Here is a 41,245-nt window from a genome sequence, read left to right as displayed (position 1 = left end):
TCATGTCAGAAGCCTATGCACAAGGCATGAAAATCGAGAAAAATCTCTCGCAGCATGCTATAGCCAGGTAAATCTTTATGTTTTCAATATCCCAAGTTTCCAGCTGATTCAATTTCAGCCATCCCTACTGTTCTCGGAGTCAGAGCCTGAGGCAATAATCCCCAGCCACACCGAAGGTGCTTGCCATTGACGGGTTCTGAGGAAAACGCTACAATGCTGAATCCGACGGTGAGATAAGATCTACTGTTCCCATCATCCTCACCGTCGGCTCGCAGACCAAAGCGTTTTCCTCAGGTTCAGTCAATGGTGGCGTACTCAGCCGCAATCTAAACTTTTATTATGATGAAAGTATTGCTTCCAATACGTATATTTATCATCATGTGATTTGGTCTATAAAGGATAATCTGATAACTAAAGAATGCTTGCTCCATCGGAGAAAGCATTCATAACATAGATCAATTTATTTGAACCGTCCCTATGTATCCCAACTTACTTACGCATATACAAAAAGATAGTGATAAAAAAAGAAGACAAAACACTCATAAGTAAAGTGTTTTGTCTTTTTTTAGTGCCGGCAGTGGGACTTGAACCCACACGTGGTTACCCACAACAGATTTTGAGTCTGCATCGTCTGCCATTCCGACATGCCGGCTTATTTAGAGCTGAATCAATTAACTGACACAGCTTTATTAGTTTAGCATAGGTATCATGGATATTCAAGTGATTTTTTGAGTACGAATGCACTCTTTATGCATACATTTAAAGAGATGTATGTTATAATATTAAAGTACTATCGCTAAAATGATAATACAACCGCGTCAACTCATGATTGAAATGAGGTATGCATGATATATCTGGTTTGTTTCTGTATAGCAATTGTGATGCTGCTGTTCATAGTAGCGTATGAGAAAGCGATAGATGTCAATCTTATATTACTTATTGCTGTAGTAGCTGTAGGTAATGGTGGTTATTATGCGCTTTATTCTGCGCAGAATCTAGAGGAAGCAATCCTTGCTAATACTATGTCTTATGTTATTGGCATTTTTGCTCCAACAGTTCTTTTTCTTATTATTTGTAATATCTGTCACATATTTGTTCCCAAATTCATAAGTTCAATCTTATATGCAGTTCAAATTGTCATCTTTCTTACTGTAAGTACAGTGGGAAAATCTGATATATTCTATAAAAATGTAGAATATCATGCAGATGGCGGCGGAGCCTACCTTATTAAGTCTTATGGTCCGATGCACTCAGTATTTTTAGTTTTTTTACTACTTTATACTACGGCAGGGATTGTTGTCTGTATGTATTCCCTTAGCAGAAAGACTGTAGTCAGCAGAACTAACGTCAATATCATTCTTTTCATGGATATGCTTGTTGTCGGAGTATATCTTGTTGAGAAATTTATACATCTTGAGTTTGAACTTATCCCTATTTTCCTGACTTTTTCCATAACTGTTATCATGGTGCCGCTTATCAGAATATCAGTGTATTCTGTTTACAATAACAAGGATATTTTTGAGGACGAGATAAATAATACAGGGTACATAATCTTTAGCAGGAAGCTAAAGTATATGGGATGTAATGAGTATGCGAAAGTCCTTTTCCCTGAACTTGATAAATGGGAGCTTGAGAAAAAGATTCCGGGTAATGGAGGGCGTTTTAATACCTTTCTTCGAAAACCGCTTATGGATTATGTGAAAGAAAACACTACTTTGAAGACCCCGGTAAAGACCTATGGATATAAGGGTCAGATATACAGATATGAAATAGCAAAGCTTATGAGCAGCAAGAAATGGTCAATAGGGTATCTTATCAAGGTGCGCAATGTGACCGAGGTCATCAGGGAAAACGCAAAAGTACCATCGGAGCAGACTGATGAAGAGAAATCTCAGATATAAGTCCAGTGAAATATTGGAAAACCTGATCAGCATAGGGCTATTGTTTGTGCTTGCACTGACAATAGTTACCATGGGTATTGCTTTTTTTGACCGAAGAGATGCTGATGAAGCCTATATGGGATCCTTTGACACGGATAGCTTTAATCAGGGATGGACAATCTCCGGTGATGATTCAGGTGAAAAGATTGAACTGCCCTGGGTCGTGCCTTCTGAATATGGTGATAAGATAACGATCATCAATACACTGCCAAGGCTCCTTAATAATGGAATGAGCCTTATGGTCAGATCCAATATGGAAGATGTTTATGTGTATGTGGATGGTAAACTTAGAAGTGAGTATTCTACCGATTCCATTGAATACATGTCTTACTATATCCCCAGTGCGTATCTTGTAACTACTTTGTATTCTTCTGATTCAGGAAAAGAGATAAGGGTAGTAGTTAAGTTTAAAACAAACAGAATAGTAAATGAGATGAGCATAAGCTATGGTAATAACGTTTGGTTCAAAGTCATAAAAAATGGGCTTTGGGTTAACATCAGTGCCATAATAGTTTGTGCTCTTGGAGCAGTTTTATTTGTGACGTCACTGTTTTTTGGAAACTCATTCAGAGTTGGAGCAACAAAAAATCTGGGACTTCTTATGATGAACATCACGCTGTGGGTTCTTAGTGAGTCGACCTTAAGGCAGTTCATTTTCCAAAGACCGTCATTATCAAGATATTTTTCCTATTTCCTGGTTGAGCTCATAGGAGCTCTGTCATGTATGTATTTTGATGAGGTTCAGCACAGGGTATATCATAAGAGATATCTTGTATTAGAAGGCCTTGTCCTTGGTCAGATCATTATAAATATTCTTTTGACCATGGGAGGACTATTTGACCTGTATCAGACAATGGCCGTTTCTCAGTTATTAAACGCGGTCTGCGCAATTGTCTCTATCATCAACATCTTTACTGATATCAAAACAAAAAGAGTCAGAGAATATCATATAACGACTGTAGGTATGATATTTTTCATATTCTCGGCAATTATTGAATTTGCAGGCTATCATTTTGGAATGTTCAGTTCATTTGGTGTTCGCATATGTACGGGGCTTTTGCTTTTGATGGCAGCAACTGTCATTCAAACACTTTATGATGAGATAAAGCTTTACAGAAATACTGAAAAGAACCGTATTTCCATGACTATAAATACCATACAGACTATCGCAAGTGCTATCGATGCAAGAGACGAATACACAGGTGGACATTCAGAACGCGTGGGATTATATGCCGAGAGACTTGCAAGAGAAATGGCAGCGGACTATGACTTTAGTGAGGAAGATATATTAACAATTCATTATGTGGGACTTGTTCACGACATTGGAAAAATAGGGGTTGCAGACAATGTCCTCAATAAACCCGGTAAACTGAATGATGAAGAATATAGCCTGATGAAAAAGCACACGGAAATTGGATATGAGATCATGAATGCTTTGGGAGAGGACGTGAAGGATCTTTTGGATGGAATAAGATATCATCATGAGAGATTTGATGGAAAAGGTTATCCGGATGGCCTTTCAGATACTGATATCCCACTGGTTGCACGAATACTTGCTATAGCAGACAGCTACGACGCAATGACTTCTGATCGTGTGTACAGAAACAGGCTGACAGATGAAGAGGTAAGAGAGCAGTTTGTTAATGGTGCCGGTACGCAGTTTGATCCGTTGCTGGTAGATATATTTGTAGGTCTTTTAGATGATAAAGAGATAAGTCCTGTTGCTCTTAGTGATGTCAAGGATAATGGGGAATCAGGTAAAAAGAATTCAGCGCTTCTTGAGACAAAACTGCAAAGGGATCTTTTACTTGGAAAAGAAAATATACTCAACCCTTCTCATGTCAGAATGCTATGTTATGTTATGAAACTTATGGAAAAGAAGGGAAAACAGTATCAGTTACTTTTTGTAAAACCTTTGGGATATGAAGATCAGTATAGACAGGTTATAAAAGAAATAACTGATGCGCATGACGTCAATATACAGTATACAGAAGGTCAGTACATACTCGCATTTTTTGATAAAGATGAATCAAAGATTGAAGAATATGAAAACGTGATCATTAAAGCTTGCCCGGCATCAGAAATAAAGCGGCTTTCGTGAAAATGTGATACACTATATATAGTATTATTATAAACGTTTCAAAGGGGCGCTTATGAAACTGATATCTGTTAACAAACTTGAACCCGGAATGGTGGTTTCGGAAAATATCTATACCATAGATGACAGGCTTGTTCTTCCCAAGGGAACAGTGCTTGATAGCAAGGGCATCGAGAGGATAAAGTCACATTCTCTTTATAATATTTTTATAGAGGATGAGGTAAAGCCTGTTCCTAAATCTGTTCCAATTAAGCCCAGGGCAGAGCTTTCCTATTCAGAAAAACTCAAAAATTCTGAAGGGTTCATCAGATTCAAACAGCATCTTGAAGAGAATGCTGAAAAGCTTGAAGAGTCTTTTCGTATGATCGCTAATGATACCATGCCTCTTGATGTAGATAAGCTTACAGAACCTGTTTATCACCTCTTTGTTGAAGCTGGTGGAACAGCAGGCGTTTTTGATATGCTCCATAATCTTAGAGATAATTCCGATGCGGTATATATGCACAGCCTGAATGTATCTTTGATATGCAATACCCTTGCCAGCTGGATGAGACTTCCCAAGGAAAAGATTCACCTTGCAACAGCAGGAGGTCTTTTGCATGATATTGGAAAAGTGCTTCTCCCACCGGAACTTCTTACTAAAACTACTCCTCTTACACCCTTTGAGCAGAAAACTATGAATGAGCATGTGGTAAAGGGATATGAGCTTGTTAAAGATAAGGACATAGATGTGCACATCAAAAACTGTGTTCTGATGCATCATGAACTCAGGGATGGTTCTGGTTTCCCTTTCCATCTGAAAAATGAACAGATAGATGAGATAGCATCAATCGTAACTGTTGCTAACGTCTATGATGAAATGACTTCTCAAAAACTGTACAGATCTCAGATATGTCCATTCGAAGTGATTGAACAATTTGAAGAAGAGGGAATTGATAAGTATGATCCCAACACTATCATGACCTTTCTTAGTAATATAGTTAACACTTTTATTGCCAACAGAGTAATGTTAAATAATGGAAAGACGGGAGATATTATCTTTGTAAATCCCAATCATTTGGCAAGACCTGTCGTGAAGTGCGGTGATACTTATGTTGATCTTGCCACGAACAGACAGCTGTCTATAGTCGCTGTAATCTAGATTTTTCCTTGGGCTGGGGTAAATTTGCACAAATAGAGAATACTAAAATTGTAAAAAGCGTTTCTTGAAGAAAAAGGCTTTTTTGTATACTATTAAGATATGGAAACTGTAATATGCATTAATGGTTTCCGTGTTGGTTGATAATATTTATTAGTATATAAGAAGCCTCTTTTTTTAGTGGCAGAAAAGGGAAGATTATGACTGAGAAATCTAAAGTTATTTTTGGTAATGTAATTAGTGATAAAGATTACAGATCATCGGTTAAGTCCAAGAAAAGCTATATAAAGAAATATGGTGATGATTCAAATGTCAACTACGGCTTTGATGTTGTAGATAATGAAGTTATTGGACCACTTCTTGGGGTGAAAAATGTTGAAGTCTCATCTAAGGCTCCTGTTTCAGACATGGACAGGGAGAATGGGATTATTGTTGGAAATATAAGAATGGGATTTGGTCATTACAGAATCTCTATGGCAATGGCATCATATGCCCATCACCTTGGATATACACCATATTGGATGGACCTTAACTCATATAAAGAGACAACCTGTACCAAGGTTATAGGTGCTCAGAACGACTTGTATTCTCTTGGATCAAGACTCAGTAAGAACCCTATCTTCAATAAGCTTGTATGGGAGCCTATGAACTATGAGGGATTCAGAGCTCTTTCATATAATGCAAAGGATCAGAAAAATGCCGAACTCATGGCACCTGTTTATAAAAATGTTCCTAAGGACATACCTGTGATCGCAACTCATGCATGGCCTGCTCAGGCAGCAGTTCACGCAGGAATGAAATATGTAGTTAATGCCATTCCGGATAACTGGCCAATGGCTCTTCACTTATCTGAAGGTTCAGTTCATACGATACAGTGTAAGAATGCATATATGGGTTACAGAGTCCTCAATGGAATGAACAAAAAGAGTGTTTCAAAGCCTATGCCAAAGGACGCACTTGTTTATACAGGGCATTACATTGACTATGAGCTTGTATCAAATATTGAAAAAGACTGTGATATGAGAATTGCCAGAAAGAAAAATGGCGATCCTATGAGATTTCTTTTGACTATAGGCGGCGCAGGAGCACAGAAAGAGATATTTGCAGAGATCATAAAGCACCTGATTCCAAGTATAAAAGATGGAAAGGCTGTTCTTTACGTTAACGTCGGCGATTACAGAAACGTTTGGGATGAGCTTGTGTCCGAGATAGATGGAATGAAGTCTCTTGCAACAGAGCATATGAATGATTGGAAGGATACACTTGAGTTTGCTGAGAAAGCCCTTGATCCTTCAAATTTTATTACAGGAATACACGGCTTTTATCACAAGAACATTTTTGAGGCAGTATACGCAACAAATCTTCTTATGAGAAGCTGCGATGTACTTGTGACAAAACCTAGTGAACTTGCATTTTATCCGGTACCAAAGCTCTTTATCAAAAGAGTCGGTAAACACGAGATGTGGGGAGCAATCCATTCAGCAGAGATAGGGGATGGTACCCTTGAGTGCAGAGATATACCACATATCCTTCAGATGGTTGACCAGTTCCTTGAAACTGATCTTCTGAACGAGATGTGTGAGAGCATAGTTCTTAACAAAAAAATGGGTATCTATGACGGAGCAAAAAAAGTTGTTGAGCTTGCTGTAAAGCTTAAGGAGGGTAAAAACTAATGGAAAAAGCAAAACTGTCAGGGGCTGCGAAGGCGTCCTATGGACTGGGTGCTGTGGGAAAAGACATGGTATACATGCTCTCAGCATCTTATGTACTTTATTATTTTCAGGATATTTTAGGGGTAAGCGCTGCCGCAATGGGCGTTATTCTCATGGTAGCAAGGGTATTTGATGCATTTAACGATCCTATCATGGGAGCAATTGTGGCCAAGACCAAGACCCGTTGGGGTAAATTCAGACCCTGGCTTCTTATTGGAACAATCACAAATGCAATCGTTCTTTATCTGATGTTCTCAGCTCCGCCAACTCTTTCAGGAAGCGGGCTTGTGGCTTATGCTGCTGTAACTTACATAGTTTGGGGTGTTACCTATACAATGATGGATATCCCATATTGGTCAATGATCCCTGCCTTTACTGAGGGCGGAAAAGAGAGAGAGGGCCTCACAACACTTGCTCGTTCATGTGCAGGAGTTGGTTCTGCTGTTATCACTATCATCACAGTAATGTCAGTATCTGCGCTTGGAAGAACATTTGGACCAGCTGGAATCTCAGACAGAGAAGTTGAAAGAATCGGCTTTTCTTACTTTTCAATTGCTGTAGCCGTTCTCTTTGTATTATTTACAGTTATCTGCTGCATCAATGTAAAAGAAAAGGCTACAACCGATATGAAGTCAGCTTCAATAGGAGAGATGTTCAAGGCTCTTATCCAGAATGACCAGGCTATGGCAGTAACTGTAGCAATCGTAATTGTAAACTGCTCAATTTATATTACATCAAACCTCGTTATCTATTTCTTTAAATATGATTTTGGCGGAACAGGCTGGAGAGGTGACTATACTCTGTTTTCTACTTTTGGCGGTGGAATACAGATCCTTGCAATGATGCTTTTATATCCATTCCTTAGAAAGTTCTTTTCATCAATTCAGATTTATTATGTCAGCCTTGGAATGGCTATTGCAGGATACATTTCACTTCTTGTTTTGGCATCAACATCTATGAGCAATGTGTTCCTGTTATTTGTACCTGGATTCTTTATCTTTGCTGCAAATGGTATGCTTGCTGTTATAACAACTGTATTTCTTGCAAATACTGTTGACTACGGTGATCTTAAGAACAAGCGTCGCGATGAATCTGTTATTTTTTCAATGCAGACTTTTGTAGTTAAGCTTGCTTCCGGAATCTCAGCTCTTATTGCATCTTTAGCACTTCAGATCCTTGCACTTTCACAGGATGTTGAGGAAACTGCTGAAAAAATTGATTACTCACTTGGAGTAGAAGCTGCTCAGAAGATGGGACTTAGAATGACAATGACTCTTATTCCTATCGCGGGTCTTATCTTTGCAATCTTCTGGTTTAAGAAAAAATACATTTTGACAGACGAAAAACTTCAGGAAATTTCTGTTGAACTTGTAAAAAGGGAAACTGAAAAATTAAACTAATGACATAAATATTCATTTTGAGACTGTGGACGGAAAATTCTGTTCACAGTCTCTTTTTTATTGTTTTTTTATTATAGCTATTTCCTTGTGTGTGCTACAATGATAAAAAGTGTATGAAAAAACACACCAGGAGATCCTATGATCAGTGCCCAGAACATTGGCAGCATAACCTTTAATCTTGCTGCGCTAGTCATAAGTATGACCTGTGTTCTATATACATTGATGATGAGGACAAGGATAAAGTTCAGTAACAGGCTTTTCATGTCTCTCATATTGATCGTTATTATAGATTCTCTTACAGGCATACTTTGCGAAGTTATTGTTTATTCAGGGCTTTCTTATGGAGCAAAGCTCTTTTGTTTTTATGCCTTTCAATATCTGTATTTCTTTACGCATTTTGCCATTGCCCCAATCCTTGCTTTATATATCATTATTTCATGTGGAGTTTCTTTTAGATTTTCCAAAAGAGCGCGTTTTTTACTTGCATTTCCTTTTATTCTCATGGAACTTATGGTGGCAGTAAATCCATTCACAAACCTTGTTTATAGTGTAGATGAAAACATAGTTTTTCACAGAGGTGTTGGAGTATATATTGCCTATTTTGTCAGTGCGTTCTATGTCATGTTTTCTATAGTTGCCATGGTTTTGTACTGGAATGTCTTTAACAGGATGAAAAGATTTGCCATTGCATACTTCTTTATTCTTGTTATAGCAGGAACACTTATTCAGATGATCGTTTTTAGTGTAAGATGTGAGCTTATGTGCGAGGCGATAGGGCTTCTGGGCCTTATGATCATGTTTGAAAATGATGAGGACAGGATCGATATTTCCACCTGGGGATATAACCGAAATGCATTCTTGCATGATGCTGGCATATATTTTAAATATAACAGGCGCTTTTATACTATCTGTATCCGCATTCAAAATGGCGATGTTTACAGGAAAATAGCAGGCTATGAAGAATACGAAAAGGTTCTTTTCATGGTCGTGAAATTCTTAAGCAGTATCAGCCCCAGATATGAAGTTTACAGGGTGAGCAATGACTGTTTCTTTTTGATCTGCCCTGATATTGATGAAACAGAGGCGGGGAGAGTTTCAAAGCAGGTATTTGACAGGTTTCAGAGAGAGTGGCTAAGGCAAAGCAGCAGTTTCCTGTTAAAGGCGTGTATTATCCGCGCATATTCGCCTGACCAGTTTGGAAATATCGGATATCTGCTTCTTTTGTCTGACTCTGTATTTGAAAAAGAGCCTGATAGGATATATTCCCAAAATGACCTTGATTTTATCCTGCGCAGGGCTAAGGTCGAGATTGCAGTAAAAAGAGGAATTGAGGAAGGCAAGTTTAAAGTCTGCTATATGCCTATATACTCTAAGGATGGCCTTATTATCTACGGCGCGAGAGCTGAACTTGAGTTTACTGATGATGAGCTTGGATATATTGATAAGTTGGAATTTATGCCAATAGCTGAGGAAACAGGTCTTATCGAAAGGCTTGGCTGGCTCAATATTGAGGAGGTTTTTTATTTCCTTGGAGGCGGTATCACAGAGGAAATGGGACTTGAATTTATCATAATAAACCTCTCTGCCGTGCAGATCATCAGGACTGATTTTGTAGATAATGTAAAAACGCTGATAGAAAAATATGGAGTAAATCCAAGGAGGGTTATTTTTAACCTTACTGAATCCGCAGTGACTTCTGATGAAAATATAATGGGCAATGTAATAAAAGAGCTTGTGGATATGGGCATAAGATTTGGTATTGAGAACTATGGCAGCGGCTTTTTTACCAATCAAAGTTCAGCGTCACCTCTTTTTGAAGGGGTTGTTATGGATGCCGCACGTATGTATACGGCATTTATGAATGAGCAGACCAGGATCATTTTGGAGAACCGAATCAAAATGGTTAAGGATATGGGAAAAGACATACTTATAAGCCATGTTGATGATTCAAATCTTATGGAATTTGCAAGCAAAATGAATGTAGATTACTTCCAGGGCATGTATTTTTCTCAAGGCTCTTCAAGAAATGAATTTATTGCTATTCTGCGTGCAACAGAGCTTGCGAAGATGGAGGAAAGAAGAGCAAAAGCGGCAAGTGAAGCCAAAAGTAATTTCCTTGCCAATATGTCACATGAGATCAGAACACCCATTAATGCCGTGCTTGGCATGAATGAGGTCATTCTTCGTGAGTGCAAAGATGAAAAGATAATTGAATATGCTCAGAACATAGAAAGCGCTGGAAGGACGCTTCTTTCCCTGATAAATGATATTCTTGATTTTTCTAAGATTGAATCAGGAAGTATGGAAATACATGAAGCAGAGTATGATCTGTCTTCAGTACTTAATGATGTCTTTAATATGGTGAATTTAAAGGCACAGCAAAAGGCGCTAAATCTGCAGTTTGATATTGATGAAACAATCCCTGACAAGCTCTTTGGTGATGAAATGAGAATCCGTCAGGTGATGGTGAATATCCTGAATAATGCAGTGAAATATACGCAAGAGGGAAAAATTACGCTTTCGCTTAATGGAATAGAACAGGATAAGGGGATTCTTCTTGTTCTTAAGGTAAAGGACACCGGTATAGGTATAAAACAAGATGAGATAGATTCTTTATTTGATAAGTTCAAAAGGCTGGATGTTGATAAAAACAGGACAGTTGAAGGAAGTGGTCTGGGGCTTGCTATTACCCGTTCCCTTATTGAACTCATGGATGGAACTATTGATGTTGAGAGTGAATATGGAGTAGGAACTACCTTTATAATCACGATTCCACAGGGAATAAGAAGCAATTCTCAGATAGGAGACTTTAAGGCACGAATAGCCAAAGCCGTGAAGAATAAAGAATATCATGAAAAATTCGTGGCTCCTGATGCAAAGATACTTGTGGTAGATGACACTCCTATGAACCATGTAGTTATAAGAGAGCTTCTTAAAAACACTAAGATAAAGATTGAATCCGCAAGGAGCGGCGCAGAATGCCTTGAAAAGCAGCGCCTTGAAAAGTATGACATTATATTTATGGATTATAGAATGCCACAGATGGATGGTATTGAGACATTAGAAGCTATGAAGGAGGATGATGACAGCAAAAATAAAGATACCCCGGTCATCATTCTTACAGCAAACGCAATATCCGGTGCAAGGGAGAATTTCCTTAAAGCGGGATTTGAAGACTATCTGTCAAAGCCAATTGAAAGTGAAAAACTTGAGGAACTAATCATGAAGTTTCTGCCTAAGGATAAGGTCACAGCCGGTGAAAACGAAGATGAAGGCGATGATAATGAAGATATAATTGGAAGTGATAATCCTTTCGACGGAGTGTTTAAGGAAATTGATTATAAAGAAGGACTTAAAAATTGCGGCAGCCTTGAGAGCTATCTCAATATCCTAAAGGTCTATTACGATTCAATTGGATTTACCAGAGAAAACATTTATGAGGCCTATGAATCAGGAAATATAAAGGATTATACAAGTTACGTTCATTCACTTAAGAGTACAAGCAGGACTATAGGAGCAAAAAATCTGTCAAATATGGCTAAAATGCTGGAAGATGCCGGTAACAGCGAAGATGTAAAGACAGTAGATGAGTATACACCGCAGCTTTTAAATATGTATCATATCGTTGAGCATGAGCTTATGGGAGTACAGGAAATAGCCGGTTCTGAAGGAGATGATGTCGATAAGCCGCCTATTTCTGAAAATCAGCTTATGGATGCATACAGTACCATACTGGAAGTTTGTACTGTCCTAGACTACGATACGTTAACATATGTACTTGATACGGTTAATAAATATAGTATAAGCGGCACTGATAATGATATAATTAAGAAAATAGGTGAACTGGCTTATAAGCTTGATTGGGATGGCATAAAACAAATCGTAACAGACAGGCTAGATAACAGGGAGAACAAGTAATGTTCAATAAAAAGATCCTGCTGGTAAGAAAAAGTGAGACCTTTATGGTCAATGCAATCAAAAATAACCTTTTACAGGCGCATTTTCAGGTAAAAGACTCAGATTATTCAATCAAACAGCTAAGTGAGAATGCACGCGATGTAAATCTGATCATCCTCTATACAGACTCAGATGTGGAGGATCATCGTGATGCTTTTATTTATCTGAAAGACTTATGTGTGGAAGAGAATAAGGTAGTCCTTATTATTGGCGAAGATGAGGCATTTAAGTTTGCGCACAGATTTATTCCTAAAGAGGACATAGCTTTCGAAGTGTACAGACCGCTTGATATGGCAGATCTCATGTCCAAGGTGATGACCGCTACGGATGATGAGTTTGAACAGCAGAGAAGAAAGTGCATCCTTATCATAGATGATGATCTTACATTCCTTCAGATGACAAGGGAAGTGTTAAAGGATACATACAGGGTTGGAATGGCTAATTCCGGAACTCAGGCGGTTGCATGGCTGGCCAATAACCATGCAGATCTTATTTTGCTTGACTATGATATGCCAATACTGGACGGACCTAAGGTAATGGAAATGCTAAAAAGTGAGAGTTTTTCCAGCTCCACCCCGGTTATGTTCCTTACAGGTAAAAATGACAGGGAATCTGTTACCAGTGTTATCTCATTAAAACCGGTCGATTACCTTTTAAAGTCCATAACCAAAGAGAAACTTTTAAAGACCCTTGAAGATTTCTTTGATTCCGGGAAGAAAAAATGATGGAAATGAATCTGCTTGAAGCTGCAAGCTTTAGGATTGCTGCGGCTATTATCAGTATTACATGCATATTTTATACGACTGTTCTTAAAACTAAAAAAAGTATCAGAAGAAGACTTTTTTTGATACTTTTATATATTGTGTTTGCTGATTCTGTTTCGGGACTTTTGTCTTCATATGTTTTTGAGGCTGTCTTTATCCCCAATAATATTAAATATGTTATCTGTTATTTTCTTAATCTTTTTTACTATTTCACCCACTTTAGCACAGTAGTTATTTTTTTGTATTACATGTCATTCGTTTGCGATGTCTTATTCAGGTATGGAAAACTCAGGAAAAGAGTTATTCTTTTGCCTTTATTATTTGTAGAACTGACACTGCTGACTAATCCACTGACTAGTTTTATGTTTTCCATTGATGGAAATAACGTTGTCAAAAAAGAAATTGGTATCTATATCGCATATTTCATAACTCTTTTATATTTCATAAACTGCGTGATCATGTTGCTTAAATACTGGAAAACTGTGAACTATACCAAAATAGCGGCTATGGCATATTTTTTGGTACTCACATTTGTAGGAATTATGATCCAGCTGGCATTTCCATGGGTTATGTGTGAAATTTTATGCGAAGCTATCGGTCTGATGGGCCTTATGGTAATGATCGAGAAAGAAGATGAAAGACTGGACTCGACAACAAAAGCTTACAATAGAATAGCTCTTTTGCAGGATCTTGGAAATATCATAGGCATGAAACGAAGCTTTAAGATAATCTGCATAAGGATAGATAATGCGGAAAACTATAGAAGGATTATGGGTGTAGACAGTTTTGACAAGATACTGCCGGAAATAGTTGCAACAATACATGGTATCAATAATTATCTGAACGTATATAGGAATGGGGATGCTAACTTTTTTATTATAGTTCCTGATGCAGACGATAAAAGAGTAAATGATTTGGCAGAGCTTCTCAGCAAAAGATTTGAAGAAGGCTTTTTTACAGAAAAAGGTGAAACAAAGGTAAATGCGACAATTCTCCTTGCCGGTTATCCTGAGGAGTTCAAATTTGCCGATGACATAGTTCTTTTGTCAGAGGCGCCACTTGATGCTACTGAGTATGGGAGAATTATCAAAGGCAGGGACCTTGAATTTCTTTTAAGAACAATAGAAGTTGAGAAGGCCATTTCACAGGGAATATCAGAGAACAAGTTTCATGTATATTATCAGCCGATCTATGGTAAAAAATGCGGATGCATAAAGGCGGCGCAGGCACTATTAAAGCTAGAGGATGATGAGCTTGGAGAAGTGAATTTCAGAGAGTTTATGCCAATTGCAGAAAGAACTGGTTTTGCGGAAGAACTTGAGATAAGGATGATCGAATCTGTAATAAAATTCCTTGGAAATGATGTTAATAGAGGATACATGAATATTGATTTTGTCATTATTCATATCATGGCAGCTAAGGTCCTTAATAAAAATCTGGTCACAACTGTCCAGGAACTTCTTGTTAAGTACAATGTTGATCCAAAGCTTATTGTCTTTGACATAAGTGATACTATGGCGGAAATGTCAGAAGATAATCTGAAATATGTTGTGAATGAGTTTTATGATACGGGAATAAGGCTCTTTCTTGGTAATTATGGAAAAGATTCATCAAGGATAACTTTGGATGCCATGGAAAAATTTGATGGAGTCATAATGAGCGCATGGCGTTTTTTGGATCCCGATATGGTAAAACAGGGCGATATCATTATGAAAGCCAGAACTGATATGCTCACACAGCTTGGCAAAAAAATCCTCATAGGAGGCGTGGATAATAAGATATATTTTGATAAGATCATGCAGGTTGGGGGTGATTATATGTCCGGCAAATATTTGTCTGCACCACTTTCCAAAAATGAGTTACAGGTCAGGTTCTGGGATTACGATAGGGTTGCACTGGGAGATGCAACAGAAATTTAAAGTGGAATTAAGCTTCAAATTATTGTATTTTATTATTATGACATGCAAAGAGGCTGAAAAATTAATTCCATTATTTTTAGACGATGACCTTGATAATAAGGACCTGGCTGAATTTATCGAGCACATAGACAACTGTCCTGAATGTAAGGAGGAGCTTACTATACAGTTTCTTGTGAAGACCGGTATGCAGAGGCTTGAGGACGGCAATACCTTTAACCTCAAACAGGAACTTCTTATCCTTATTAAAGACGCCAAAAAACGACTGAAATTTAGAAGAAATCTCTTTTTGCTCAGCATACTTTTGGAGCTGGCGGTCGTTGTTCTTGTGGTGACAGTATCGGTCCTTGCCTTTGCGTTATAACTATTATTTTATACAGGTTGGGGAAGAATTTTGAGTAAATTATCTTTAGATATTGTAGATCTTGTAAAAAATGCTTTTTATGCCATGCCTGCATTTACAGATGCAGACGGCGATTTTATAAATGGAGTATATGGTGCTGTATATAAGCTCTCAGGCATATTAAAGTCTGGCGATCATAGTGAAATTGAGATCGTCAAAAATGAGGATGAAGGGGAAAGCCTTATTCCCGCCCTCAAGGGTCAGATAGATCGTTTTGAAGGCATCATTTCTCCTAATGGCGAGGGTACTATTTCTGTAAATGATGAGCTTTTAGGCCGCCTTGAAGCAGAACTTTTAAGCTTATCACCTACAGGAACAGTGGTAAAGGCTGCGTCATTTGAAGGTACAGTAAAAGTTACTTCAGATCTTAATGAGGTAGAGGCTTTATTTGGAACAAAAGCTGATTTCGCCTCATTCTTTTTCTTATATGACAATATATCTGCTGATGGAACCAAGAAAAAAGATGTTCTTGGCCTATCAATTTGCTTTGACGGAAAAGAAATCTATTATATTCCGGTAGAGAATTTTATAACTGCTGATTATCTTGGCAAGAAACTTAGCGAACTGAGCAAAACATGCAGTCTTGCTACTTTTGACATAAAGAGCAGTTTCTATTTTTTTGAGCCTTTTGAAATAGCAGGAAGAACAAGCGGTTATGAGGATAAAGAAATAAATGACAATGACAAAAGATGCTTTGATGATCTTTTGGGTGCTTATCTTGTTAATCCACTTAAAAACGATTACCAGATTGAGGATGTTGCGGGGGAATACCTTGATCTCAGACTTCCTAAAAAAGCAGATATATTTGGAAAAGACAGCCTGCGAAATGCAGATGAAAAGGCACTTAGCGACTATGCCTCAAAGGTCTGCGAAGTTATATACAGGGCGACGCCTCTTATCAGAAAGAAGCTTGAAAAGCTGCAGATGATAAAGCTTTTCTACAATATTGAAATGCCTCTTTCATATATTCTTTTCTCGATGGAAAAAGAGGGTATCATAGCAAAAAGAGATGAGCTTAAGTCTTATGGAGATAAGCTTCAGGTACGTATCGTGGAGCTTGAAAAAGCAATTTACCAGGCAGCAGGATGTGAGTTTAATATCAATTCACCCAAGCAGCTTGGTGAGATACTTTTTGAAAAGCTAGGACTCCCAGCGGAGAAAAAGACAAAGTCAGGGTATTCCACAGCAGCAGAGGTTCTTGAAAAACTTGCTCCTGAGCACAAGATAGTGGCAGATATCCTTGAGTACAGAGGGCTTGCCAAATTAAAATCAACCTATGCAGATGGTCTTGCTACCTTTATAGAGGCTGATGACAGGATACATACAAGCTTTAATCAGACTATCACTGCCACAGGAAGGATCAGTTCAACAGAGCCTAACCTTCAGAATATTCCTATGAGAACAGAGCTTGGAAGGCTTATCAGAAAGGTCTTTGTTCCAAAGGACGGGTGTTTATTTGCTGACGCAGATTATTCACAGGTTGAGCTTAGGATACTTGCTCACATGTCAGGTGATGAAGGACTTATCAAGGCTTTCCGTGATGGGGATGATATTCATACAATAACAGCATCCAAAGTATTTCATGTGCCTTTTGATGAAGTAACGCCACTTCAGAGAAGGAGCGCCAAGGCGGTTAACTTTGGTATTGTCTATGGAATAAGTGCTTTTGGACTTTCTCAGGATCTTTCAATTTCTGCAAAAGAGGCCAAGGAGTATATGGATAAGTATTTTGAAACTTATCCGGGGGTAAAAGAGTATCAGGAGTCGGTAATTGCAAGTGCCAAGGCAAAGGGGTATTCGGAGACAATGTATGGAAGAAGACGTCCTATGCCGGAGCTTAAGTCTGGTAACTTTAACATGAGACAGTTTGGCGAAAGAGTGGCCATGAATGCGCCTATTCAGGGAAGCGCGGCTGATATCATGAAAATTGCCATGATAAATGTCTTTTTCAAGATAAAAGAGATGGGGCTTAAGTCAAGGCTGATACTGCAGATTCACGACGAGCTGGTTATAGAGACTTATAATGATGAGCTGGAGGCTGTGACAGATCTTTTGACTAAAGAGATGGAAAGATCTGCTGATCTTCTTGTTCCGCTTAGTGCAGACTGTCACACAGGAAGTGACTGGTACGAAGCTAAGTAATTTATAGATATACAAAAAGGTATTAAAAGGATTTGTATTGAAATGGCGCTTCAAAAGGGAAAAACAAATATCATAGGAATAACAGGCGGAGTGGGTGCCGGAAAGAGTACGCTTCTTTCATATATCAAGGATAATTACAATTGCCTTGTTATTTTGTCTGATGATGTTGCCAACGATATAAAGAAAAAAGGATTCCCAGCCTATGATGCGCTGGTAGAGGCTTTGGGCAGAGGGATTCTTTCTGAGGATGGCGAAATTGATAAGGCTTTAATGGCAAAAGCTATATTCAATGATAAAAATAAGCTAAAAACCGTAAATAATATTTTGCATCCTGCAGTAAATCAATATATTATTAATATAGTAGATGATGAGCGTAAAAGAGGAGTTTATGATTTTGTTTTCGTAGAAGCGGCCCTTCTTATTGAGAATGGATACGACAAAATTGTAGACGAAATGTGGTATGTTTACGCTGATGAGGATACGCGCCGCAAAAGGCTAAAGGCTTCAAGAGGCTACTCTGACCAGAAGGTTACAGAGATTTTTAATAGTCAGTTAAGTGATGAGTCATTCAGAGAGCATTGTGCTTTTACAATTGATAATAGCGGCGAGGACAGGAAGGCATTTTCTGAGATAGACAATAGATTAAAACTTTGGAAGATTTAGTTTTTGTTCGAAAAATTGTGCGAGGGGGCTTGGTGGCATAATGGCTAGTTTAGAGCAAAAAGATCAGAAAGTTGTATTTGGACTTGATATTGGAACCAGAAGCGTTGTTGGTACTGTGGGTTACATGAACGAAGGAAAGTTCAATGTAATTGCCCAAGCGGTTGAAAAACACCAGACAAGAGCCATGCTTGACGGACAGATCCACGATATTGGCAAGGTTGGAATGACCATCAAGATGGTTAAGGAGTCCCTTGAGCAACAGACTGACATTCATCTTACAGATGTCTGTATTGCTGCGGCTGGTCGTGTCCTTAAAACAGTAAGAACTACCTATGACTATGAGTATCAGGATGCTCATGATATTACTGATGAGGATATCTATAATCTTGATTCCGCTGCTGTTGAAAAGGCATATGCGGAATTTCTTAGCAAAAATACTTCCGGCATTAAGTTTTACCTTGTAGGTTATTCAGTAATGCACTATTACCTCGATGGCTACCAGATAGCCAACCTTGAAGGCCATAATGCAGGGAAGGTAAGCGTTGAACTTATTGCTACATTTCTCCCTGATGATTGCGTCGATGGACTTTATAAGGCTTGTGAGAGAGCTGGTCTCATGGTTGCAAATCTTACACTTGAGCCTATCGCGGCTATGATGGTTGCTATCCCTGACAGATTCAGAATGCTGAATCTTGCTCTTATTGATGTTGGCGCCGGAACAAGTGATATCTGTGTAACTGATGACGGTTCTATCACAGCTTACGGCATGCTTCCTTTAGCAGGAGATGACATTACAGAGATCATTGCTCAGCACTGTCTTGTAGATTTCAACTCGGCTGATGAGATAAAGATTGCTGCAAGTCATTCCGACAAGGTTGAATATGTCGATATCATGGGGCTTACAAAGACAATCACCACAAAGGAAATCACAAAGGTCATTAAGCCTAAGGTCGATGAAATGGCTAAAAAGGCTGTGGAAGAGATAAAAAGGCTCAATGGCGATAGAGCTGTCAGCGCTGTGTTTGTAGTTGGTGGTGGTGGCTGCGTTCCCGGCTATGTAAAGGCGATTGCAAAGGAAATGGATATTCCGGAAGAGAGAGTTGCTCTTCGTGGTGAAGAGGTCATGAAGGAAATCGTATTCCTTAATAATAATGGCATTGAAAAGGATTCTCTTTTGGTTACACCTCTTGGAATCTGTATCAGTTACTATGAAGAAGCCAATAACTTTATCTTTGTTTCCTTTAACGGAACACAGACCAAGATATATGATAATGGTAAGCTTCAGATAGTTGATGCTGCCATGCAGGCTGCATTTCCTAATGAAGATCTTTTCCCGAAGAGGGGAGAAGAACTTAAGTTTACTGTGAATGGTAAAGAGAGAACATCCCGCGGAGAACCGGGAGAAGCTGCAGTGATTACCCTTAACGGAAAGCCTGCAGATATTCATACCAAGATTCATGCAAACGATATCATCGATGTCACTCCTTCAACTGCCGGTGCGCCCGGAAAGGCTGTTATTGAAGGAATACCTGAGTTCAAGACGAAATTCAATGTAAATGTTGATGGTAAGAATGTTGAGGCATCAAGGTATGCTACTGTAAACGGCCAGCTTCAGACTCCGCTTTATTCCATTCAGCCGGGAGATGAAGTAAAGGTTCTTGATTACAATACAGCTGCGCAGATTGCTGAACTTCTGGATATTGAATTAACAGAAGATACAGTTATCATGGTCAACAATGAGAGGGGTGACAAAGACACTCCTGTCTATGAAAATTTCAAGGTAGAGTTCAAGTCCCAGGATGATATGATCATGGACTATTACAAGGACTATCCTACTGCTGAAGAGGTTGCCATCAGGCAGGAAAATGAAGAGGCTATCGAAAACAAAGAAGAGGCAGCAAAGATTGTCGAGGACGCCAACGGACATCTTTCATTTGATGCCGCTCCTGACACTGAAGTCTATGAAAAAGAGGAGGCAGAGCCTGTAAAGAATATCCTTGCTCATGACTTGCACGTTGTGGTAAATAACGATCCTGTAACGCTCCATGGCAAGGCAGACTACGTTTTTGTAGATGTTTTTGACGCTATTGACTTTGATCTTTCAAAGCCGCAGGGGAGATCTGTTGTCACTATCTTGAATGGCGGAACGCCTGATTACCTGCAGAGCATAAAGGAAGGGGATAAAATAGAAGTTTATTGGAAGTAGTTTCTATTATTTTAAAAATAAAACTTTCTTGCTGATTACAATAAATCAGCAAGGAAGTTTTTTTGTGGCAATTTTTGTAGAAATAAGCTAATATATTGAAAGATTAAGAAGTGAAACGGGGAATTTATGAGATTTACAAGTATTGCCAGTGGGAGTAGCGGAAACTGTACATATATTGGTTCTGATAACACTCACATATTAATTGATGCAGGAGTCAGTAAAAAGAGAATTGAAGAGGGACTTAAGTCCCTTGATCTTACACTTTCGGATATAAGTGCTATTTTTGTCACTCATGAGCACACTGATCACATCGCAGCACTTCACACAATTTTAAAGAAATTTGATATACCTATCTATGCTACAGGTGGTACAATACAAGGAATCAAGGCAAGCGATAAAAAAGCTGAAATGGTTAATTCAAGATTTGTACAGGTAATGGCTGATAAAGAAGTCCTGGTGGGAGATATGAAGATCAATCCCATGACTATTTCACATGATGCCAATGAACCTTGTGGTTATACAGTTTTTGTTGGAGATAAAAAAATCGGAGTGGCCACAGACCTTGGCTGCTATGATGACTATACAGTAAATCGCTTATCTGACTGCGATGCTCTTTTGTTGGAAGCCAATCACGATATCAGAATGCTTCAGACAGGGCCTTATCCCTATCAGTTGAAAGCAAGAATTCTTGGAGATAAGGGACATCTTTGCAATGAGAAAAGTGGAGAGCTGCTTAGTAAGCTTATTAATAACAAATTGCAGGGAGTATTCCTTGGACACCTGTCAAAAGAGAATAATCTTCCGGAACTTGCATATGAAGCAGTTCGTGTGGAACTGCAGATGAATGACAGTTTAAAATTTAATGACGGTTTTCCTATTATGGTTGCAGATAGAAGTGCTATTTCAACAGTTCTTGAGTTTTGATGATTTGAATGTTAACCGGTGCTGCAAAACGTGATATAAGCGCAGACAGCTCCGTGTACAATAAGGAGGAGATCATGAAAAAAACAATCATTACAGTAGTTGGCAAGGATACAGTAGGTATCATAGCAAAAGTGTGTACGTACCTTGCAGAGTCAGGCATTAACATTCTGGATATTTCCCAGACAATCGTCAGTGGCTTTTTTAACATGATGATGATAGTTGATATGTCAGGAACAGATAAGGAATTTAATCAGGTGGCTGATGACCTTGAGAGCCTTGGAAAAGAAATAGGTGTAGTTATCAAATGTCAGAAAGAAGAGATTTTTGATTCAATGCACAGAATCTAAGCTATTTTTTAGATTATTCTTATTATTTCGATGCATAACTTCCCTATAATGAAAGGTGACAAAATGATAAATGTAAATGAGGTCATTGAGACCAATGAAATGATAGAAAAAGAAAATCTTGATGTAAGGACCATTACTCTTGGTATCAGCCTATTGGACTGTATTACATCAGATTTGGACAAGCTTTGTGATAATATCTATAACAAAATCTATGAGACCGCCAAAGATCTTGTCAAAACCGGCGATCAGATTTCTCGTGAATATGGAATCCCTATTGTAAACAAAAGAATATCGATAACACCTATAGCACTTATTGGCGGAGCAGCCTGTAAGGAGCCGGGAGACTTTGTTAAGATTGCAAGAACACTTGATAGGGTTGCAAAGGCCGTAGGAGTAAACTTTATAGGCGGTTATTCAGCACTTGTAAGTAAGGGAATGACTGAAGCTGACAGGCTTCTTATTGAGTCAATTCCTGAGGCACTTGCTTCAACTGATGTTGTATGCTCATCTGTAAACGTTGGATCAACAAAGACAGGCATCAATATGGATGCTGTTCGTCTCATGGGTACAATAGTAAAAAAGACAGCTGAGGCTACAAAAGAAAAAGATTCACTTGGATGCGCAAAGCTTGTTGTTTTCTGTAATGCTCCTGATGACAATCCTTTTATGGCGGGCGCATTCCACGGTGTTACTGAAGCTGACAAGATAATAAATGTGGGTGTTTCAGGACCTGGCGTTGTTAAGACTGCACTTGAAAAAGTAAGGGGAGAGAACTTTGAAGTTCTTTGCGAAACTATTAAAAAGACTGCATTTAAAGTTACAAGAGTAGGCCAGCTTGTAGCTCAGGAAGCATCTAAGAGACTTGGAGTTCCATTTGGAATCATCGACCTTTCCCTTGCACCAACACCTGCTATTGGCGATAGTGTTGCCGATATCCTTCATGAGATAGGTGTTGAGCATGCAGGCGCACCTGGAACAACAGCAGCTCTTGCTCTTTTAAATGATCAGGTCAAAAAAGGCGGAGTAATGGCATCTTCCTACGTAGGCGGCCTTTCAGGAGCATTTATCCCTGTAAGTGAAGATCAGGGTATGATAAATGCTGTAGAAGCAGGAGCCCTTACTCTTGAAAAGCTTGAAGCTATGACCTGTGTCTGCTCAGTAGGACTTGATATGATCGCAGTTCCTGGGGATACAAAGGATACAACAATTGCAGGTATCATTGCAGATGAAATGGCGATCGGAATGATCAATCAAAAGACTACAGCTGTCAGACTTATTCCGGTAATTGGAAAAGGCGTTGGTGAAACAGTAGAATTTGGTGGACTTTTGGGTTATGCACCTATAATGCCTGTAAACCAGTTTTCATGTGACAATTTTGTAAACAGAGGCGGCAGAATACCGGCACCGGTTCACAGTTTTAAGAACTGATTGACATTGACCGATATTTTGCGATATATTATAATAACTTTTGTATAACTATGCCCAAATAAGGGGGATATGATAATGGTCTGCAGCATGACAGGTTTTGGCAGAAGTGAGATTACAGAAGGAAATCGCAAGTACATTGTAGAGCTTAAGTCGGTAAATAACCGCTATCTTGATATCAATATCAAGATGCCAAAAAAGTTTAATGCATTTGAGGCTGCAATCCGCAGCGAACTTAAGAACTATATGAAGCGTGGCAAGGTTGACGTTTTCATTAGTTATGAGGATTTTTCAGAGTCAGAGACAAAGGTAAAATACAACAAGGCTATAGCACAGGAGTATTATTCCTACCTGAATGAAATGGCAGGTGATTTTGGCCTTGACAATGATGTAAGGATCTCTGTTCTTTCCAGATTCCCGGAAGTTTTTACAATGGAAGAGGAAGAGCTTAATGAAGAGGAAGTATTAAGCGGCCTTATGAAAGCTCTTGCAGGTGCCGGTAAGCAGTTTATGGAGTCAAGAGCTCGTGAAGGCGAGTTTTTATGTAAGGATCTTACCGAGAAGCTTGATGGAATGATGGAGAATGTTGAGTATATTGCTGAGCGTTCACCTGAGATCATCAAGGAGTACAAAGATAAGCTTCGTGAGAAGATCCAGGATCTTCTTGAGGACAAGCAGGTTGATGAAAACAGACTTGCGATGGAAGTCACTATTTACGCTGATAAGATTTGCGTAGATGAAGAGATCACAAGGCTTCGCAGCCATATAGGAGCTACAAAAGATACCCTTTTAAAGGGTGACGATAAGGATGGCATTGGCAGAAAGCTCGATTTCCTTGCACAGGAGATGAACAGAGAAGCCAATACAATTCTTTCAAAGTCTACAGATCTTAAGATCTCAGACAGAGGAATTGCTCTTAAGACTGATATCGAAAAAGTAAGGGAGCAGATACAAAACATTGAATAAACTCATTCACATTGGATTTGGCAATATTGTTAATGCAGACAAAATAATAAGCATTGTTAGTCCTGATGCTGCGCCGGTTAAGCGCATGGTTCAGAAAGCCCGTGAAGAGGGAAAAAGCGTTGATGCTACCCAGGGGCGTAAGACCAAGGCAGTACTTGTTATGGAAAATGGTATGCTTGTATTATCAGCTCTTTTGCCGGAAACCATATGTAACAGAGCTATATCGGAGAGTGAGAATAGTCAGGATGAAACGTAAAGGAATTATTATTGTTGTTTCAGGGTTCTCAGGAGCAGGAAAGGGAACCATCATGAAAGAGCTGACGAAAAGGTATGATCAGTATGCTCTTTCTATCTCAGCTACAACCAGAAACCCAAGAGAGGGTGAGGAAAATGGCAGAGAGTATTTCTTTATTACTACTGAAGAGTTTGAGAAGCTTATTGCTGAGAACGGACTTATTGAGCATGCCAAATATGTAAATAACTATTATGGCACCCCGAGGAAATATGTTGAAGAAAAGCTATCTCAGGGAATTGATGTTATCCTTGAAATAGAGATTCAGGGAGCGCTTCAGATAAAAGAGCAGTATAAAGATGCAGTATTACTCTTTGTAATGCCACCATCAGCTCAGGTCCTTGAAAAGAGACTTCGCGGAAGAGGAACAGAAACTGATGAAGTTATAGCAAAACGCCTTGCAAGAGCAAAAGAAGAAGCTGTTGGAATTGAAAAATATGACTACATCGTAGTTAACGATGACCTTGATGAATGTGTTGAAAAGGTTCATGAGATCATCAGTTCAGCTCACAACACTCCTGACAGGAATGCCGATTTTATCAATGAAATGAGAGATCAGCTGAATAAGTTTTAATTAGTTAAGATCAGAGCTTTAAAAAGCTTTGTTAAATAAACAAATATTATGTGTTGCGTACCACGCAGAAAGGAACATTATGATACATCCTTCATATGTAGATTTAATGAATGTAGTAAACAAGGGAGTTGAGGAAGGCGAAGAGCCAGTTATCAGCTCAAGATATTCAATCGTTATGGCAACATCAAAGAGAGCAAGACAGATCATTGCTGGTGATGAGCCAATGGTTAAGGTAAAGGACAAGCAGAAACCTCTTTCTATCGCTGTTGAGGAGATGAATCAGGATACTCTCAGAATCCTTACAGATGAAGAGAAGGCTAAGCTTGAGGAATCAACTGAAGAAACAGAAGAGACAGAAAGCGCAGAAGAGTAATTTTAAAAAGATATGAAGATATTATTTGTGTCACTTGGTTGTGACAAAAACAGAGTTGATACCGAGGTAATGCTCGGTATGCTCGAAAGTCATGGTTATGACTTTACAGATGACACCGATGAAGCCGAAGCAGCAGTTGTTAACACCTGCTGCTTTATTGGTGATGCGAAAGAGGAAAGTATCAATACTATCCTCGAAATGGCAGAGTATAGAAAAAGCGGCAAGTATAAGGCTTTGATCGTTACCGGATGCCTTGGACAGAGGTACAAGGAGGAAATTCAGAAAGAAATTCCTGAGGTTGATGAGATTCTTGGTATATCATCAATTGATAAGATTGTTCAGGCGCTTGATGAAACATTAAAGAGAAATGAACTTTTCTCTCACAAGAACTATTTTGATGATGTTAACAAGCTTCAGAGAGGTGGTCACAAGAGGGTGATGACCACCGGAGGTGTTTACAATTACCTCAAAATTGCAGAGGGGTGTGATAAGCACTGTACTTACTGTATTATTCCATCAATTAGAGGATCTTACAGAAGTATTCCGATGGAGGATATTCTCAAGGATGCCAGAAGTCTGGCAGAGGCAGGCGTCTCTGAACTTTTGGTAGTTGCCCAGGAGACTACACTGTATGGAACAGACATCTATGGAGAAAAGAAGCTTCCTGAGCTTTTACATAAGCTTTGCGAGATAGATGGTATTAAATGGATAAGAGTTCTCTACTGTTATCCAGAAGAGATCAATGAGGAGCTTATCCAGACTATTAAAAATGAGCCTAAGATCTGTCATTATCTTGATCTTCCAATTCAGTCAGGTTCTGATTCTATCCTTAAAAGAATGGGAAGAAAGACAAATAATGCTGAGATAAGAGAACTTGTAAAGCACCTCAGAGAAGAGATTCCTGATATTTGTCTTAGAACAACCCTTATCAGCGGATTCCCTGGAGAAACTGCAAAAGATCACAATGAGACAATGAAACTTGTGGAAGATCTGCGATTTGACAGACTTGGGGTATTTACATACTCTCAGGAAGAGGATACACCTGCAGCAACTATGCCAGATCAGGTTTCAGAGAGGGTTAAGACAACCCGCAGAAATAAGCTTATGAAGCTTCAGCAGAAAATAGCCTTTGAAGGCGCTGATTCCATGGTTGGAAAGACTGTTGATGTTATAATAGAAGGTAAGATCGTGGATGAAGAGGCAAGCAGCCTTGATGGATTTACATATGTAGGAAGGACATATAAAGATGCACCGGATATTGACGGATATGTATTTGTTTCCGGTGTTCAAAAAGATCTTATGTCCGGAGCAATACTAAAGGTTCTTATAACAGGTTCTAATGAATATGATTTAGTTGGGGAGGAAGCAGAAACATATGAATTTACCGAATAAGTTGACCGTTGCGAGAGTAATACTAATTCCATTTTTTGTATTCTTTTTATTGTTTGATCCGTCTAATGATGCTTTTAAGTGGACAGCACTTGCGATATTCATTATAGCAAGTCTTACAGATATGCTTGATGGTAAGATTGCCCGCAAATATAATCTGATCACAGATTTTGGTAAGTTCATGGACCCACTTGCAGATAAGCTTCTTGTTTGCAGCGCAATGATAGGACTTATTGAACTTGGCCGTATACCTTCATGGATAGTTATAATAATTATTGCCAGAGAGTTTGTTATCAGCGGTTTCAGACTCATTGCAGCAGACAATGGAAGAGTTATAGCTGCAAGCTATTGGGGCAAATTTAAGACAACATTCCAGATGATAATGGTGATACTTATGATTGCCAATATTGATCATCCTGTAATGCATGTTCTTACAACAGTTATTATGTGGGTAGCTTTGGCACTTACGATCATCTCACTCGTTGATTACCTTGTAAAAAACAAGGACGTTATGAGCGGAGAGGTCTAATTTATTTTAGTTAGTTTTTTGTTTATGAATAGAAATAGGAGTTTTAATGAGTAAAGATTTAGAAAAAAATACTGTTAATGTCGAGGAGGAAAAGGTAAGATACGAGGATTCAGGTCTTGATGAAAAAATATTAAGAGCAGTTTCTGAAATGGGATTTGAGTATATGTCACCAATCCAGAAGGCTGCAATACCTGTAATGCTTGAGGGAAAAGATATAATTGGACAGGCACAGACAGGAACTGGTAAGACTGCCGCATTTGGTATTCCGCTTTTGCAGCAGGTTGATCCTGCAAATAAGCATTTGCAGGCTGTTGTACTGTGTCCTACAAGAGAGCTTGCTATGCAGGCTGCTGATGATATAAGAGATTTTGCAAAATATATGTTTGGCATTAAAGTTCTTGCTGTCTATGGTGGACAGGATATCTCAAGACAGATAAAGGCTTTATCTGCTGGAGTTCAGATAGTAGTTGGAACTCCTGGACGAGTAATGGATCACATGCGCAGACATACTATGAAGATGAAGGATGTAAAGGTTCTTGTCCTTGATGAAGCAGATGAGATGCTTGATATGGGATTCAGGGATGATATCGAGACTATCCTTCAGGGAATGCCTGAAGAGAGACAGACAGCTCTTTTCTCTGCTACAATGCCTGAAGCAATACTTCAGATCACAAAGAAGTATCAGAAAGAAGATGCTGAGTATATAAAAATGACTCCAAAGGAGATCACTGTTGCAGCTATAGAACAGAGCTATTACAGAGTTCCTCAGAAGTCAAAAGAAGAAGTTCTTGTAAGACTTATGGATTACTACAATCCATCAAGATCACTTATTTTCTGTAACACAAAAAGAATGGTTGATCAGCTCGCTGAAAGTCTTAAGGGCAAGGGATACCAGGCTGATGGACTTCATGGTGATCTTTCACAGAACCAGCGTGACACTGTAATGAACTTATTTAGAAGTGGAAGGATCAATATCCTTATAGCAACTGATGTTGCTGCAAGAGGAATTGACGTAAGCGGTGTAGAAGCAGTATTTAACTTTGATATTCCAGAAGATATAGAGTATTACGTTCACAGAATCGGACGTACAGGTCGTGCCGGCAGAAGCGGTCAGTCATTTACTCTTGTCGGTGGAAGAGAAATGTACAAACTCAGAGAGATTGAGAAAGTTTGTCATACAAAGATTGAGGAAAGAAAAGTACCGTCAGCAAAAGAGATTACAAGAGTTAAGTCTCAGAAAGTATTTGCTGAAGTTATAGATATTATTGAAAACGGTGATATTTCATCTGCACTTGAGTTTGTTAATCAGAAGGTTGAAGAGGGTGAGTATACTGCAGAACAGCTTGCAGCAGGATTTATGAAGCTCAAGATGGGTGCAGATATTGAAGACCTTGTATTTGATTTCGGACACAGACGTGGCGACAGAGACAAGGACAGAGGAAAAGGCGGTTTTGGTCGTGGAAGGCGTGATGGACGTGATGGCAGGATGAACCGCGAAGGCCGCGATGGTCACGACGGACGAAAGTTTAAGTCCGGTAAAGATGACAGAAAGGGCAGAAAGTCTCAGTCTTCATCTGATAGGAAGTTTGATAAAAAGAAAACTCCAGCTAAGGATGAATATCTTTTTGAAAAACCAAAAAGAAGAAACAAGACAAAGGATGAAACGACTCGAAAGTCGTCTTTAGATGAAGCACTTGTAGAGAGCATCAAAAAAGACAGAAAAAAGACTTCTGATAAAGCTCAGGCTTCAAGAGCAGAAAGACCTGAGAGAAAACGCTCTGCCAGGGGAAATGCGGAGTTTGAAAATGTTGGACGTCTCAACATAAAAGGTGAGGAGTCAACAAAAGCGTGGTATGTTGGAGAAGACAGCAATACTATGAATGTATCAAAGTCTGAAAAGAAGCATATCAAGGCTGAAAACAAGAAGAGAAGTATTGATTATTTACAGGATGTTAGTGACTTTGTCATGGAAAGCTTTGGTAAGCGCAGAAAGTAAAAGGGGGATGGGAAATGGTTACTAAGGTGAAGATAAACCGTGTTAGAGCAAAGATTTTTAATATGGTTAGCACTGGAGTAATTGATGAACCCATAAACAGGTTTTACGATTTTCTAAGTATCGTAGCACTTGTTCTCAATCTTTTTGCTGCATTTGCAATAACATTTGATTATATGGAGGAGCACTATAAAGGGCTCCTCCTTGCTATTGAAGCAGTTACAACTTTTTTCTTTGCAGTAGATTATGTACTGCGTCTTTTATCATCGGCTGAACTATACCCTAAACTATCAGAGCCTAAGGCAGCACTCAGGTATATTTTTTCTTTAGCCGGGATCATAGATCTTTTATCCTTTCTTCCTTATTACCTTCCGGTATTTTTCCCTGCGGGAGGAACAGTATTCAGACTCTTTAGGGTTGCGAGGATACTTAGGCTTTTCAGGATCAATTCCTATTATGATCAACTGAATGTTATTACAGAAATTATTGTTTCAAAAAGCCAGCAGCTTCTTGCATCTGTTTTTATCATCTTGATATTGATGATGGCATCAAGCCTTTGCATGTATAGCGTTGAGCATGATGCACAACCCGATGTGTTTCAAAATGCATTTTCCGGTATATGGTGGTCGGCATCAACACTTCTTACTGTAGGATATGGTGATATTTACCCGGTTACAATAATGGGTAAGATTCTTGGAATAATAATCAGTTTCCTTGGGGTTGGAATGGTTGCTATTCCTACAGGTATTATTTCTGCCGGGTTCGTTGAGCAGTATCAGAGGCTTAAGACAGTAGGAGAGTTTGCTGAAGAGGAAAATATACACTTTATCAGGGTAAGACTTACTGAAAATGATAAATGGTCTGGCAAGAAGATCATGGAAATTGGAATCCCAAGGGATGCAATGATAGTTGCTATTCAAAGAGGCAGGGAAACTCTGATCCCACGTGGCTCTACAGTATTGAAAACCGGTGACATTATTGTTATGTGCGCTGAGAAGAGTAAGGATATCCAGCCAATTGAGCTAAAGGAAATAACTATAAATGAAGGACATTCATGGAATGGGATGGCAATAAGAGATATAGATATTTCCAGACAGAGTTATATCTTTATGATCCGAAGACGTGGCAAGGCTATCATTCCAAAGGGTAGCCTTGTGATAAGAGCAGGGGATATAGTTCTTTTATATGAGAAGCACGTTAATAATGAGAATGTGTAAATAAAGAATACGCGCAGTGCTATATATGATTGAAAGTTAACAGTAACAGCGTGAAAACTGAGAGAATAATATGAACGAGACTGATATATTAAAAGATATAGACCTTTTTGTCCTTGATATGGATGGAACATTTTATTTGGGAAATAATATAATATATGGTTCCCTGGAGTTCCTTGAAGCAGTAAAAAAAGCTGGTAAAAGGTATATGTTTTTTACCAATAATTCTTCCACTAATTCGGATAAATATATAGAGAAGCTTGCAGGCATGAATTGCTTTATAGGAAAAGATCAGATCATGACATCAGGAGATGTGATGATAAGATTTTTGAAGAATAATTATGACGGAAAGAGCGTATACCTGCTTGGGACAAAGCCCTTGGAAGATAGCTTTTTAGAAGCGGGGATTGAGCTTTTTAACCGCGACAATGAGGATGCTCTTGAGCCTGATAATCTTGATAAAAGACCGGATATTGTGGTGGTTGGTTTTGATAAAACACTGGATTTCAGAAAGCTTTCCAATGCCTGCACCTATATAAGGGAAGGAGCTCTTTTCCTTGCTACTCATCTTGATATTAACTGTCCTATGCCAAATGGTTATATACCGGATTGCGGAGCCATCTGTAAGGCTATTGAGCTTTCAACAGGATGTGAGCCAAGATTTGTCGGTAAGCCATTCAAAGAAACCGTTGATATGATAGTTGATGCAACAAGGGTTCCAAAAGAGAAAATAGCTTTTGTTGGAGATAGAATTTATACGGATGTAGCCACGGGAGTAAAAAACGGAGCCAAAGGAATACTGGTTCTTACAGGGGAGTGCCAGCTTTCGGACGTCGAAAATTCTGAAGTTAAGCCTGATGCTATTTTTGAGTCTATATATGAAATGGGAAAGAAATTATAAAGGTGCTATATAAGTATATGTAAAATGCAACCAAAAGAGGGGTTCAGATGAAAGAAGTTTTTAATGTTCCAATGATGATATTGGGTTTTTTATTTGCTGTTGCTGTTGCTTTGACAAGTGTCTTTAAGCCTGACGGTGGAGCAGATTTTAATTTTATGCTGTTGCTTATTGGATTATGTATATTTGCTGCATTGGTTTTAGTTAATAGTAAATTGATAAATAATCAAAGTGGAGGTAGTGCTTTAAAAATCAATGATAAGGCTTTTTGCATCAGATGTTTTTTGATTTATATAGTGATTGGCATTTTGACGCAAATTATCTACTTTCCGGCCACTCTGTCAAATGACACTATTGTAATGATCCGTGGGGGAATGGGAGTTTCAGGACAACATCCCTGGATGTATATCGCTTTATTGCGAGGACTTGAGAAAATTGTAAAGTTTTTTGGCGGAGCGGACAATGAAGTTTTTATTATATTGGCCGTTTTTCAGGTTGTTGCAGTTTCTTTTTCATACAGTGTCTGTGTTACCTGGCTTAAAAGAAAAGGATTATCTGGAATTCCTTTATTGATCATCTGCGCTTTTTTTGCACTATGTCCAATATTGAATCTTTATATGGTTACCCTGATCAAGGATGTGCCATTTGCTCTGGGTTCTTTACTTATAATTCCTGTTATGTATGAACTTTGGGAAAGCAAAGGACAAAAGCTGTGTGAAAAATATTTTATAGCCAAATTGTGTGCTTGTTCGATTTTGTTTTTCTTTAGAAGTAATGGATCAATCATCTGCGTTATGATGGTGCTTTACTTGATGATTTCTTACAAAAGTTATTGGAAAAAAGTGGCTATATATGCTTTGTTCGTTGCTTTGCTTCTTGTTATGACAAAAGCAGTTCAAACAGTTTCGCATGCACCATATAAATTCAGAGAGGCGGTAGGAATACCTATACAGCAGATTGCGGCTACTGTATGTAATGATGGCAGGATAAATGAAGAGCAGTATGCGTTTATTGACAAAATGCTTCCTGTTGAAGAAATAAAAAAGAATTATGATCCCTATAATGTAGATCCTGTAAAGTACGGTGAAATTGAGCTGGATAGTGAGTTTTTGAATGCTAACAGATTGCAGTTTATAAAGGTGTGGGGAGAACTCCTTTTAAATAATTTTGGGATATATGTTGATGCATATTTAAGAACTACATATGGGTTTTGGTCGTTTTCAAATAATACTTTGAAAATGCGTTATACATATATTGGCGCATTTGCAGATCAGAAAATGTATTATGACTGGATGGAGTCTGAAAGAATAGTTCCTAAATCTGTTTTGCCCTCGGATTTACAAGGCTTTATAGAGAACATATATAGTTCTTCAAGCTACTTTTTTGGCGCTGGGGTTATGGCGTGGGCTATTTTGGTGCTTGTTGCTGCATTAATGAGAATACATGGAAGAAAAATAGGAATAGTGGGCTTGCCTGCAGTTTTGTGCTGGATTACATTGCTTGCTTCAACACCAATCGCTTTTCAATGGCGTTATGCTTTATCTTTTGCTTATTCCTTACCTATGCTGTACGGAATTGCTATGATATCGGCTAAAATCAGAAAATAAGAATTTGATGTAGTTTTTTATGCATAAAATATAATAAATAGATATAGAGAGGAATGCTTGTATGGGAAAGACAATTAGTAGGGGAATGTTTGGGCTTTTTTTTGAGGATATAAATTACGGCCTTGATGGGGGACTTCATGCAGAAATGCTTGAAAACCGCAGCTTTGAATTTTTGGAGGCTCACGGACATAAGTGCAATTATTATCAGAAAGGGGCTTATCTCTATGGATGGAATGCGTATCCGTTTGCCCCAAAGTCAGAGATAAGTGTATCAGATAATGAGTCACTTAATGAGGTTAATCCACATTATCTTGTAGTTAAGACAAATGAAGAAAATGCAGGCTTTTCGAACAAGGCATATGATGGAATTTACCTTGAAGCAGGTAAGTCCGCTAACGTAAGCTTTTATGCAAAAGTAAAAGAAAATAAGACAGTGACTGTAAATATCTTTTCACAGGGCGGAAAAAAGCTGTGTCACTCAGAGGAGATTACGATTTCCGGAGATTATTGGAAAAAATATGAAACAAAGATAACAGCTAAAAAGGATATTGAAAGAGGACTTTTTGTTGTTCTTATCAAGGAAAAAGGAGAAGCTTTCTTTGATCAGTTCAGAATGTATCCTGAAGATGCTGTCCTTGGACTTTTCAGGAAAGACCTGTGTGAACTTTTAAAAGATTTAAAGCCCGGATTTATGAGATTTCCCGGCGGCTGCGTAGTGGAGGGCAATGAACTCTCAAACAGATATCAGTGGAAGCTTACTGTTGGTCCATCTGAAGAGAGAAAAGCCAATTGGAATAGATGGGCGGTTCATGGAAATGATGATGATAAGGGAAACCGAGATCTTGGCGATTTTCCATATTATAACCAGACTCTTGGAATTGGCTTTTATGAGTATTTTCTTTTATGCGAATATCTTGGCTGCGAGCCGCTTCCTGTAATGAATGTCGGTCTTGCATGTCAGTATCAGTCAGATCAGCTCATTGACAGTTCTGCTCCGGAGTTTATGGAATATGTTAATGATGCTCTTGACCTTATTGAGTTTGCCAATGGTGCTACTGATACCAAGTGGGGAGCTTTGAGAGCTCAGATGGGACATCCTGATAGCTTTGATCTTAAATTTATAGGAATCGGCAATGAGCAGTGGGAGACTAAGAAAATAGACTTCTTCCACAGGTACGATGTCTTTGAAAAGGCTATTCATGAGAAATACCCTGAGATAAAGTGCTGCGGAAGTGCAGGACCTGACGTTACATCTGATCACTATAAAGAGGCTTGGGATAATTTCTCACCTAAAATGAAAGCAAAGTCAGATTACAGCTATGCTGTAGATGAGCACTATTATGTATCAGATAACTGGCTCTATGATAATGTTCATATGTACGATTATTATGACAGACACAGGAAAGTATTTGCCGGAGAATATGCATGCCACATAAATCCAGACAGGGCTCCTGAAAAGAGAAACAGCTTTGGCGCAGCTCTTGCAGAAGCTGCATTCATGACAGGTCTTGAGAAGAACGCAGATGTAGTACTTATGGCTTCATATGCACCTCTTTTTGCCCGCCTTGGATATACCCAGTGGCAACCGGATCTTATATGGTTTGATGCTAGTGCATCCTATGGAACACCAAGCTATTATGTTCAAAAGATATATTCAAACTTTACAGGAACAGAGCTGATAGATGTGGACTTTGATGACCTTGAAAAGGACAGAGTCTATGTAACTGCGTCAAAAGATGATGAGCATGTATATGTAAAGATAATCAACGCCGGAGCAAAAGATGTTGATATTGATCTTTCAAAGATATTGGTTGATGGAAAGCCTTTAGTTAATGGAATAATTCCAGAATTGCAACTATATACCATGAAAGGCAATGTTGATGACTGCAACAGCATCGAGCAGCCACAGAAAGTTGCACTGGTTTCAAATAAAGTTTCTATAGACAGTATTTATGAGTCTGTGTCCAATTCTATTGCAGTAATTGTATTATGAAACAAAGATGTTATCGCAATGAACAGCAAATTTAGTTGATAAAAGCCCGAAAGAGAAATCGCTCTTTCGGGCTTTCGTTTGCTTTATAGCCATTTATTACTTTCCGAGGATTTCGTGAACAGCTGCTTTGATGCTTTCGTCCTTTGCGTTTGCATCGAAGTACTCAAGGAAGTGCTCACCTGAAAGAGCACCCTTTACAAGTTCCTGGTCAAGATTCTTAAGGATAGATGGAACATCCTGAACATAAGTAACCTTCTTTACTTCATCAAGGATTCTCTTGTTACGCTGCTCTGGAACAGCTCTTTCTCTAGGATATCCCTGACCGCTTCCTTCGCAGAAAAGCTTCTCAAAGATGTATTCAAGGTTAAGCTCAGCGCCCCAACCTGACTTAAGTGCAAAGTTAATTGAGATGGCATTTCCATCATTGATCTGTGCGAATGTGTATGCATCAAGTGGATCAGTTACATGTCCGCAGATAACTCCCGGGAAGCTGTTGCATGCAAGCATAGCGCCTTCACCTGTTCCACATCCTGTTACTACATAGTCAACAGCACCTGAGTTAAGAAGTACACATGCAAGGATACCATTCTGAACATATGTCAGCTGTGCTTTGTCTTCAGCTGAGTACATTCCGTAGTTGAATACTTCAAAACCATGCTTGTCAGCAACTTTTTTTAATGAATTGAAGATCATTTCATTCTTTGCAGCCTGGCTGTTTTCATTGATAAGTGCAATTTTCATTTTTTTATTCCTTTCTTTATTTCAATAGGTATACTATTTGTTTATTGCCCGATACTTCTATTTTAAATGCATTAAATAATTGCGTCTATGAATTTCAAATCTTTGTATTATTTTTGCAATATTTTAGTCAAAGTATTTTGTTATAAATGCTGTCTTTAGATATATTATTTTTCATGTTATACTATTGCTTGTTTTTAGTTTATAAATTTTTAATTTTTGAAAGAGAAGGAACTAAATTGAGTTACAAGAGAAGTAAAGCCGGTAATCTGTCCGGATATAAATATAAAAAACGTCGCAGAAAAAGATTAGACATGAAGAAAATCGCTATTGTAGCGGCTTCTACAGCTCTTTTGCTGGTAGGAGGATATTTCATTTACTTGCATCTCCCATTCGTAAAGGTAAACAAGGCAATAGCAGCAGGGGATAAATATACAGAAAATGCAGATTACGAAGCTGCAATTGAATCCTACACTAAGGCTATTGATATCGATTCAAAATCTGTTAAGGCATATGCCAATCTTGCAGGTGCTTATCTTAGCATAGATGATTCACAAAGTGCCAAGGATACTCTTTATTCAGGCTGGGAAAACACTGATAACGAAGCACTTTTGGATAATTATCATATAATTATTCTTAATGAATCTGTTACTGCTATGAATGAGGAAAAAGCAGATTTTGATACAGTAAAAGCTATTTTATCAGTGCTTGTTGATGACAATAATAGTGAAGAAGCGCTTAAAATACTCGACGCAGCATCAGAAAGATGCTTTGAATCAAGCTATGGAGAAAATGCGGATTCCCTTTTCAGATCAGATAATTCAACCTATTCTGAGTACGAAGAGATGATAAGGTCTATGCTTTCTGTATATCAGAATGCGCCAAGTGATGAACTTAAGAAGGTTATTTTATCTTTTGTGACTCCTAACGTCAGCTCTTTTTCACTGAATTTGGAAGATGTTCTGAAATATAAAACTCTTATATCTGATGTCACTTCTATGCTCGGGTCATCAGATGAGATCGATAGTTTTACAGAGTGTCTTGATAATTCTCAGGAAGTTCTTTCTGTATTTTCTGGTATCTTTGAGCAGCTTGATGTTGGAAACGTAGATGAACTGCGTAATTTTGTTGTTTCTGATGAGTACATTTCACTTAGGGATGTATTTCTTAACAAGCAGGAGACTCCTCTTGAAAATACAACATATGTCCCTATCAGCAGAGAGGGCATAGTGCTTAATTGTAATGAAGATAAGTGGAGCTATCACTTCTTTAGCTTTGATGAGAATCCATCTACTTCAGGAGTCATAACTCTTTGGGCTAACTTTTTTGAAGATGACGGAGTACAGAGGGCTTCAATCTCTTACGAGCCTGCAGCTATAGACAATAATCTGTATCCACATACTCAATATTCTGTCACCTATTTGTACAGCTACATTACTTCCGGCAATTCAACAAAAGTTGCCAAGATGAATTACAGATTAGATACTACTATTACCTATGAAGACGGCACCATAGATGAAACTATTGTAGGTGACTGGGGCGGTGCCAATGAGTGGGTTATGGATATAGACACTATCGAATCCAGGATAAAAGCATGAGCAGTGAGATAATAGATGGAAAATGTGTGATCATTTCTGCAGGAGATTTTTATCCTGTTGAGATTGATCTTGAAGAAGGAGATTTTTGTATTGCATGTGATGCGGGCTTTCTGCATGCAAGGAATGTGGGTGTTTTACCAGACCTTATTGTAGGTGATTTTGATTCACTTTCTGAGCAGGGTGAGATGGCGATCAGAGATCTCATGGAAATAGAAGAAAATGATCCTGACAGGATTGTGCGTCTTAATGTAAAAAAAGACGACACTGACACTATAATGGCGGTTAAGATAGGACTTGAGAAGGGCTATCGCAAATTCTTTTTATATGGTGCTCTGGGCGGAAAAAGAGTTGATCACACGATCGCGAATATACAGACACTAAACTTTATTAGAAATCATGGCGCTAAGGGCTATATCATGGAACATGATAAGATGCTTTTGGTGGCGCATAATGAAACAGTGAAATTCCATAGGGGCAATAGCGGCTATATATCAGTGTTTTCGCTTTCTGACATCTCAAAAGGTGTTACAATCAAAGGACTGATGTATAATTTGGAGAGAGGGACACTTACTAATGACTTCCCTCTTGGAGTAAGCAATGAATTTATCATCGATGAGGAGGCAGAGATAACTGTAGAAGAGGGGACTCTACTTATCACAGTGTATTTCTCTGATGAGATATGATTTGTTTTTTAGCAAAAAGACTAATTGAAAATTATGATCAGGTTCAGGATCCGGGCGTAAGGCAACGCTATGGCATCATTAGTGGTGCCATGGGCATTGCCTTTAATATTTTTCTTTTTATCATAAAGCTTATGGCAGGAATTATCAGTGGATCAATTTCGATTTTGGGTGATGCTTTTAATAATCTTTCTGATGCCGCTTCTTCCATAGTTACTTTGATCGGATTTAAACTCTCGGGTCAGGAAGCTGATGCAGAACACCCTTTTGGCCATGGCAGACTTGAATACGTTGCAGGACTTATTGTATCTTTGCTTATAATCCTTACCGGTGTGGAACTGTTCCAACAATCTATGAACAGGATCTTCCACCCTGGTGAAGTTGATTTTGACTACTATATTGCAATAATTCTTATTATCTCTATTTTTGTAAAACTCATTATGTTTCAGAGCAATCTTTCGGCTTCTAAGCTGATTGGGAGTGCTACTTTAAAATCTGTTGCTGTAGACAGTATCTCGGATGTTGTAACTACTTCCATTGTTTTTATTTCCACTTTGATATATTTCTTTTTCAAAATTAATATCGATGGATTTGCCGGCATTTTAGTCGCGATTCTTATTATCAGATCAGGATGGGATGCGGCGAGAGACACTATAAATCCACTTCTTGGCGAACCGCCAAGTAAAGAGTTTTTAAAAGATGTGTCCGAAACTGTTAATTCATATGAAGGTGTACTTGGGGTTCACGACATAACTATTCATAACTATGGACCCACAAGAATTTTCATGTCTCTACATGTGGAAGTTCCATCTGACAGGGATCTGGTTTCAGTGCATGACATGATCGACTCCATAGAAAATGAGCTTCACCAGAAGTATCATTGCATAGCAGTTATACATATGGACCCTGTCGTTGAGGGTGACGTTGAGACAGATGAACTTAAGAAAAAGATAAGCCAGGCTCTTTATCAGCTAGATCCAAAGCTTTCTTTTCATGATTTTAGGATTACCCATAGTGAGGATGATAGAAAGACACTTAAGTTCGATGTGGTCGTTCCATATAATTATGCCTTATCTGACACTTTTATAATTGATTATCTAAAAAGGTATTCTTTGATAAAAGGTGTTATGGAGTGCGATATTACTATAGATAAAGAAAAAAGTGTTGAGAAGTAATTACTGGGGAGTATGTGTATGAAATTTAAGTGGGCTGAAGAAATAAAGGAAAAGTTTGTTAATGTAGTAAGAGAGCACCTGTTCTCAATATCAGTTTTTCTTATAGCAACTATATTATGGACAGTACAGGGAGATGGGGGTTCTGATCTATATGTCATAAAAACGATAATTCCCTTTTGGAAATTACTATTATATGGAATGACACCTGGAATTCTTTTGTGTGAAACAATCTATCACAATCATGGCTATTCTGACAAAAAGAAAACGATTCTTTATGCAGTCATTATTCCCATTTCAATTGCAATTTCATATTATTATGCATGGGTAAATGTTTTGCTTGATACAAAGCTTAAGGAAAATACTGAAAGGGCAGATTTTTTCACTGAAACTGCTTTTGAAATCTTTGTATGTTACCTTGTAACAGCTTTAGGCCTTGCTGTTTATTTCATTTATAAAAGATCTGGTGAACGCTTTGAAACATATGTGGCCAAAGCGTTTTGCGGGTTAATGAAAGCTCTTTTGGTTTGTGGGATCATAGATCTTGGAGTTTTACTGGTACTTTTGATCTTTGATGTGCTTATTATTGATACTTCATCTATTGATCTTATAATGAGAAGCGAAATAATGCTTGTAGGACTTGTGGATTATCCATGCGTCCTTATGGGCATTTCTAAAACAGAGGGTGATTTTTCAAAGTTTTCTAAAGTTGTTCTCTCATATATATTTACAGGACTTCTTGCTGTTGCTTTTTTTATAATATATCTCTATATATTTAAGATCATATTCACATGGCAGTTTCCTAAAAATCAGGTATTTTCTATACTTACTGCTTTGTTTTCATGTGGGATCATTATTTGGACAATGGCATGTGGATGCTGTCAGGAGAGATTTCTCAAACCAATAAAGATCATGCCATTTCTGTTCATTCCATTTATTGTGCTTCAGATCATGTGTCTGTATATGAGAGTAGCAGATTATGGCTTTACCAGATCAAGATACTTCGGACTTGCTTTTATTGTCTTTGAAGTTATCTATTTTGTTATGTACTGTATTGATTTCTTTGGTACAAAAGACATTACATTTAGTCTGATATTTATGATAATTGCCATGACTTTTATTGTTCTTGTTGTGCCATTTACCAATTATAAGAGCGTTGTATTATTGTCTCAAAAGAGCAGGATTGAAAAGTACTTTGCTGCTATATCAAATGGAGAAAACTTTGAGAAAAATGTAGCTTTTGAAGCATATAAGACTATAAAGAGAGAAAGCGGATACGCAGGTAATAGGTACCTTGATGATAATTATACTAAAGAACAGCTTGATGAATTAAAGAATGGTTCAGCAGATGATTATGAATCTGATACATTCTACATATATGCATACAAGCATCTGGATTATTTGAATATAGAAGGATATAAAGAGATATGCTTTGTTGATTCTGATATCTATGATGATAATACAGATCGTGTAAAGCTTGAAACAGAAAATGGCAGCTATATAGGAACGGCTGATCTTAGCGAGATAATTGACAAACTCATTGATCTGGAAAAGGCAGATATACATGATGATGACAGAAAAAATGAGGTAATCTCTCAAAAAGTGAGAGTTTCTCCCGAAGGTGAGTTTATCATAACTGAAATCAATATCTCGGGAGAGTTTGGAACTGAAACCACGATAAATTCTGTAGATGTTAAAGGTTATGTCCTCAGATGAATTAATGGTATTTTGAACCTCTGTAAACGAATATAAATTTTTTGAAAAAAATTGAAATTTGTTGTTGACACTTATGGACCTCAGTGATATATTTATATTCGTTGCTGATGCAGCCGCGAAACACAAGGCACTGCAAATGCAGCACTGGAGCGGATTTCGAGCTCCTGCACCTTGACAAATAAACAGTAATGCAACCCTGAAAAATTCCAAAAAGCAATGAGCATTGCGGAATCAGGAAAGCAGAAATCGAATGAGTTTGCTCAATGAGATTTATGATTGACTGATTACATTTTGCGAATGCAAAAGCTTGGGAATTACGAAGTAATTCGCAAGACCAATGCTCGAAAGAGAATTTATTCAGAACAAAATTAGTAAATAACGGACAGAACAAAAGCCAAGCTTAGTTCTAGCCTGATCAAACTTTTAAACGTGAGAGTTCGATCCTGGCTCAGGATGAACGCTGGCGGCGTGCCTAACA

At 38.3% G+C, this 41,245-nt stretch carries 30 protein-coding genes, 1 tRNA gene and 1 pseudogene; 30 read left to right on the top strand and 2 right to left on the bottom strand.

What is annotated here, in order from left to right:
• Positions 1-569 precede the first annotated feature (569 nt).
• A tRNA-Leu gene (locus G585_RS0112880) sits at positions 570-652 on the bottom strand.
• 193 nt (positions 653-845) lie between these two features.
• On the opposite strand from G585_RS0112880, the gene G585_RS0112875 reads away from it, so the two are divergent.
• The 26 genes and pseudogenes from G585_RS0112875 (at position 846) to G585_RS18090 (ending at position 34,863) form a co-directional block, all read left to right on the top strand.
• Positions 846-1,901, top strand: coding sequence for a histidine kinase N-terminal 7TM domain-containing protein (locus G585_RS0112875; RefSeq protein WP_022775522.1), 1,056 nt, complete (start codon positions 846-848; stop codon positions 1,899-1,901).
• Positions 1,879-4,041: an HD-GYP domain-containing protein gene (locus tag G585_RS19095; RefSeq protein WP_022775521.1), complete on the top strand. Its 2,163-nt coding sequence runs from the start codon at positions 1,879-1,881 to the stop codon at positions 4,039-4,041. The genes G585_RS0112875 and G585_RS19095 overlap by 23 nt, the downstream gene beginning before the upstream one ends.
• A gap of 52 nt (positions 4,042-4,093) precedes the next feature.
• A complete protein-coding gene (locus tag G585_RS19090) occupies positions 4,094-5,179 on the top strand; it encodes an HD-GYP domain-containing protein (RefSeq protein ID WP_022775520.1) in 1,086 nt (361 codons plus the stop codon).
• 197 nt (positions 5,180-5,376) lie between these two features.
• Positions 5,377-6,849: a DUF6937 domain-containing protein gene (locus G585_RS0112860; RefSeq protein ID WP_022775518.1), complete on the top strand. Its 1,473-nt coding sequence runs from the start codon at positions 5,377-5,379 to the stop codon at positions 6,847-6,849.
• On the top strand, positions 6,849-8,288 hold the full coding sequence (locus G585_RS0112855) for a glycoside-pentoside-hexuronide (GPH):cation symporter (protein ID WP_022775517.1): 1,440 nt from the start codon (positions 6,849-6,851) through the stop codon (positions 8,286-8,288). The genes G585_RS0112860 and G585_RS0112855 overlap by 1 nt, the downstream gene beginning before the upstream one ends.
• Before the next feature lie 138 nt (positions 8,289-8,426).
• The gene (locus G585_RS19085; protein WP_022775516.1) at positions 8,427-12,206 is read left to right on the top strand and encodes an EAL domain-containing protein; all 3,780 of its coding nucleotides are present in this window, start codon (positions 8,427-8,429) and stop codon (positions 12,204-12,206) included.
• Positions 12,206-12,970, top strand: a complete 765-nt coding sequence (locus G585_RS19080) for a response regulator (protein WP_022775514.1) — start codon at positions 12,206-12,208, stop codon at positions 12,968-12,970. Before G585_RS19085 ends, G585_RS19080 begins: the two co-directional genes overlap by 1 nt.
• Complete coding sequence (locus G585_RS0112840) at positions 12,967-14,928, top strand: bifunctional diguanylate cyclase/phosphodiesterase (RefSeq protein WP_022775513.1); 1,962 nt, start codon at positions 12,967-12,969, stop codon at positions 14,926-14,928. The genes G585_RS19080 and G585_RS0112840 overlap by 4 nt, the downstream gene beginning before the upstream one ends.
• Positions 14,912-15,289, top strand: a complete 378-nt coding sequence (locus G585_RS19075) for a zf-HC2 domain-containing protein (protein ID WP_022775512.1) — start codon at positions 14,912-14,914, stop codon at positions 15,287-15,289. The genes G585_RS0112840 and G585_RS19075 overlap by 17 nt, the downstream gene beginning before the upstream one ends.
• Positions 15,290-15,319: 30 nt before the next feature.
• Positions 15,320-17,470 (top strand): DNA polymerase I, encoded by a 2,151-nt coding sequence (polA, locus tag G585_RS18105; protein ID WP_022775511.1) that lies wholly within the window; start codon positions 15,320-15,322, stop codon positions 17,468-17,470.
• Positions 17,471-17,512: 42 nt separating this feature from the next.
• On the top strand, positions 17,513-18,133 hold the full coding sequence (coaE, locus tag G585_RS0112825) for a dephospho-CoA kinase (protein ID WP_022775509.1): 621 nt from the start codon (positions 17,513-17,515) through the stop codon (positions 18,131-18,133).
• Between the two features lie 40 nt (positions 18,134-18,173).
• The gene (locus G585_RS0112820) at positions 18,174-20,339 is read left to right on the top strand and encodes a cell division protein FtsA (RefSeq protein ID WP_022775508.1); all 2,166 of its coding nucleotides are present in this window, start codon (positions 18,174-18,176) and stop codon (positions 20,337-20,339) included.
• A 126-nt stretch (positions 20,340-20,465) separates the two neighbouring features.
• Positions 20,466-21,263, top strand: coding sequence for an MBL fold metallo-hydrolase (locus G585_RS0112815; RefSeq protein ID WP_022775507.1), 798 nt, complete (start codon positions 20,466-20,468; stop codon positions 21,261-21,263).
• Positions 21,264-21,337: 74 nt separating this feature from the next.
• The gene (locus G585_RS0112810) at positions 21,338-21,610 is read left to right on the top strand and encodes an ACT domain-containing protein (RefSeq protein ID WP_022775506.1); all 273 of its coding nucleotides are present in this window, start codon (positions 21,338-21,340) and stop codon (positions 21,608-21,610) included.
• 63 nt (positions 21,611-21,673) lie between these two features.
• Positions 21,674-23,038 carry a PFL family protein gene (locus tag G585_RS0112805; RefSeq protein ID WP_022775504.1) on the top strand — a complete coding sequence of 455 codons (1,365 nt, stop codon included), beginning with the start codon at positions 21,674-21,676 and terminating at the stop codon, positions 23,036-23,038.
• A gap of 75 nt (positions 23,039-23,113) precedes the next feature.
• Positions 23,114-24,001 (top strand): YicC/YloC family endoribonuclease, encoded by an 888-nt coding sequence (locus G585_RS0112800; protein ID WP_022775503.1) that lies wholly within the window; start codon positions 23,114-23,116, stop codon positions 23,999-24,001.
• The gene (locus tag G585_RS0112795) at positions 23,994-24,257 is read left to right on the top strand and encodes a DUF370 domain-containing protein (protein ID WP_022775502.1); all 264 of its coding nucleotides are present in this window, start codon (positions 23,994-23,996) and stop codon (positions 24,255-24,257) included. Before G585_RS0112800 ends, G585_RS0112795 begins: the two co-directional genes overlap by 8 nt.
• On the top strand, positions 24,247-24,867 hold the full coding sequence (gmk, locus tag G585_RS0112790) for a guanylate kinase (RefSeq protein ID WP_022775501.1): 621 nt from the start codon (positions 24,247-24,249) through the stop codon (positions 24,865-24,867). The genes G585_RS0112795 and gmk overlap by 11 nt, the downstream gene beginning before the upstream one ends.
• Before the next feature lie 79 nt (positions 24,868-24,946).
• A complete protein-coding gene (rpoZ, locus tag G585_RS18100; protein WP_022775500.1) occupies positions 24,947-25,240 on the top strand; it encodes a DNA-directed RNA polymerase subunit omega in 294 nt (97 codons plus the stop codon).
• 12 nt (positions 25,241-25,252) lie between these two features.
• Complete coding sequence (gene rimO / locus G585_RS0112780; RefSeq protein ID WP_022775498.1) at positions 25,253-26,632, top strand: 30S ribosomal protein S12 methylthiotransferase RimO; 1,380 nt, start codon at positions 25,253-25,255, stop codon at positions 26,630-26,632.
• Positions 26,616-27,158, top strand: coding sequence for a CDP-diacylglycerol--glycerol-3-phosphate 3-phosphatidyltransferase (pgsA, locus tag G585_RS0112775; protein WP_022775497.1), 543 nt, complete (start codon positions 26,616-26,618; stop codon positions 27,156-27,158). The genes rimO and pgsA overlap by 17 nt, the downstream gene beginning before the upstream one ends.
• A gap of 46 nt (positions 27,159-27,204) precedes the next feature.
• Positions 27,205-28,533, top strand: a pseudogene (locus G585_RS18095) (DEAD/DEAH box helicase); the annotation flags it as partial.
• Between the two features lie 635 nt (positions 28,534-29,168).
• Positions 29,169-30,368 (top strand): ion transporter, encoded by a 1,200-nt coding sequence (locus G585_RS20130; protein ID WP_022775494.1) that lies wholly within the window; start codon positions 29,169-29,171, stop codon positions 30,366-30,368.
• A 70-nt stretch (positions 30,369-30,438) separates the two neighbouring features.
• Positions 30,439-31,266 (top strand): HAD-IIA family hydrolase, encoded by an 828-nt coding sequence (locus tag G585_RS0112760; RefSeq protein ID WP_022775492.1) that lies wholly within the window; start codon positions 30,439-30,441, stop codon positions 31,264-31,266.
• Positions 31,267-31,313: 47 nt separating this feature from the next.
• Positions 31,314-32,870 carry a DUF6020 family protein gene (locus tag G585_RS0112755; RefSeq protein ID WP_022775491.1) on the top strand — a complete coding sequence of 519 codons (1,557 nt, stop codon included), beginning with the start codon at positions 31,314-31,316 and terminating at the stop codon, positions 32,868-32,870.
• 61 nt (positions 32,871-32,931) lie between these two features.
• Positions 32,932-34,863, top strand: a complete 1,932-nt coding sequence (locus G585_RS18090) for an alpha-L-arabinofuranosidase C-terminal domain-containing protein (protein ID WP_022775489.1) — start codon at positions 32,932-32,934, stop codon at positions 34,861-34,863.
• Between the two features lie 96 nt (positions 34,864-34,959).
• Here the strand turns inward: G585_RS18090 and G585_RS0112745 are convergent, their stop codons facing one another.
• Positions 34,960-35,604 carry an RpiB/LacA/LacB family sugar-phosphate isomerase gene (locus G585_RS0112745; RefSeq protein ID WP_022775488.1) on the bottom strand — a complete coding sequence of 215 codons (645 nt, stop codon included), beginning with the start codon at positions 35,602-35,604 and terminating at the stop codon, positions 34,960-34,962.
• A gap of 236 nt (positions 35,605-35,840) precedes the next feature.
• Between G585_RS0112745 and G585_RS0112740 the strand changes: the two genes are divergently transcribed.
• From G585_RS0112740 to G585_RS0112725, 4 genes are read left to right on the top strand one after another with little or no spacing between them, the layout of a single operon-like run.
• Positions 35,841-37,199, top strand: a complete 1,359-nt coding sequence (locus G585_RS0112740; RefSeq protein ID WP_022775487.1) for a tetratricopeptide repeat protein — start codon at positions 35,841-35,843, stop codon at positions 37,197-37,199.
• Positions 37,196-37,882, top strand: a complete 687-nt coding sequence (locus tag G585_RS18085) for a thiamine diphosphokinase (protein ID WP_022775486.1) — start codon at positions 37,196-37,198, stop codon at positions 37,880-37,882. The genes G585_RS0112740 and G585_RS18085 overlap by 4 nt, the downstream gene beginning before the upstream one ends.
• Positions 37,879-39,054, top strand: a complete 1,176-nt coding sequence (locus G585_RS0112730) for a cation diffusion facilitator family transporter (RefSeq protein WP_022775484.1) — start codon at positions 37,879-37,881, stop codon at positions 39,052-39,054. The genes G585_RS18085 and G585_RS0112730 overlap by 4 nt, the downstream gene beginning before the upstream one ends.
• An 18-nt stretch (positions 39,055-39,072) precedes the next feature.
• Positions 39,073-40,767 (top strand): DUF4153 domain-containing protein, encoded by a 1,695-nt coding sequence (locus G585_RS0112725; RefSeq protein WP_022775483.1) that lies wholly within the window; start codon positions 39,073-39,075, stop codon positions 40,765-40,767.
• Positions 40,768-41,245 lie beyond the last annotated feature (478 nt).

The organism is Butyrivibrio sp. AE2015 (genome assembly GCF_000420825.1).
Classification (GTDB): domain Bacteria; phylum Bacillota; class Clostridia; order Lachnospirales; family Lachnospiraceae; genus Butyrivibrio.
Note: the sequence above shows the minus strand (reverse complement) of the source record. Positions and strands in the feature narration are given on the sequence as shown.

Excerpts from the sequence above, each read along its gene's own strand:
- G585_RS0112745 (WP_022775488.1), bottom strand. The coding sequence starts at position 35,604 with ATGAAAATTGCACTTATCAATGAAAACAGCCAGGCTGCAAAGAATGAA.
- G585_RS0112760 (WP_022775492.1), top strand. The coding sequence starts at position 30,439 with ATGAACGAGACTGATATATTAAAAGATATAGACCTTTTTGTCCTTGAT.
- G585_RS0112805 (WP_022775504.1), top strand. The coding sequence starts at position 21,674 with ATGATAAATGTAAATGAGGTCATTGAGACCAATGAAATGATAGAAAAA.
- coaE (WP_022775509.1), top strand. The coding sequence starts at position 17,513 with ATGGCGCTTCAAAAGGGAAAAACAAATATCATAGGAATAACAGGCGGA.
- G585_RS0112755 (WP_022775491.1), top strand. The coding sequence starts at position 31,314 with ATGAAAGAAGTTTTTAATGTTCCAATGATGATATTGGGTTTTTTATTT.
- G585_RS0112810 (WP_022775506.1), top strand. The coding sequence starts at position 21,338 with ATGAAAAAAACAATCATTACAGTAGTTGGCAAGGATACAGTAGGTATC.
- G585_RS0112840 (WP_022775513.1), top strand. The coding sequence starts at position 12,967 with ATGATGGAAATGAATCTGCTTGAAGCTGCAAGCTTTAGGATTGCTGCG.
- G585_RS0112815 (WP_022775507.1), top strand. The coding sequence starts at position 20,466 with ATGAGATTTACAAGTATTGCCAGTGGGAGTAGCGGAAACTGTACATAT.
- G585_RS19095 (WP_022775521.1), top strand. The coding sequence starts at position 1,879 with ATGAAGAGAAATCTCAGATATAAGTCCAGTGAAATATTGGAAAACCTG.
- G585_RS0112875 (WP_022775522.1), top strand. The coding sequence starts at position 846 with ATGATATATCTGGTTTGTTTCTGTATAGCAATTGTGATGCTGCTGTTC.
- gmk (WP_022775501.1), top strand. The coding sequence starts at position 24,247 with ATGAAACGTAAAGGAATTATTATTGTTGTTTCAGGGTTCTCAGGAGCA.
- rimO (WP_022775498.1), top strand. The coding sequence starts at position 25,253 with ATGAAGATATTATTTGTGTCACTTGGTTGTGACAAAAACAGAGTTGAT.
- pgsA (WP_022775497.1), top strand. The coding sequence starts at position 26,616 with ATGAATTTACCGAATAAGTTGACCGTTGCGAGAGTAATACTAATTCCA.
- G585_RS18085 (WP_022775486.1), top strand. The coding sequence starts at position 37,196 with ATGAGCAGTGAGATAATAGATGGAAAATGTGTGATCATTTCTGCAGGA.
- G585_RS0112730 (WP_022775484.1), top strand. The coding sequence starts at position 37,879 with ATGATTTGTTTTTTAGCAAAAAGACTAATTGAAAATTATGATCAGGTT.
- G585_RS0112820 (WP_022775508.1), top strand. The coding sequence starts at position 18,174 with ATGGCTAGTTTAGAGCAAAAAGATCAGAAAGTTGTATTTGGACTTGAT.
- G585_RS0112860 (WP_022775518.1), top strand. The coding sequence starts at position 5,377 with ATGACTGAGAAATCTAAAGTTATTTTTGGTAATGTAATTAGTGATAAA.
- G585_RS20130 (WP_022775494.1), top strand. The coding sequence starts at position 29,169 with ATGGTTACTAAGGTGAAGATAAACCGTGTTAGAGCAAAGATTTTTAAT.
- G585_RS0112855 (WP_022775517.1), top strand. The coding sequence starts at position 6,849 with ATGGAAAAAGCAAAACTGTCAGGGGCTGCGAAGGCGTCCTATGGACTG.
- G585_RS0112725 (WP_022775483.1), top strand. The coding sequence starts at position 39,073 with ATGAAATTTAAGTGGGCTGAAGAAATAAAGGAAAAGTTTGTTAATGTA.
- G585_RS18090 (WP_022775489.1), top strand. The coding sequence starts at position 32,932 with ATGGGAAAGACAATTAGTAGGGGAATGTTTGGGCTTTTTTTTGAGGAT.
- G585_RS19090 (WP_022775520.1), top strand. The coding sequence starts at position 4,094 with ATGAAACTGATATCTGTTAACAAACTTGAACCCGGAATGGTGGTTTCG.
- G585_RS19075 (WP_022775512.1), top strand. The coding sequence starts at position 14,912 with ATGCAACAGAAATTTAAAGTGGAATTAAGCTTCAAATTATTGTATTTT.
- rpoZ (WP_022775500.1), top strand. The coding sequence starts at position 24,947 with ATGATACATCCTTCATATGTAGATTTAATGAATGTAGTAAACAAGGGA.
- G585_RS0112800 (WP_022775503.1), top strand. The coding sequence starts at position 23,114 with ATGGTCTGCAGCATGACAGGTTTTGGCAGAAGTGAGATTACAGAAGGA.
- G585_RS19085 (WP_022775516.1), top strand. The coding sequence starts at position 8,427 with ATGATCAGTGCCCAGAACATTGGCAGCATAACCTTTAATCTTGCTGCG.
- G585_RS19080 (WP_022775514.1), top strand. The coding sequence starts at position 12,206 with ATGTTCAATAAAAAGATCCTGCTGGTAAGAAAAAGTGAGACCTTTATG.